The organism is Kribbella antibiotica, from assembly GCF_004349055.1.
Classification (GTDB): Bacteria; Actinomycetota; Actinomycetes; order Propionibacteriales; family Kribbellaceae; genus Kribbella; species Kribbella antibiotica.
Genome location: NZ_SMKX01000040.1, coordinates 1 through 54,627 on the forward strand (window position 1 = coordinate 1; position 54,627 = coordinate 54,627).

Sequence of the window (54,627 nt, forward strand, 5' to 3'; positions counted from 1 at the left end):
GGGTCAGGGGGTCCAGGTTTGGAGGATTTGGGGGTAGGCGGTCATGGCGGTGGCGAAGTGGTTGGTGGGGCCCATTGAGTGGACTGTTACCTGCGTGCCGCGGGCTCGGAGGGCGGTGGCGCAGGCGGTTGAGTTGGCGGGGACTACGTCGGTGTCTTTGGTGCCGCTGTAGAAGTGCAGGGGGACGGGGGAGGTCCAGTTGTGGCAGATCTGGTCGGCTTCGCGAAGGGCTTGGCGGAAGCGGCCGGTGGGGTGTTCGAGCTTGGCGTAGAAGGCCTTGGTGAAGAGTTTGGCGGGGGTGTCGGGGAGGCCGTTGGCGATCTCTTCTTCGGTGTGGGTGCCGTCCACCAGGCCTTCGACCGTTTTCGCGTACGGCGGGCGGAAGGCTTCGCGGGGGTTGTTGTAGAGGCCGACCGTGCGGTTCCAGGCGGTGGTGAAGTAGGCGAGGTACATCGTGGCTACGTGGGGCTCGACCTGGCCGGCGAAGACGGCGGGGAGCTCGGTGTTGAGGAGGTCGTAGGGGCCGGCTACGCCGCGGAGGTCCCCTAGGCGGAACGCGCCGGCCTCGCCGCGGGTGAGGGCGCGGCCGACGCCGAGGGTGGCGCGGCCGCCCTGGGAGAAGCCGGTGACGAGTACGTCGCGTTTGAGGGTGACACCGTGCCGGGCGCTGAAGGTGCGGGCCGCGAGCAACAGGTCGATCGAGGCGCTGGTCTCGGTCTTGGTGTCGATGTAGGGGTGCTTGCCCGGGCCGAGTCCGAGGCCTAGGTAGTCGGGGGCGACCGCGGCCAGCCCGGTGCCGGCGAAGAGTGCGGTGATCAGCCGGTCGGTCGAATCGGCTGAGACCGAGGCGGCGTAGGCCTTGGTAGCAGTGGTGCCGTGCAGGTACTCCGCGACGGTCAGCGCACCCCGGCGGCCGTTCGGCAGGACGACGATTCCGCTGGCGGTCGTCGGCCGGCCTTCGGGGTCGATGGTGCGGTAGATGACCCGGTACACAGTGACGTCGTACCGGGATTTCGGGGCACCCACGAAACCGCTGTCGAGCGCGGCCTTGTCCAGTTCGGCGGCGGTCAGGCGGGCGATCTGCTCGGCGGAGACGAGTGCGCCGCGGGGAGCGTGGGTGGTGGCTGCGGCGACGGCGGCCTGGGCCAGCGACGGTTGGGTGGCAGCGAAGGCCGACAGCGGCGCGGCGATCAAGGCACCGATGGCGAGGGTGACGGGGATGATGCGCATCGCACGGGTTCTCATGTGTCTACCCAACCCGTTGGGCGAGCACGACACATTGGTGCTCGCCCCCGAACTGCAAGGGGGGTTATCCCTACCCCAGCAGGCTGTTGTACAGCTCGACCGTCCGCTCGGCGACGGCGTCCCAACCGAATTCCGAGACCGCCCGGGCACGACCCGCCTTGCCCATCGCCGCGGCCTTGGCCGGGTTGGCGACGAGTTCGTTGATGCCGGCGGCAATGTCGCGCTCGAAGGTGTCGATGTCGGTCTCGTCGTAGCGGACCAGGGTCCCGGTTTCGCCGTCGTTGACGACCTCGGGGATGCCGCCGACCGCGCTGGCGACGACGGCGGTCTCGCAGGCCATCGCTTCGAGGTTGACGATGCCGAGCGGCTCGTAGATGGACGGGCAGCAGAACGCCAGCGCGTGGGTGAGCACCTGCCGGACTTCTTCGCGCGGCAGCATCTCCGACACCACGAAGACACCGTCGCGCGCTGCCTTCAGGTCGTCGATCAGCGCGTCGGTCTCGGCCTTGAGCTCGACCGTGTCGGCTGCACCGGCCAGCAGCACAAGCTGCACTGACGGGTCCAGCTGCAGCCCCGCGCGGAGCAGGTGGGGGACACCCTTCTGGCGGGTGATGCGACCGACGAACGTCACGTACGGGCGGCTCAGGTCGACCCCAAGTCGCTCCAGCACGTGGGTCGCCGGGTCTGGGTGGTAGAAGTCCGCGTCGATCCCGTTCGAGATCACGTGCACCTTGGCTGGGTCGATCGACGGGTAGCAGGCCAGTACGTCGTCCCGCATCCCTCGACTCACCGCCACCACTGCATCAGCTGCCTCGTACGACGTCTGCTCGGCCCAGCTCGACAGTCGGTAGCCACCGCCCAGCTGCTCGGCCTTCCACGGCCGGCGTGGTTCCAGCGAGTGCGCCGTCACGACGTGCGGGACGCCGTACAGGAGCTTGGCCCAGTGGCCGGCCATGTTGGCGTACCAGGTGTGCGAGTGCACGAGCTGAGCGTCGCCGACAGCCGCAGTCATGGTCAGGTCGGTGGAGAGGATCCGCAGTGCGGCGTTGGCGCCCGGGATCCGCGGGTCGTCCTCGGAGTGGGCGGTCGCGCCGAGACGCGGCTCACCCATGCAGTGCACGTCAACGTCGAGCAGCCGGCGCAACTCGCGCACCAGGAAGTCGACATGCACCCCCGCTCCGCCGTACACGTCCGGAGGAAACTCACGCGTCAGAATGGCGACCTTCATAACGTCCGACGATAAGTCATCAGGACGTGTGCGTAGCGACCCAGAACCGCAGCTTCCCGTGTCGCTCGTCCTCGAACTCACCACCGGCCGCCTGGATGACCCGGCGCGACGCGTCGTTGTCCGCGTCGCAGGTCAGCAGCGCGGGGTCGATGCCCAGCCTCGCGGCCACCGGCAGCGACTGGACGAGCATCTGGGTCGCATAGCCGCGTCGGCGGGCAGAGGGCCGCACGCAGTACCCGATGTGGCCGCCGAGCTCCAGCAACGGCGGAGTCAGCTCGTGGCGCAGCGACAGGCGGCCCAGCCACTCGTCACCGTCGACTAACCACAGGCTGGTGTACGGAACGATTCCATCGGCCAGTACGGCGTCCGGGTCGGCGGAGCCGCGGGTCTCGGCCACGAAGCGCTCGAACTCGGCCGGCTCGGCGAGCTGCTCGCGGTCCCAGCGCTCCGTCTCGCCACCGATGTATGTCTCCGCGCCCATCCATCGGCTCTGCACCTCCGGCTCGAACTCGTCCCAGGCGAGCAGGAACGAGCGGTGGACGGCGACAGTGGGTTCGACGAGAGTGGGCACCCCTCCAGTCTTACGCACGCCCGGTAGCCACCCAGTAGCGCAGTTTGCCCTCGTACTCGTCCTGGAGCACGCCTCCAGCCGCCTCAATGGCCTTCTGCGATCCCACGTTGTCCACCAGACAGGTCACCCGGGCAGGGTCGATGCCAAGCGCCGCAGCGACCGGCAGAGACTCGCGCAGCATCGCAGTCGCGTATCCACGACGCCGGTACGACGGCCTGACGCCGTACGTGATGTGTCCCGCGACCTCGGCGAAGGCCGGGCCGAGCTGGTGCCGGATCGACAACCGACCGAGCCATTCCGAGCCGTCGACGTACCAGAGCACTGTCTGCGGCAGCATCTCCGGACCGAGTGCGGTCCCAGCAACAGCCTCGCTCGCTATAGCCGCCACCATCGCGGAAAATGCGGCCGGATCGGCGAGCTGCTCCCGCGTCCACTCCGGTACGCCGGACACCACCGAGCGGGCGCCCATCCAGCGGCTGTCGGCCCCGAACTCGTCCCAGGCAACCAGGAACGAGCGGTGAACAGCAACGGTCGGCGTGATGAGCGTCGGCATGCTTCCAGTCTCGCGACACTCGCAACTGCTTATGCACCCGCACAACGGCGGCTAAGGTGCGGACATGGCAAAGGCGCCCAAGATTCTCGGAATTGTCCTGGCCGGTGGTGAGGGGAAGCGGCTGATGCCGCTGACGGCTGACCGGGCCAAACCGGCTGTGCCCTTCGGCGGCAGCTACCGGTTGATCGACTTCGTGCTGTCCAACCTGGTGAATGCGGGGATCCGCAGTCTCTGTGTGCTGACGCAGTACAAGTCGCACTCGCTGGACCGGCATGTGACGATCACCTGGCGGATGTCCACCTTCCTGGGCAACTACGTCACCTGTGTGCCGGCCCAGCAGCGGCTGGGTCCGCAGTGGTACCAGGGCAGCGCAGATGCCATTTACCAGTCGATGAACCTGATCAACGACGCCAAACCCGACATCATCGTGGTGTTCGGTGCGGACCACGTGTACCGGATGGACGCCTCCCAGATGGTGGCCGACCACATCGCCCGCGGCAACGGGGTCACCGTGGCGGGCATCCGGGTGCCGCGGTCCGAGGCGTCGGAGTTCGGCGTCATCAAGACCGCAGACGACGGCCACACGATCGCTGAGTTCCTGGAGAAGCCGGCCGACCCGCCTGGGCTGCCGGACTCGCCGGACGAGACGTTCGCGTCGATGGGCAACTACGTGTTCAGCGCCGACGTCCTGGTGGAGGCGCTGCGCAAGGACGCTGCCAACCCGGCGTCCCGGCACGACATGGGCGGCGACATCGTCCCGATGCTGGTTGCCGAGGGCAAGGCCGGGGTCTACGACTTCAAGGACAACGACGTGCCCGGTGCGCTCGACCGGGACCGCTCCTACTGGCGCGACGTCGGTTCACTGGACTCGTACCACGAGGCGCACATGGATCTGGTCTCCATCCAGCCTGTGTTCAACCTCTACAACTCGGACTGGCCGATCTTCACCTCGCACCCGCAGCTGCCCGGTGCGAAGTTCACCGACAACGCGACCGTCAGCGAGTCGATCATCTGCCAGGGCTCGATCGTGTCCGGTGCGACCGTCGACCACTCGGTGCTCGGTTCCAACGTCAAGGTCGGCGCCGGGGCGAAGGTCGAGCGCGCGGTGATCATGGACAACTGCACTATCGGCGCCGGTGCGGTGCTGAAGAACGTCATCCTGGACAAGAATGTCGTCATCCCGCCAGGTGTCGAGATCGGGATCGACCCGGACTACGACCGGCAGCGTGGCTTCACAGTGTCCAAGGGCGGTGTCACAGTGCTCGGCAAGGGGCAGGTGGTCGAGCCGCCCGCCGTCAAGGCTGCTGCGGAGCCGGAGGTCGCCGAGGCATGAGCCCGGAGGCGGAGGCACGCGCACTGGACGCCGCCGACCCGGGCCACCGCGAGCTGTTCGACATCCCGACGGCGTCCGAGGGCCGCTACCGGGAGGTCGCGTACTTCGCTGGGAACTCGCTCGGACTCCGCCCGAAGGCGACCCGGACCGAGCTGCTCGAGGACCTCGACTCCTGGGCCGCGCTAGGGGTCGAGGGACACCTCGAGGGCGAGCGGCCCTGGCTGCCGTATCACGAGCTGCTGACCGGACCGGCGGCTCGACTCGTCGGTGCGCTGCCCAGCGAGACCGTGGCGATGAACTCGCTCACGGTCAACCTCCACCTGCTCATGGTGTCGTTCTACCGGCCGACAGCGTCGCGCTATCGCATCCTGATCGAGGACTCGGCCTTCCCGTCGGACAGCTACGCAGTGCAGTCCCAAGCCCGCTTCCACGGGTACGACGATGCTGTCGTCCGTCTGACGCCCAGACCGGGCGAACACACCCTCCGTACGGCGGACGTCGTCGATCGGCTCGGGGATGACGTCGCACTGGTGCTGCTCGGCGGAGTCAACTACCTGACCGGTGAGCTCATGGACATCCCGGCAATCACAGCGGCTGGTCAACGAGCCGGTGCGGTCGTCGGCTGGGACCTGGCGCACGCAGTGGGCAACGTGCCGCTGCAGTTGCACGAGTGGGGCGTGGACTTCGCCGCCTGGTGCTCGTACAAGTACCTGAACTCCGGGCCAGGCTCCCTGGCCGGTGCGTTCGTGCACGAGCGGCATCTGGGCGGTGATCGGCCGCGGTTCGAGGGCTGGTGGAGCACTGACGCCGCTACCCGGTTTGAGATGGCACCGGAGTCCCGGCCACCCGCGTCGGCGGATGCATGGCAGGTGTCGAACCCACCGATCTTCTCCCTGAGCCCAGTGCGCACCTCGCTCGAGATCTTCGACCGCATCGGCATCGGAGTGCTGCGGGAGCGCAGTCTGCGACTGACGGCGTACCTGGAGAAGCTCCTGGCAGATGTGCCGCTGCAGGTGATCACACCGACCGACCCAGCTCGCCGGGGCGCGCAGCTGTCGCTCCGGATCGAGGGAGCGCTCACGGCCGGTGAGCTGTCCAAGCGGCTACGGTTCGAGTACGGCGTGATCGCGGATGCTCGCGAGCCAGATGTACTGCGACTGGCGCCGGTGCCGCTGTATTCGACGTACCACGACTGCTGGCGCGCAGCGGCAGCGCTGGCCGAGGTGATAGCGGGATGAAGGTTGCGATCGTCGGAGCCGGGCTGACCGGCAGTCTGCTGGCCTGCTATCTGGCCCGCCGCGGGCTGACAGTGACCCTGTACGAGCGTCGTCCGGATCCACGCGTCGGTACGGCGGACCGCGGCCGGTCGATCAACCTGGCGATCTCCGAGCGTGGTCTGGACGCGCTGCGGCGGATCGGGCTGGATGCGACTGTGATGGCGGATGCACTGCCGATGAAGGGCCGGATGATCCACCCGGTCGCCGGAGCGCTCGACTTCCACCAGTACTCCGTCAGTGGTGACAGGGCGATCAACTCGATCAGCCGGGGCGCACTGAACAACGCGCTGCTCACTGCAGCGGCGGCCGCCAAGGGTGTGTCGGTGGAGTTCGAACACCGGCTGTGTGAGCTGGACTCTGCGGCGGGTCGGATGGTGTTCCAGACGCCGTCGGGGAAGGTCTCTGCGACAGCTGATGTGATTCTGGGTGCAGATGGCGCCGGGTCCGCCGTGCGGGAGCAGTTGCTTGCTGAGGGCATCGTTGCCGAGGACGTCGACTTCCTGGACTACGGGTACAAGGAGCTGTCGATCCCTGCGGTCGATGGGGAGTTCGCGCTCGACCCTGGTGCGCTGCACATCTGGCCGCGCGGCACGTCGATGATGATCGCCCTGCCGAACCCGGACCGCTCGTTTACCTGCACCTTGTTCTGGCCAGCCGGGTCTTTCGATGCACTGACCACAGCAGACGCAGTCACGACGTACTTCAGTGAGCACTACCTGGATGTGGTCCCGCTGGCACCGGATCTGGTCGATGACTACCTGCACAACCCGGTGGGCGTGCTCGGCACGGTCCACACGCTGCCCTGGCAGGCGCACGGGCGCACCGGGCTGATCGGTGACGCGGCGCACGCCATAGTCCCGTTCTACGGCCAGGGCGCGAACTGCGCGTTCGAGGACGTGGTGGAACTGGACCGCTGTCTCGACGAAACAGGTGGATCGTGGGCCCGCGCCCTGCCGCTCTTCGAAGCACGCCGCCGCGAGAACACCGAAGCGATCGCCGACATGGCGCTGAACAACTTCATCGAGATGCGCGACAAGGTGGCGTCCCCTCTCTTCCGCCTGACGAAGCAGGTGGAGCACACGCTGGAGCGCCTCCTCCCGGGCCGGTACATCTCCCGCTACGAGCTGGTGTCCTTCAGCACCACCCCGTACGCCGAGGTGCAGCGCAGGGTCCGTCGCCAACACCAGTACGTCGGTCTGGCCGCGGCCGGGCTCGGTCTGGTTCTGCTGAAGCTGTTGAGGAGACGTCGATGACGTTGTGGACCCCAGAGCTGCTCACCGGCCAGCCCACCTCTGTCGGTCTGCTGCAGCACTTCGTCGGTGGCTCCTTCGTCGACTCGCCTCAACGGTTCGCCAAGGTGAGTCCGGTGACAGGGGCGCAGATCTTCGAGGTATGCGAGGCCGACGAGTCCACCGTGGACGCGGCGGTGGATGCGGCCCGCAGCGCTCTCAAAGGTCCCTGGGGGCGCATGGGGGAGCAGGAGCGGGCGAATGTCCTGCGGCGGGTCGCAGACGAGCTGGAGCGGCGTTTCGACGACCTGGTCGCGGCTGAGGTCGGCGACACCGGCAAGTCGATCAGTCAGGCCCGCACCCTCGACATCCCGCGCGGCGCGGCCAACTTCCGCGCCTTCGCCGACTTCGCGACCACCACCCCGACCGAGTCCTACACCACCACTCTTGCGGACGGCCGCCGCGCGCTGAACTACGCCGTCCGCAAACCGGTCGGTGTCGTCGCGATCGTCGTACCGTGGAATCTCCCGCTCCTCCTGCTGACCTGGAAGGTCGCCCCGGCCCTGGCCTGCGGCAACGCAGTGATCGTGAAGCCGTCCGAGGAAACCCCGTCGTCCGCGACCGTTCTCGCCGAGGTGATGGCAGCGGCCGGCGTACCCGACGGCGTCTTCAACCTCGTGCACGGCCTCGGACCCTCGTCCGCCGGCGAGTTCCTGACCCGCCACCCCGGCATCGACGCGATCACCTTCACCGGCGAATCCGCGACCGGTACGGCGATCGCCAAGGTGGCCGCGGAGCGGGTCAAGTCGGTCTCGTTCGAGCTCGGCGGCAAGAATGCCGGCCTGATCTTCGCCGACGCCGACTTGGACGCGGCCGTCGAAGGTTCGGTCCGCTCCACCTTCACCAACGGCGGCCAGGTCTGTCTCTGCACCGAACGCCTGTACGTCGAACGCCCCGTGTACGACGAGTTCTGCGCCCGACTCGCATCCCGCGCCAGCGAGCTCACCTACGGCTGGCCGTCGGACGAGGCGACCGCGAACATGCCGCTGATCTCCCAACAGCACCGCGACAAAGTTCTCTCGTACTACGACCTCGCCCGCGCCGAAGGAGCCGACGTACTGGCGGGTGGTGGCGTTCCGACGTTCGGCGACGCCCGCGACGGTGGTTGCTATGTGCAACCGACCGTCGTCACGGGCTTGCCCGCGGATGCCCGGACCAACCGCGAAGAAGTCTTCGGGCCGATCTGTCACATCGCGCCGTTCGACACCGAAGACGAAGCGTTTGCCTTGGCCAACGACAGTGATTACGGGCTCGCGGCAACAGTCTGGACCCGCGATGTCGGTCGGGCCCATCGTGCCGGGGCGGCCCTTGAGGTCGGCCTGGTCTGGGTCAACACCTGGTTCGTCCGCGACCTCCGCACACCGTTCGGAGGCATGAAGCTGAGTGGCGTCGGACGCGAAGGCGGCAGGCACTCCTTCGACTTCTACTCCGAACCGACCAACGTCTGCGTGGAGCTGTCATGACAGTCGTTCCTGGTAAGGCGAAACCGCGCGGCCGGTTCCCGCATGTGAAGGTGTCAGGCGGGTTCGCGTTCGTGTCCGGCACCTCCAGTCGCCGGCCCGACAACACGATTGCGGGCGCAGCGGTCGACGAGCTGGGCACGACCACGCTCGACATTCGCGAGCAGACGCGCGCCGTACTGGAGAACATCCGCGACATCCTCGAAGCGGTCGGCGCCGGGCTGGAAGACCTGGTCAGCGTCACGACCTACCTGGTGTCGATGAACGACTTCGGTGGGTACAACGAGGTCTACGCAGAATTCTTTACAGAGGACGGCCCGGCGAGGACGACTGTGGCCGTTCATCAGCTTCCACACCCCCAGTTGCTGATCGAGATTCAGGCCGTAGCGGCCATCCCTCACGGACACAGCCCGGCTAAGGAGTGATCCCATGAAGTCGACGAACTTTCCGGAGTGGATCGAGGAGAACAAGCATCTGCTGAAGCCGCCGGTCGGCAACAAGCAGATGTTCCCGACCGGGGACGACTTCATCACGATGGTTGTCGGCGGCCCCAATCAGCGCACCGACTTCCATGTCGATCCGTACGAGGAGTTCTTCTACCAGATCAAGGGCGAGCTGCGGGTCAACGTGATGACCGAGGATGGTCCGGAGACCGTTGAGGTCAATGCGGGGGAGATGTGGGTGCTGCCGCGCAACATGCCGCACTCTCCGCAGCGGGGTCCGGACTCGATCGGCTTGGTGATCGAGCGAGTCCGCGAGCCCGGCACGCTGGAGAAGTTTCGCTGGTACTGCGGAGAGTGCAGCGCGATCGTGCATGAGGTCGAGCTCCAGGTGACCGACATCGTCGCCGACCTTCCGCCGGTCTTCGCGGCCTTCTATGAGAGCGAAGAGGCGCGCACCTGCCCGGAGTGCGGGACGATCCACCCAGGCAAGGCGTAAGTGACCGTAGACGTTCACACCCACCTGGTTCCCAAGGGCTGGCCGGACCTCGCGGCCGCCTGTGGGGGCGAGGGATGGCCGTGGCTGCGGGTGGACTCCGAGCGGGCCGCGATGATCATGGTCGGCGAGACCGAGTTCCGGCCGGTCGGCCCGCAGGCCTGGGACACCGCCGTACGGCGTGAAGATATGGATGCCGACGGCATCGACCTGCAGGTGGTGTCACCGACGCCGGTCTTCTTCGGCTACGACCGTCCGGCGGATCAGGCGGTCAAGCTGGCAAGGATCTTCAACGACCGCACGCTCGAAACGCTGGCAGGCGACGAGCGATTCGTGCCGTTCTGTCAGGTTCCGCTGCAAGATCCGGACGCGGCCTGTGCTGAGCTCGACCGCAGCCTGGCCAACGGTCATGTCGGTGTCGAGATCGGCAACCATGTCGGCGACAAGGACCTCGACGACGCCGGAATCGTTGCCTTCCTCAAGCACTGCGCCGAGACCGGAACGCCGGTCCTCGTGCACCCGTGGGACATGCCGGGCGGGCCGCGGCTCGATCGCTGGATGGCGCGCTGGCTGACCGGGATGCCCGCCGAGACGCATCTGTCGATCATCGCGATGATCCTCGGCGGCGCGTTCGACGTACTGCCGGAGTCGCTGCGAATTTGTTTCGCCCACGGCGGCGGGAGCTTCGCGTTCTGGCTCGGCCGGCTGGAGAACGCCTGGAATCGGCGCGGCGACATCGTGCGCGGTTGCTCTGAGCACCCACCTTCCCACTATCTGGATCGGTTCTTCGTCGACACAGTGGTGTTCGAATCAGCGCCTTTGCGGCTCCTTGTCGATACCTTGGGAGAAGACCGGGTACTGGTCGGCAGTGACTATCCCTATCCGCTGGGTGAGCGACCCGTCGGGGAGGTGGTACGAAAAGCCGGCTTCCTGACCGCGGACCAGCAGCAGAAGTTGTTGTCCACGAACGCACTGACCTATCTCGGGAGGTCTGCATGAGCGAGGACCGATCGGTACTGACCCGCGAGGCCCGTGAGCCCGACGAGGAGCTCCGGTACGGCGACCATGCGGACCAGGTGATCGACCACTGGCACGCCAAGAACCCCCGCCCCCTGGTCGTCTACGTCCACGGCGGCTTCTGGCGACCCGAGTACGACCGCAAGCACGCCCGCTCCCTGGGCGCAGCCCTCGCCGACCTGGGCTGGCCCGTCGCCTCGCTCGAGTACCGCCGCGTCCCCGGCGACCCCGACACCACCACAACAGACATCCGTACGGCGCTCGACGTGCTCCCCGACCTGGTCGACGTACAGGACGGGTACGTGCTGGTCGGCCACTCCGCAGGCGGTCAGCTGGTCCTCTGGGCCGCAGCCACGCTCAACCCGGTCCGCCTGCGCGGAGTGGTTGCGCTAGCCCCGGTGGCCGACCTCCTGCTGGCAGACCAGCTGATGATCGGCGACAGCGCCGTACAGGCCTTCATCGGCAGCGGAGTCCGCAACGACCTCGACCCGGTCCACCTCCCGGCTCCCATCGCTCCGGTGTCCATCCTCCACGGCCTCCAAGACACAGTCGTCCCGCTCCGGGTAGCAGAGTCCTACTTCACCGCCCACCCGACAGCCCGCTTCCACCAAATCCTCGACTGCGGCCACTACGAGCTGATAGACCCGCTCACAGACCCCTTCAACGACCTGACCACCGAACTGGCCCGCCTCACCACCTAAGCGGTCACCAGGAAGGCGGCAGCCGGACAGACCAGCGCGGCCTCGTGGACGCTGTCGTGCTCGGCCGGAGGCGGTGCCTCGTCCAGTAGGACGACCATGCCGTCGTCGTCCCGCTGGTCGAAGACCTCGGGAGCGATCTGGACACACTGCCCGGATGCGACACACTTCGGAACATCTACTGCTACCTGCATCTGCTGATCCCTTCTACCAAGTGACGGGGAGGAGCGCCGGCCCATAGGCCGCCGCGTGGGGCTTGTAGATCACTTCTTGTCGGTCCGCGACGCGGAGGTTCGGTAGTCGGCGGAAGAGCTCCGGCAGCACGACCTGCAGCTCCATCCGAGCCAGCGGCTGCCCGAGGCACTGGTGGATGCCGTAGCCGAAGGCGACGTGCTGACGGGCGTTGGCGCGGCCCAGGTCCAGCTCGTCGGCGGTGGCGGAGAAGATCGCCTCGTCGCGGTTGGCGGAGTTGAGCATGATGATCAGCCCGTCGCCGGCCTGGATGGTCGTCTCGTCGACGGTGAAGTCCTCGATCGCCACTCGGGCCAGACCGGACTGCGCGATGGTCAGGTAGCGCAGCAGTTCCTCGATCGCCGTCGCAAGCTCAGCCTTGCCGGCGTACAGGCGGGGGAGCTGGTCGGGGTGTTCGAGGAGCGCGAGCACGCCGAGGCCAATCATGTTGGCGGTGGTCTCGTGGCCGGCGAACAACAGGAACGCGCCGACATCGGCGGCGTCCCGGGTCGTGAACGTCCCTGCATCGACCTGCTGGCCCAGCCGGGTGATGAGGTCGTCGCGAGGCTCCTTGCGGCGCCGCTCGACCAGCGTCTCCAGATAGTCGCCCAATGCGCCTTGTGCCGCGGCCTTCTGGGCACCTGTCACCGTGTTGTCGATGAGCACCTTCGAGTGCTCCTGGAAGAAGACATGGTCCTCGTACGGCACGCCCAGCAGCTCACTGATCACCAGCGACGGCAGCGGCAGCGCGACCGCCTCCACAAGGTCCGCCACTGGCCTATGCACGACCAGCTCGTCCATCAGCCCGTCGAAGATCCGTGCGGTCGCCTCCCGCAGCGCCTCGATCCGCTTGACCATGAACTCGCGCGTCAGCACTTTGCGGAACACGTCGTGGATCGGGTTGTCCTGGAACAGGAAGAACCCTGGCGGCATGCTCATCGGAGTCCGCGACGGATACCCCGGCCGCGACAGGTCGGTGCTGGTCGCCGGGTTCGCCAGTACGGCGCGTGCGTCCTCCCACCGCGTCACCAGCCAGGCCGTCGGAGCACCCGGCCCAAGCGAGATCCGCGTGATCGGGGCCTCCCGCCGGAACCCGCCGTACTGGCTTGGGGGATCGAGTGGTGCCTCCGGCTCCCGTGTCATGGACAGGACCGGTACGTCGGCCTTCACCGGAGCGTCCGCTCGAGGTGGTGAGCTGCGGTGTCCGATGCGATCTTCATCGGGGCGGGCTGGTCGTAGAAGTCGAACTGGGTGACGTCGTCGAGCCATAGCTCCTCGACCGGACCGGGGACCTTCGCGACGAACTCGGGGACGCTCTCCGGGCTGGCTGCCGCGGAGCTGTGCACAATCGCCAGTGGCTTGGTGAGGTGAGCAGCTGATGCTTGAGCGTCGTACTGGAGCCAGGCCAGCCAGGACTTGGGATTGAAGGTGTTGTCCCACTCGGGGATGGCACCGCGGCCGGGGCTGCCGTAGTAGTCGCCGCCCGGGGGCTCTACAGCCGGGACCAGCTGCTCTCCATCGGCGGCGTGAGCCATCGCTAGCAGCGCGTCGACACCGGGTTGTCCGCCGAGCGTTGCCCTGGTCGTCTCGCGGCTGGGTAGGGCGGGGGCGATGAGAGCGTCCGACTTGATCAGGTCCGACTGGGTCGCTGCGGTGGCCAGGTAGGCGCTCCCGGCGCAGATGCCGAGCCCGCCGATCGCGTTGGCGTCGTCGTCGTCGCGGTCGGCCAGGAAGGCGGCGGCCGCGGCGATGTCTGCTGCTTTGGCCAGCGGGTCCTCCATCGACCGCGGGCTGCCGCTGCTCTCGCCCCAGCTGCGGAAGTCGAACGCGAGGGCGGCGAAACCGCGCGCGGCCATCTCGCGGGCGTAGCCGGTGGCCATCTGCTCCTTCACTGTGCCCCAAGCACCGGCCACGACGACCGCGGGCAGCCGATCGGCCCGCGGTGCAGCCGGGAGATGCAGTACGCCGACCAGGGTCTCGCCGGCCGATTCGAAGGTGACCCGTTCTGTCGTGAGGTTCATGTCAGCTCCTCCAGATAAGAGAATGATGTTCTGTTAATAAGAGAATAGCACTCTCTTATCGAGTACAGTGGTGGTATGACGAACTTCCAGCGCGCCCGGACCGAGGAGCAGCGGACCGCCCGGCAGGCCGAGATCGTGGCAGCAGCCCGGGAGATGCTGGCCGAGATGCCGCTCACCGAGATCACGCTGAACGGCCTCGGCCGGCGGGTCGGTCTGGCCGCCTCCAATGTGCTGCGCTACTTCGAGTCGCGCGAAGCTGTTCTGCTCGAGCTCGTGCACACCGAGACCGCAGGCTGGCTCGACGACCTCGATCCGTTGCTACCGGCATCCAATGGCCGGGTCGGTGTCGAGCGGCAGATCGAGACTGCCGCCGATGCCTGGGCCCGCAGTCTGGCGGCACATCCACACTTCTGTGAGCTGATCAGTGCGCAGGCCGTGGTGCTCGAGCGGAAGATCAGCGCGGAGACAGCGCTGGCGTTCAAGCGGGACTCGCTGGCGAATCTCGTGCGACTCACCGGCATCCTGACCCGCGCCGTACCGGAGCTCGCGGCCAAGGATGAAGCGGTTGTGGCTCAGTTCGCCAGTCGCGCCACCTTGCTCACCGGCGCGCTCTGGGCGCAGACGCGGGCCACCGAGTCGCTGCTGGCCGATGTCCAGTTGCCGCCTGAGCTGACCGCGTTGCAGGAGCCCTTTGTAGATGCCGCACGCGATGCGCTCCACACCATGCTGCTCGGCACGGTGACCCGATGAGCCTTCCTGATCTGACGGGCCGGACGTACGCCGTGACTGGTGGCAATGCCGGTATCGGCTACTTCATCTCCGAGCAGCTGACCGCGGCCGGCGCCGACGTGGTGATCCTCGCCAGGAACGCCGAGCGTGCTCAGGCTGCTGCCGCCGCCATCCGGGGCCAAGTCGGCCGGGAGGTGGCTGCGCTAGTGCCCCTGGATCTCGCCGACCTCGATTCGGTGGCTGCTGCCGCCGATCAGCTCACCGGTCTCGACCGCCTCGACGGGCTGATCCACAACGCCGGTGTCAACGCCGGCATGGAGCGCCGTACGACGCGGCATGGGTTTGAAGTTGCCTTCGGCACCAATCATCTCGGCCACTTCGCGCTGACCGCGCTCACGATGCCGATCCTCGCCGCGACCCCGGGCAGCCGGGTGGTGCCGGTGGGCAGCATCATGACGAAGGCGGTCAAGTTCGATCCCGAGGATCTGCAGGTCGAGCGATCCGCCTACTCGCAGCAGAAGGCCTACACCCAGTCGAAGCACGCCGTACTGATCTTCGCTGCCGAGCTCGATCGGCGGCTGCGCGCTGCCGGAGTGAACGTCCGATCCGTCGCTGCTCACCCCGGCCTGAGCATCGATGCCTTCAGTCCGGCGCGCCCTGGGATCAATCAGGCCGCCCGGATCCGGCTCGCCGTACCGATCCAAGGCAAAGACCGTGGCGCGCGACCAGCGCTCGCTGCCGCGACCGATCCAAAGGCTCGCGGCGGCCAGTACTACGGCCCCCGGTACGGCGCCTTCGGCCCACCCGTCATCGTGAAGCCGCCCCGAACCACCGCCGACCCGGCCACGCTCTGGGCCCAGTCCGAAGAGCTCACCGGCATCCCTTTCACCCTCCAGGCAGGCCACCCGTGATCACTACCGCAATCGACCGGATCGCTAAGAGCAGCAACGTGCTCCTGACCACCTTCCGCAAGGACGGCAGGCCAGTGGCCACGCCAGTCGGCGGCGTGGTCAGCAACGGCAGGCTCTACATTCTCAGCTACTCGAACACCGGCAAGCTCAAGCGCCTGCGCAACGACGCCCACGTTGTCGTCGCTCCCTGCAACTCCGTCGGCACAATCCCTCCAGACGCCGACAGTCTGGAGGGCGCCGCCCGGGTCCTCGACCGCGAAGAGACCAAGCACGCCTACCGCCTGATGGCTCGCAAGAACCCATTGGCCCGCCTAGCCCGAGCCTGGTACGCAGTCCGCCGTAAGCCCGACCCCTGGGTCGGCATCGAGGTCACCTTCCCCGGCTGACTGAGCAGGCCGTCAGCTGGGATCGGGGATGCGGACCCAAACCGCGCCTCGACCCGCGCCCGTCGACTTGATCTTTCCTTCGTCCCTGAGCTGTTCGAGTGCCAGCCGAATCGTCTGGTCGCTCACGCCTGGCAAGGCGGTAGCCAGTCGTGATCCGTCGCGGAATGGTCAGCCGAGGCGTTTGGTGGCGGTGAGGAGGCCTTCGGAGGTGGGCAGGAGGGCGGAGACGAGGTCGTCGTCCTCGCGGACCGCTCGGATGAGGTCGCGGAGCGCGGTGGTTTCGGGGTCTCGGTGGGCCGGGTCGGGGACTCGGCCGGCGGTGAGGATGCCGGCGAAGACGACGATGCCGCCGGGGCGCAGCAGGCGGAGGGCCTCGTGCAGGTACGCCGTGTTCTCGCGGCGGTCGGCGTCGCAGAAGACCAGGTCGTAGTGGCCGTCGGTGAGGCGGGTGACGACGTCGAGGGCGGCGCCGGCGATCAGGCGGAAGCGGTTCGAGGTGATGCCGGCGTCCAGGTAGGTCTTGCGGGCCAGGCGCTGGTTCTCGGCGTCCAGGTCGACCGTGGTCAGGGTGCCGTCGGTGCGCATGCCGCGGAGCAGGGCCAGGCCGGAGACGCCGGTGCCGGTGCCGATCTCGACGACGGCCTTGGCGCCGACGGTGGCGGCCAGCAGGCTCAGGGCGGCGGCCGAGCCGGGCCCGATCGCGGTCACCCCGAAATCGGCAGCGCTCGCCCGGGCACCGGTGACGACTTCGTCCTCACCGACGTAGTCCTCGGCGTACGCCCAGGAGGTCGGGTCGATGCCGGTGGCGATGATGCCCTCCCGTAGGTCTGCAGGATTCTCTGCGGCTGCGCTGCTCATGCTGCCCAGAAGCCTAGCGGCACTGGGTCTCGTTTCCTTGCCTCCCGCGCGGAGATTGCGCAAAACTGCTCATTACAACTAGCCCGCAATCAGATATGATCGTCCTGGACGGGGCGGAGCTCACCTAGGGACAGGAGGTACGGCGAGATGCGGCTAAGCGCGGATGACGTCGATGCCGGCTTCCTTGAAGATGCCGAGCTGGCTGTCGTCGGCCTGGGCGTCGGTGACGATGGTGTCGATCTCGCTCAGTTCGCAGATCCGGGCGAAGGCACGCTGGCCGAGTTTGGAGGAGTCGGCGACCACGACGACCTTGGCGGCGCGGCTGACGATCAGCTGGTTGATGTTCGCCTCGCCCTCGTGGTGGGCGGTGGCACCGGTCTCGTCGATGCCGTCGACGCCGATGAAGGCGATGTCCAGCGACAGGTCGGCCAGGATCCGGTGCGACAGCGGCCCGATCATCTCGTAGGACTGCGGCCGGGCGACACCGCCGGTCAGCACCATCTTCACGTGCGGCCGGACGATCAGCTCGTTCGCGATGTTCAGCGCGTTGGTGACGAGGGTGAAGGCCGGTTCGCCGTGCTCGGCGGACAGCTCCGGGCGGGTCGCGAGTGTGCGCGCCACCTCGGAGATCGTCGTACCGCCGTTCATCCCGATCACCATGCCGCGCCGGACCAGCGTGGCCGCCGCCTGAGCAATCCGCTGCTTCTCCGAAGCGAAACGCGCAGTCTTGTAGCGCAGCGGCAGGTCGTACGACACCGCGTTGGCGACGGCACCACCCCGGGTCCGGGTGAGGAGTTGCTGCTTGCCGAGGTGGTCCAGGTCGCGCCGGATGGTCGCCGCGGACACGTGCAACTGCTCGGCGAGCTCGTCGACGTCGATGGCGCCCTTCTCGGCGAGCGACTCGAGCAAGGTGTTGAGGCGTTCATAACGCTTCACCCGGGGCTCCTCCTATACAGAATCGGTCAGCCGGATGGCGGCCGGTTGGCACCATTCGATCACGTTCGAGCAGTTTCGACCATGACAAGTCCGGAGACGACATGACTCAGACGCCCGATGAGACCCCTTTCGTGACCGCGGAGATCGCCACCCAGCCGGAACTCTGGCGTCAGGTCGGCAGCAGTTTCGCGCAGTACGGTGACGCTTTGCCCAAAGCCGGGCAGCGTGTCGCAGCAGTCGGCTGCGGCACCTCCTGGTTCATGGCGATGGCCTACGCCGCCCTGCGCGAAGACCTAGGCCAGGGCGAGACCGATGCCTTCGCCGGTTCGGAGTTCCCGAACGACCGCTCGTACGACGTCGTGGTCGTAATCAGCCGCTCCGGTACGACGACCGAGGTGCTCGACCTGATCCGGTCGACCGAGCTGCCGACCGTGGCGATCACCGCGACCCCCGGGTCGCCGATCGTTGACCTGGCCGATCAGACGATCATGCTCGACTTCGCGGATGAGCAGTCCGTTGTCCAAACCCGCTTCGCGACCACCGTGCTGGCGCTCCTGCGCGCATCGCTCGGTCAGGATCTCGAGCAGGCCGCTGCGGATGCGCAGACCGCGCTGACCATCGACGTGGACGAGCTGGCCAAGCTCGAGCAGGTCACGTACGTCGGCACCCGCTGGACCGTCGGTCTGGCTCACGAGGCGGCTCTCAAGCAGCGCGAGGCGGCGTCGGCGTGGACCGAGGCCTACCCGGCGATGGACTACCGGCACGGTCCGATCGCAATCGCGCAGCCCGGCCGCGGAGTGTGGATCTTCGGCGACGCTCCGGTCGGCTTCCTGGACGACGTCGCCGCCACCGGCGCCACGATCGTTCATCACGCCGAGCTGGACCCCCTGGCCTCGCTCGTCGTAGCCCAGCGCGTCGCCGTCGCCAAGGCGCTGGCCCTCGGCCTGAACCCGGACCAGCCGCGCAGCCTGACCCGTTCGGTCATCCTTCCCTGAATCACGCACGGATCGGCCTACTTCGTGGTTCGGCGTTGACGCAGGGTAGTCGAGTGATTACCTTGGCGCGGTGAGTCGCCTTACCACCGAGTAGGCCGGTGCTGGACAGGCGATTCACCCCGCCCCGTTCCACCGAAGGAGTTGCCGTGCGCGCTTTCCGTCGCCGTCCGCTGCAGATCTTCCTCGCAACGCTGTTCGCCGCCGCTGTGCTGACCCCAGCCACTGGCCAGGCCGCTCCCACGGCCGTCAATCCGTACGAGCGAGGTCCGGCTCCGACCAATGCCAGCATCGAAGCACCGCAAGGAGCCTTCGCCACCGCGACGGTGACCGTCCCGGCCTCCGCGGCCCGCGGTTTCGGCGGCGGCACCATCTACTACCCGACCAGTACGAGCGAAGGCACGTTCGGTGCGGTCGCCATCTCACCCGGCTTCACCGCGACTCAGTCGAGCGTCGCCTGGCTCGGGCCCAGGCTGGCCTCGCAGGGCTTCGTGATCATCACCATCGACACGCTGTCCCGCTACGACTCACCGGCCAGCCGCGGTGACCAGTTGCTGGCAGCGCTGGACTACCTCACCACCACCAGTTCGGTCCGGTCGCGGATCGACGCGAGCCGGCTCGGTGCGATGGGCCACTCGATGGGCGGCGGAGGCTCCCTCGAGGCTGCCAAGGACCGGCCCGCACTCCAGGCCATCGTCCCGCTGGCCGGCTACAACACCACGAAGAACTGGTCTCAGGTCTCCGTGCCGACCCTGGTCGTGGGGGCCGAGAGCGACACCGTCGCCCCGGTCAGCAGCCACTCCGAACCGTTCTACACCAGCCTGCCGGCCACCCTCGACAAGGCGTACCTGGAGCTGAACAACGCCAGCCACTCCGCACCGACCTCGCCGAACACGACGGTCGCGAAGTACAGCATTTCCTGGCTGAAGCGCTTCGTCGACGACGACACCCGCTACGAGCAGTTCATCTGCCCCGGACCGGGTGCGAGCACGACCGTCGAGGAATACCGGTCGACCTGCCCGTTCTGACCTGGGCCTGGTGATCTGGGCCTGGCCCGGCTGCGCGAGGCGACCGGGCCAGGCCCAATCATTCGCAGTGGACCGCCGTGAACAGGCCGATCACTGCACTCGACGCGTCGCCACCTGGGAGCGGGTTGTACGAGAGCGTTGCGTGGGTAGCGCCGGAGTGAGTCGAGTACGTCGTGTAGCCCAGCAGTTCGCCGCTGTGTCCCTCGACCGTGGTCCCGCAAGGCAGACGGAACCGCTGGAGACCGAGCCCGTAGTCGAAGAGTCCTGTGGCGGGGACATAGCGCCGCATCTCGGCCAGTGCGGCTCTGCTGGTCAGTCGTGCGTCGAAGAGCGCAGCGAAGAACCGGTTGAGGTCAGCCGTCGTGGAGATCATCTCGCCGGCTGCCCAGTCCAGCGACGGGTTCATCAGCGTCGCATCGACCAGCTTGCCGTCGACCGAGGTGTAGCCGGGCGCGTGCGGGGTCGGCAGGCCAGGCCAGTCGCCGGGCAGACTCGTATGCGTCAGCGCGAGCGGTTTCACGATCCGCCGGACGATCTCAGCGCCGTACGGGCGGCCCGTGACGCGCTCGATCAGCAGTCCGGCCAGGATGTAGTTGGTGTTCGAGTAGTGCCACCCCGTGCCGGGTGGGAAGTACGGCGGGTGGCTGAAGGCGACGGTCAGTAGTTGTGAAGGCTCGTAGTGCTGGAAGCGGTCAGAGCCACGCCAGCGGTTCGTCGACCACCCAGGATCATGCGCGTAGTCGTAGATCCCGCTGGTGTGATCGAGCACTTGCCGGACAGTGATCCGTCGCCCGCCCGGCACGACGCCCGGCAGATACCGCTCGATCGGTGCGTCGAGGCGGACCCGTTGCTCGTCCACGAGCTGGAGGACCGCGGTCGCGACGAACGTCTTCGTGACACTGCCGATCCGGAAATACGCATCGGGTGTGATCGGTCCGGCGGCACTGGACTGTGCACCGACCGCCAGCACAGCGGTGGAGGCAGCCCCGTCGTCGACGAGCTGCTGGAGTTGGGGGACCGGGGCGAGAGCCAGGACTGCGCTGGCCAGAAGCGCGGTGAAGTTCATGCCCAGAACGCTATGAATTTCGGCGCCGCGCCGATATCCGGCCAGCCCCCGAACTCAGGCGGGGGATAACCCCACCTGCCGCGACGGTGAGACCACTTCTGCGCGCATCCGGGGCCCGGGCCTAAGATCGGGGCGTGGATCGGCTCAACCAAGTCGGTCCGTAGCGCGTCTTGTTCGGTGAAGGCACTGTCCGGGAACTTCCGGCCGGAGCACCGCGTTGAGCCGTCGTAGCAGCATCTCAGGGGTAAACCCGGGTGTTCCCGACGTGCGCAGAGGACGGTGACCGAGGCACCATGGCCTTCACGCTCATTGCCGAGAGGACCCAGGGAGGCGTAGCGGTGAAGCCGCTCGATACGTCACTGGCACCCGCGCGTTCCGCGGAGCCGGTGCCGGAGACGCTGCCCTCGTGGGACGAGATCGTCCGTACTCACTCTGCCCGGGTCTACCGGCTGGCCTACCGCCTGACGGGGAACAAGCACGACGCGGAGGACCTCACTCAGGAGGTCTTCGTCCGGGTGTTCCGGTCGCTGTCGTCCTACACACCCGGCACTTTCGAGGGCTGGCTGTACCGGATCACCACCAACCTGTTCCTGGACGGTGCCCGCCGCAAGCAGCGGATCCGGTTCGACGGCCTGCCGGAGGATGCGCACGACCGGCTGCCGGCCAAGGGTGACGGCCCGGCCGACAAGCTGAACGCGGAGCTGTTCGACCACGACGTGCAGGGCGCCCTGGATTCGCTGCCGGAGGACTTCCGTGCCGCGGTCGTGCTCTGCGACATCGAGGGCATGACGTACGACGAGATCGCCGACGTGCTGGATGTGAAGCTCGGGACGGTCCGTAGCCGGATCCACCGCGGCCGGTCGATGCTGCGCAAGCACCTGGAGCACCGGGCCCCGCGGCCGGGTCAGACCAGGATCAGCGGTCCCTCCAAGGATGGTCTGCTCGGTGAGAGTTCCGGAGGTGAGTGGCGATGAGCCTTCAGCACCCGATGGACAAGCTCAGTGCCGTGGTCGACGGCCAACTCGACCATGACTCGCGCGACAAGGTCCTGAGCCACCTGGTCAGCTGCGACACCTGCCGCGCCGAGGTGGACGCCCAGCGCCGGCTGAAGGCCCGGATGGCTGCCCTGGAGGCACCGGAGCCATCCACCGACCTGATGCAGCGGCTGATGGGCGTCTCGTCCTTCGCCACCGAACCGCGTGAAGAGATCCGGCCGGTGCTCACACCGGCTCCGTCGCTCTTCCCACAGCGCTCTGCCTTCCCCGCAGCCCGCACCGGCGCCAGCCGCCCGGGAGCACCTCGTACGACGCGCTCGCGCCGCCGTACCGGGGTGTTGGGTGCAGCCGGCTCCGCAGCGGCCGTCGCTTCCCTCCTGGGGACGGCGTTCGTCATCGGCGACCCGGCCCGGTCGGAGCAGCCGCCGTCGCTGCGGCCACCGGTCACAAGCTTCTCGACCGACCACGCGAGCCTGACGGGCGGGACACCGTTCACCGACTCGGTCGCCGGGTTCAACTCGTACAACGGGACCGGATACGTCGGGTTCAACTCGACGCTGCAGCCAGTAGCCCTGACCGGGCGCTGATCGGTGAGCCTCAACCGGCTCGCCGTCCTGGTCAGCACCGCCCTGATCGGCATCGGCCTGCCCTTGCCTGCCACCGCGGCCACCGCGCTGGACCGGGAGGACGCGCCGGAGGCCGTCAGCTGGCTGGAGAAGGCTGCGGCAGCGCCGAACAAGGTTTCGTACCACGGCACCCAGATCATCACCGCCTGGGGACCGCAGGGCGCGAGTTCGGCCATGCTCGAGATCACCCACGCGGCATCGCAGGGCTCGGAGATCAGCGTGGTCGGCTCCGGCTCCTCACCGGGCGCCAAGGCCTTCGTGCAGCGAGCGACCAGCACCGATGCCTCCATTGACGGCGGTCCACTCGCGCTGCTGCAGGCGACGTACAAGCTGGTCTACAAGTGCTGCACCGACCTGATCGGGCGGACGGCGGTTCTGGTCGAGGCGGTGCGTGCCGACAAGACCCTCGCTGCGCGGTTCTGGATCGACAAGACCACCGGGCTGCTCCTGCAGCGGCAGCTGTTCAGCGTGGACGGCAGGACGATGGTCCGGGCGACCGTGTTCACCGAGCTCAGCATCGAGGACTCGGAGTTCATCGGCCATCTCCCACCGATGACTCCGAACGGTGTGGAGCCGCTGGGGCTCGGCAAAGCTGAGCAACTGCGGTCCGAGGGCTGGATCTGCGCAGCTGAGCTGCCCGCGGCCCTCAAGCTGTACGACGTCCACCAGGACACCGGCAACGGATCATTCCAGTTCTCGTACTCCGACGGTCTGTTCAACGCCTCGCTCTTCGAGCAGCGTGGCGCGCTGGATCCGGCCGCGGTGGCCGGCTTCAGCCCGACCGCGACCCCCGGCGTCTACGTCCGCTACGGCATGCCCTCGTACGTCGTCTGGTCGTCGGGCGGGATCGTCTACACCCTGATCGGTGACCTGCCACCGGATTCGCTGGCGAAGGTGGTCGGATCGTTCCCGCATGACCTGCCGGTGGAGCTGACAGCGGTCCAGCGGATCGGCAGCGGACTGGCCAGAATCGCGACCTGGCTCACTCCGATGGGTGCGCTTTCACCAAAGCTGGGATAATCGATGACGGATGGAACTCCCGGCTACTCTCGGGAGTGGCACCGGCCGATCTTCCCGACCCCGAGTGAGGCGATCACATGAGCACCAACGACGCCGAACCGACGCCTCCGAGCACCCCGCCACTGGCTGGGCTGACGCCGCCCGTGCCCGGCACCGGTACGACGCCGCTGGCTGCGCCGCGCAGTGACTCGGCGTACCGGCAAACGGAGAGCTCACCGCAGCCTGCTCTGCAGCAGCCGCTGCAGCCCCCGTCGCCCAATCAGCCGATGCCCAGCGCGCCGACGCCCGGGCAGCCGGGTCTCAACCAGCCGATGCGCTCGGTGACGCAGCGCAGCTTCGGTGCGCAGGAGCCGACCTTCCGCCCGGTCTACCCAGGCCAGGCCTGGCCGACCGAGCGCCCTGGCTACCAAGGCCCTGTGCCCCCGCCGCCGCTGGACTGGCATCAGCAGCAGGCCCGCGCGTACACGCCGGCTGAGCCGCCCAAGAAGCTCGACAATCGCGTCATCGTGATCGCAGCGATCGTTGCGCTGATCGTCGGTCTGCTGGCCGGTGGCGGTGCGGCCGTGACCGTGGTCGCGCTGAACGGCAACGGCCCGATCACCGAGCAGCCGGATGTCCCGGTCGGGACCGGCACCGATCCGAAGATCAAGACCGGATCGGTCTCCGCGGTCGCCAGCACCCTGCTGCCGAGTGTTGTCCAGCTGCGCGTCGAGGGCTCGGACAACTCCCAGTCGACGGGTTCCGGGTTCGTCATCGACAACGCCGGTCACGTGCTGACCAACAACCACGTGGTCGCCGAAGCCGCCAAGGGCGGCTCGATCCAGATCATCAGCCAGCAGGGCAAGTCGCAGACCGCCCGTCTGGTCGGCCGCTCCCCGGCGTACGACCTGGCCGTCGTGCAGGTGATCGGGCTGGCGGCGCCGGCGGTGCAGTTCGGCCAGTCGGATCAGGCGATCGTCGGGCAGGACGTCGTTGCCATCGGCTCACCGCTCGGGCTGGCCGGCACGGTCACCTCGGGCATCATCTCGGCGAAGAACCGGCCGGTGACGGCCGGTGACAGCGCGGACCAGGCGTCGTACATCAATGCTCTGCAGACCGACGCAGCGATCAACCCGGGCAACTCGGGCGGACCGCTGGTCGACATGAACGCCCGGGTGATCGGGGTGAACTCGGCGATCGCTGCCGTGCGTGGTTCGCAGGAGGGCCAGAGCGGCAACATCGGGCTCGGGTTCGCGATCCCGATCGACCAGGCCCGCCGGACCGCTCAGCAGTTGATCGCGAACGGCAAGGCGACCTTCCCGGTGATCGGCGCGAACGTCGACATGCGGTTCGAGGGCGGCGCCCGCGTGAGTACGGTGAACGCCGGTTCGCCGGCTGCGCGGGCCGGTCTGCGGGTCGGCGATGTGATCACCGAGATCAACAAGCAACTGGTCGACACAGCCGAAGGGCTGATCGTCGCCATCCGCTCGCACCAGCCGGGTGAGAGCGTCCGTCTGGTCTACGAACGCAGCGGCCGCCCACGCCAGGCGACCGTGACTCTCGCCGAGCAGATCGGCTGACATCCGCTCGGGTACGCTGTCTGCCGGGGCACGAGGAGTGAGGTGAATCCATGTTCGGCATCGGGCCGCTCGAGCTGGTTGTGATCGCGATCGTCGCCGTTCTGGTCTTCGGTCCGGAACGGCTGCCGGAGTTCGCGCGCACCGCGGGCAACCTGCTGCGTCAGGTCCGCCGGATGGTCTCCAACGCACAGAACGACCTGCGCAGTGAGCTGGGCCCGGAGTTCGCCGACCTGGAGCTGCAGGACCTCAACCCCCGCAACTTCGTCCGCAAGCACCTGCTCGAAGGTGCCGACGACTTCGACGACGACAAGCCCGTCTCCACGGACTTCGCCGACGCACCCCAGCGCCTCCCCGCCGGCGCCAAGCCCCCTTACGACCCCGAGTCCACCTGAGCGGTTCGCTCGTAGGCGACCATCGCGTCGCGGCCGCTGGCCAGCGCGTATGCGTCTGGCTCGGTGCGGACTAGTCGGAAGCCGGACCGCTCCGCCGTACGGCGTGCTGCGCCGTTGGTGCTCGCGGTTTTGATCCAGAGGCGCTGGTGGCCGGCGGCGAAGAACCAGTGGGCGACTAGCTCGATGGCCTCGACGATGACGCCGCGGCCTTGCGCGTCGGGGTGGAGCCAGAAGCCGAGTTCGCCGCTGCCCTCCTCCATGCGGAAGAGGGTCAGGTTGCCTAGACCGAGGTCAGTCGCGGCGTCGGCCACGCACCAGTTGAACCGCGTTCCGGCAGCGCGCTGCTCGGCCATGTCCTTCAGCCAGAACTGCACGTCCTCGACGGTGAACGGCTGCGGGATGAACGGCAGGAAGTGGGCTGTCGCTTGGTTCGTGCGCGCGGTCGAGATCCGTTGGGCCTCGTCCGAGCGCCACTCCCGCAACTGCAGCCGGGAACTGCTCAGCACCGTACGACGTCAGCGCCCGGCCGGACTGAGACCGAGCTGTCGGCCGAGCAGGCCGCGGGGCTTGCCTCCGAGCTTGGCCGCGATGCCTTCGAGGATCTGAGCGGCCGGAGTGTCCGGGTCGGCCAGCGCCAGCGGCACACCGAGGTCGCCGCCGCTGCGCAAGCGCTCGTCCAGCGGGATCTCGCCGAGCAGCGGAATCGGGTAGCCGAGGCGAGCGGACAGCGTCTCCGCGACCCGCGTGCCGCCGCCGGAACCGAAGATCTCGATCCGGTGCTCGGGGCCGCAGTGCGGGCAGGGCAGGTAGGACATGTTCTCGATGACACCGGCCACGCGCTGGTGGACCATCTGCGCCATCGTGCCGGCCCGCTCGGCCACCTCGGCGGCGGCCTCCTGCGGGGTGGTCACGACGATGACCTCGGCGCTGGTCAGCCGCTGGCCGACCGAGATCGCGATGTCACCGGTGCCCGGCGGCAGGTCGAGGAGCAGGACGTCGAGGTCGCCCCAGTACACGTCGGCGAGCATCTGCACGAGGGCACGGTCCAGGATCGGGCCGCGCCAGGCGACCACCTGGTCGCGCTTCGGCTTCAGCATGCCGATCGAGATCACCTTCACGCCGTGCGCGGGCACCGGCATGATCATGTCGTCGACCGCGGTCGGCCGCTCGTCGGCCACCCCGAACATGGCCGGGATCGAGTGTCCGTAGATGTCGGCGTCCAGGACGCCGACCGACAGGCCCTGCCGCGCCATCGCGACGGCCAGGTTCACCGTTACCGACGACTTGCCGACGCCACCCTTACCGGAGGCGATCGCGAAGACCTTCGTCAGCGAGTCGGCCCGCGAGAACGGGATCTCCTTCTCGGCCACGCCACCGCGCAACTGCGTCTGCAACGCGGCGCGCTGCTCGGCCGACATGACGCCGAGGTCGATCTCGACCCCGGTGACGCCGTCGAGCTTGTCCACCGCGGCTGTGATGTCGCGCCGCAGCGTGTCCTTCATCGGACAGCCCGCGACGGTCAGCAGGATCCGGATCGCAACCACGCCGTCCTCGCGGACGGCGACGGTCTCGACCATCCCGAGATCGGTGATCGGTTTCTTGATCTCGGGGTCGAGCACACCACCGAGAGCCGTGGTCACCTGATCAGCAGTGGGAGGAGCCATACCCCAAGGCTACGTGCTCGCAGGAAATCACCGGACCACGGTCCATGTGACGTAGGTCCGGCAAGGCAGCCCTTACAAGCCAGGTGCGCCGTAGATGGGGAACCACCGGGTCAGGTCCTGCTCGAGGCGGAGGTCCGTGGCGAGCAAGGACTTGATCTGTAGCTCGGTCTGGTTGTCACGGCGGTCGGGACCGGCCGGGGCGAACGGATACCAGGAGCCGCGCTTGTAGAGGTAGACCAGGCCGAGCGAGTTCGTGCCGTTGCTGAAGTTGACCAGCGTGCACAACAGCGCGGGCCCGAAGCCGGCATCGACCAGGGACGTGTTCACGCCGTGCAGGTCGGTGACGAGCCCTTCGACGTTGTCGGGGGTCGTCTCACGCACCAGCCAGGTGAAGCCGTAGGAGTCCGTCGTGCTGGTGAACTTGCCGTTGTCGAGCGCGAGCAGCTTGTCGACCTCGGAGCGCAACGCCGAGAACCCACCGCCCTCAGCAGCCTTGAAACAGACCGAGCCGATGCCCGTCGGCTTGTAGTCGGCGGCAGTCTGCAGGGTGATGGCGGCAGATGGGACCGAGAACAACTGGTCGAGGTTCGGCGGGACCGCTTTACTGCGGCCGAGCAAAATATCGAGGAATCCCATAGGGCTACTAAACCTGCTCGCCCAGCTCGCGGGACAGCGCGCCGAGCTTGTCGAGGCGTGTCTCCAGCGGCGGGTGGGTCGAGAACAGTGACGACAGTGAGACGCCCTTGCCGGAGATCGCCGGCGCGAAGAAGAAGGCGTTGAAGGCCTCTGCCTGGCGCAGGTCGCGGGACGGTATCTGCGCGATGTCCCCGCTGATCTTCGTCAACGCCGAGGCCAGGGCCGATGGTCGGCCGGTCAGTATGGCGCCCGCCCGGTCCGCAGCCAGCTCGCGATAGCGGGACAGCGCGCGGGTCAGCAGGAACGAGACCGCGTAGACCGCGGCCGAGACGGCGACGATGGTCAGCACGATGACGGCCGTGTTCTGATCCCGCCGTCCGCCGAGCCCGCTGTACAGGCCGAAGCGGGTGATCAGACCAGCCAGTACGCCGAGGAACGACGCGATCGTCATCACCGCGACATCGCGGTGCGCGACGTGTGACAACTCGTGCGAGAGGACACCCTCGAGCTCATCGGCGTCCAGCCGGCGCATGATCCCGGTCGTCACGCAGACGACCGCGTTCTTGGGGTTGCGCCCGGTGGCGAAGGCATTCGGCAGGTCGACGTCGGCGATCGCGATCCGCGGCTTGGGCATGTCCGCCAGTGCGCAGAGCCGGTCAATGGCGCCGTGTAGCTGCGGTGCCTCCTCCGGCGTGACGATCCGGCCGCCCATCGCGTAGAGCGCGATCTTGTCGGAGAAGAAGTACTGGACGAACAGTGCACCGCCGGCGATCACGACCGCCAGGACGGCGCTCTTGGTCAACGCGATCAGGGCCGCGACGAAACCGACGTACAGCAGACCCAGCAGGAAGCTCGTCACGAGCATCCGGCGGTTCAGCTTCTTGTCGGGAGCGAATCTGGATTTCATCGGGCCTGCCTTTCTACACCTGGCACCGAGATTAGCGCGGCCCCAAAGGGGACTCGCGATCCAGCTCGGCCAGCAGCGACTTCAGTTCGGAGCGGAGGAAGTCGCGGGTGGCGACCTCGCCGACGGCCATCCGCAGCGACGCCATCTCGCGGGCCAGGAACTCCATGTCCGCGCGGGTCCGGGTGTCGATGTCGCGGTCGCGTTCGTACTGGACGCGGTCGCGGGCCTCCTGCCGGTTCTGCGCGAGCAGGATCAGCGGCGCCGCGTACGACGCCTGCAGGCTGAGCGCGAGCGTGAGGAAGATGAACGGATAGGTGTCGAACCGGACGTTCTCCGGCGCGAAGATGTTCCAGACCACCCAGAAGATGATGGTCGCGGTCATGTAGACCAGGAACTTCCCCGTGCCGAGGAACCGCGCGATCCGCTCCGACAGCCGCCCGAACGCATCAGCGTCGTACGCGGACCGCAGTGCGATCGTGCGGCGGAGCTCACGCGGGATGTCCAGGCGGTTGCCGCGGGAGCGCCGGTCGTCGGTACTGCGGTCGTCACGAGCCATCGTGGTCCACCTCCTGCGGTTGGTCGTTGTCGCGCCAGTCAGCGGGCAGCAGATGATCCAGTACGTCGTCCACCGTGACCGCACCGAGTAGGCGGCCTTCGTCGTCGAGCACTGGTGCCGCCACGAGGTTGTAGGTCGCCAGGTACTTGCTGACCGCCGTCAGGCTGTCATCCGGCCGCAGACCGTCCAGATCGGTGTCCAGTGCGGCAGAGACGAGTTCTGAGGGCGGTTCGCGCAGCAGCCGCTGGATGTGGCCGACTCCGATGAACCGCCCGGTCGGAGTCTCCAGTGGCGGCCGACAGACATAGATCATCGCGGCCAGTGCCGGACTGAGCTCGGCGTTGCGGACATGCGCGAGCGCATCGGCCACCGTCGCGTCCACTGGCAGGATGACCGGCTCCGACGTCATCAGACCACCGGCTGTGCGCTCCTCATACGTGAGCAGCCGCCGGACGTCCTCAGCCTCATCGGGCTCCATCAGCGTCAGTAGTCGCTCAGCCGTCTCGGTCGGCAGCTCAGCGATCAGGTCGGCCGCGTCGTCCGGTGACATCTCCTCCAGGACGTCGGCAGCCCGCTCGGTGTCCAGACCGGCCAGGATCTCTACCTGGTCGTCCTCCGGCAGCTCCTCGAGCACATCGGCCAGACGCTCGTCGTTCAGCGCCGCAGCGATCTCCTTGCGCCGCTTGGGCGACAGATCATGCAGCACGGCGGCCAGGTCGGCGGCACGCATCGAGTCGAACGCAGCCAGGATGTGCGTGGCCCCCTGGCCCTCCTCGACCTGAGCGAACCCGCTGACATCGGTCCAGTCGAGCACATGGGACTGGCCGCGCCGCCGGAACCGCTTGCTGCCTTCGCGGACCGCAACCTTGGACAGCACCCAGTCCTTGGTCCGCCACTGCTCCATGGCCATGTCGAACACCACACCGGTCGTTTCGGTCTCCCGAATGGTGACAGTGCGGTCCAGCATCTCGCCCAGCACCAGGATCTCGGTGGTGCGCTGTTCGAAGCGCCGCATGTTGATCAGCCCGGTCGTGATCACGTGCCCGACGTCTACCGAGGTCACACGGGTCATCGGTACGAAGATGCGTCGCCGGGCGAACACCTCGACGACCAGCCCGAGCACCCGCGGCGGCTGCGTGCCCTGTCGCAGCATTGCGACCACATCGCGTACTTTGCCGACCTGGTCCCCATTGGGGTCGTAAACAGGCAGACCAGACAGCCGTGCGACATAGACACGCGTAGGTCCACTCATGACCGAAGGCTAACCCGCGGTCCTTCAGGTCAACTTGCGGCGCCGACGGACTCGCCGGTGCAGCGTGATCGGCTTCCGGCCGCGGGTAGTCGCCGGTGTCTCAGCAGGCGTCTCGTACGGCGATGCGCCGTCGAAGCCGGTGATCTCACCTGTCGGCTCCAGCACCAGGATGTCGGCCTCTGACCGCCACCGGTCGAGCTGGGTGTCGAGTCCGGCCGCATTGAGTCGCTCAGTCCGCAGAACCAGCGCAGCAGCCGTCCACTCCTCAGTCCCCGGCGGCAACCGCCGTACCGTCGCTTTCCAGCTCGCCAACCGCGTGGTGGCCGGCTTAGCCGGTACGACGACCTCCGCCGTACCCGCTGTGGCCAGCCCGGCGAGCGGTTGCTCCGCACTGCCGTCAGCGTCCGCCAGCACGACGTACTGGCCGTCGACCGTCGCGAACCAGGCCGGTGCAGGGCGTCGGCCGTCCCAAGACAGCCAGACCAGCCCGGCCTTCTTCATGACAGCGGCGATCTCCGTCACAGCGTCCTCGCGGTTCACCGCACCAGGGTGTCACAGTGAGCGATGTCACCGGGCACGCAGCGGACGTTTCGCCGTACGCTGCCGAGTGAACTGGTGAGTAACCCAAGGTGGAGGTCGACAGATGTCTGAGCAGGTGCTGCGAAGCAGAAGGTCGTGTCTGGCCACCCCGGGGTCGAACCCGCGGTTTCTGGCCAAGGCGAAGGGGCTGGACGCCGACCAGGTGTTCCTCGACCTGGAGGACTCGGTTGCGCCGATCGCCAAGGTGGACGCCCGCAAGAACATCGTGGCGGCGCTCAACGAGGGCGGCTGGGGCAACAAGGTCCGCGTGGTCCGGGTGAACGACTGGACCACGCAGTGGACGTATGCCGACGTGATCGAGGTCGTCGGCGGCGCCGGCGCGAACCTGGACTGCATCATGCTGCCGAAGGTGCAGACCGCCGAGCAGGTGGTCGCCCTGGACCTGCTGCTCACCCAGATCGAGAAGGTGCACGGCTACGAGCCGGGCAAGATCGGCATCGAGGCGCAGATCGAGAACGCCCTCGGCCTCACCAACGTGAACGCGATCGCGGCCGCGTCGCCGCGGGTCGAAACCATCATCTTCGGCCCGGCCGACTTCATGGCGTCGATCAACATGAAGTCGCTGGTGGTCGGCGAGCAGCCGCCCGGCTACGACGTCGGCGACGCCTATCACTACATCCTGATGCAGATCCTGATGGCGGCCCGCGCCTACGGCAAGCAGGCCATCGACGGCCCGTACCTGCAGATCAAGGAGGTCGACGGCTTCCGCCGGGTGGCCGGCCGCTCGGCCGCCCTCGGCTTCGACGGCAAGTGGGTCCTGCACCCGGACCAGATCGCTGCCGCGAACGAGGTCTACTCGCCGCGCCAGGAGGACTACGACCACTCCGAGAACATCCTCGACGCCTACGACCACTACACCTCGGCCGCCGGTGGCGCCCGCGGTGCGGTGATGCTCGGCGACGAGATGATCGACGAGGCCTCCCGCAAGATGGCCCTCGTCATCTCCGCCAAGGGCCGGGCGGCCGGCATGACCCGCACAGAGGTCTGGCAAGCCCCCACCGACTGACTACTCTGCCGCCATGACGACGGGGCACGAGGGGCACGGACGGGTTCAGGACAGGCTGCCGGGGGAGCCCGCGCGGGTCTGGGAGGTCCTGATCGAAAGCAACGTGGGCGAGCACTGGCTGCTCGAGGTGTCTTATCCGCCGCTCAAGTTCGCCACACTGGCGCAAGCGCGGGCGGTGGCTGAGGCGCAGACGCGCACCTTCAGGCCTGCTGACCCGTTCAAGCAGGTGCGGCGGACGGTGTACCGGACCGGCGAGGACCGCTACCTGGTCGCCGTCGAGGGCCTGATGTCGACCTTCCAGTTCACCGTCCAGGTGGGCGAGCAGGTGGCCGTCGTCGAGTACTGACCGACGGCCGCCACGACTCAGCCGAGTGACAGCACCTTGAGGATGCGGATGGGGCGGACCGGCGGGCCGTCCTGGTCGGGGTCGGCGATGCCGGCCTTGACCATCCGGTCGAACGTCGGCATGCCGGCGATCACGTGGCCGAGGACGGTGTAGTTCGGCGGGATGTTCGCGAACGAGTGGACGACGAAGAACTCGCTGCCGTTCGTCCCCGGACCCTGGTTGCCGTAGGCAACGGTTCCGCGGGGGTAGGTCTCCTTGCCGGTGACTTCGTCAGGGAACTTGTAGCCCGGTCCGCCCTCCTCCTGGCGGTAGATGTCACCGCACTGCAGGACGCCGAGGCGGGCCGAGTTCGTCAGCCGGAAGCACTGCGTGAAGTCGTAGAACCGGCTCTTCGCCAGGTGTACGAAGTTCGACACCCCGCACGGTGCGTTCGCCCGGTCCATCCGGACCACGAATGAGCCGTAGTTGGTGAGGAAGTAGACGTCGACCGTGCCGCGCGCCTTGGCCGTCGCGGACGGGATCCGGACCGGCTTGGCAGCCGGGTTCTCCGGCGTCGGGGTGAACTCGCACTTGACCGTCGGCTTCGGCCGCTGCACCGGTACGGCGGACGCGGTGGCGGTCGTGAACGTCGTGGCTAGCAGGGTGGCCGCGATCACAGCGGCAAACGTTCGCTTCATGGGCACACGGTAATACTGCGAGCGCGCTGCGCAGAGCTTTGCAAGGAATTGGCCGTGAACTCGATCTGATCGCCGTACCCGCCTAAGGTGAGTCGGTCCGCTGCGGAAGGTGTTTGTTTGTGAACGGCGAGGTACTGGCAGGGCGCTACCGATTACTCACCCTCTTGGGGCGAGGTGGTGCAGGAGAGGTCTGGAAGGCCGAGGACCTCGTTCTGGACCGGCAGGTGGCGGTCAAGCTGCTGCGGAGTCTCGACGGCGACCCGATGGACGCGGTCGCGCGGTTCCAGGCCGAGGCGCAGGCCGCTGCCCGGCTGATGCACCCGAACGTCGTCGCGACGTACGACGTCGGCTCGGCGGACGACCGCGTGTTCCTGGTGATGGAGCTGGTCTCCGGACCGGACCTGGCACAACTGATGCGTACGGCAGGTCTGCCGAGCGGCAAGCTGGTTGCGGACATCGCCACCCAGGGCGCAAGGGCGCTGGACGCGGCGCATGCCGGCGGGATCGTGCACCGCGACGTCAAGCCGGGCAACCTGCTGCTGGCGCCGGACGGCACGCTCAAGATGACCGACTTCGGTATCGCCAAGCGAGCGGGCAACGAGACGACCGGACTGGGCGTCCTGCTCGGTACGGCGTCCTATGTGGCGCCCGAGCAGGTCCGTGGCGGCGCAGCGACGCCGGCCAGTGACTGGTACTCGCTCGGCTGCGTCCTCTACGAACTGCTCGCCGGTACGCCGCCCTTCGTCGGAACGACCGTGGAAGCGGTCATGCACCAGCACCTGCAGGCGTCACCCGCACCGATCATGCGCAACGACGTCACCCCGGAGCTGTCCGGCCTGGTGATGCGCATGCTCGCCAAGAACCCCGCGGACCGCCCAGCCTCGGCCGGTGAGGTCACAGCCCTGCTGAGCTCCACTGCGAACCACGCAACGCAGGCGATTGCGCTACCGCCGATCAGCGACAGCACTCAGGTGCTGCCGTTGCCAGCTGCCGCCGCTCTGGTCGGCGCGGGAGCAGGGAATGTCGAGGCGAGCACGCCGGACAGCGAGGAGCCGTACGACGAGCGCCCCCGCCGCGCGCTCCCGTTCGCCAAGGTGATTGCGGCGATGGCCGTCGTACTGGCTGCTGCGGTGGGTGTGGCGCTGCTGAAGGAGGGGATCAAGGGTGACCCGGCTGCGGTGGCTGGTGGCACCCCGTCGGCACCTGCGGCGAAGGTGAAGGCCACGGCCAAGCCGAAGGCCACTCCGACGCCGACACCCACTCCGAGCAAGACTCCGTCGAAGACGCCGAGCAAAACGCCCAGCAAGAAGCCGTCGAAGCCCGCGAACCAGTACCCGGAGGTCGTCGCGCAGCTGCGCGCACTGGCCGACAAGGTCCGCGCCAGCGGTCAGGGCCAGCCGCAGTGGCCCGGCCAGGGTCAGCAGCAGCAGCAGCGCAGCACCGCGCCCAAGCTCGCTGCGCGCGATCTGGATCAGGCGGCCGACCAGCTGGCCAAGGGTGAGGTCAAGGCGGCCCGGGGTAACTACGACGACGCCAAGCAGCGGCTGGTCAACGCGCAGCGTGAGCACAAGTGGCAGCCGACCGCGGAGATCTACCTGGGGTTCGCCCAGCTCGACCGCACCATGCCGTCCGCCGACAACGGGGGCGACAACGAAGGCGACGACAGCGACGAGTGAGGCTGCGCCACGTGAGACTGCGTCACGTGAGCTAGGCGACGCCGTACGGGTGGCCGGAGTCACAGCGGGTGTCGGGGCTGTCCCGGGATGCTGAAAGCCGCAATACTCGCGAGTAGCGAGCAATAGCACCCGAGGAGAACCGGCGCATGAGCAGATTGCAGCAGACCGAGGGGCTCACGGACATTCAGGAGGAGATCCTGAAGACGGTCCGCGCGTTCGTGGAGTCGGAGATCCTCCCGGTCGCCACCGAGCTGGAGCACAAGGACGAGTACCCGACGAAGATCGTCGAGGGGCTCAAGGAGCTCGGTCTGTTCGGCCTGATGATCCCCGAGGAGTACGGCGGTCTGGGCGAGTCGCTGCTCACCTACGCGCTCTGTGTCGAGGAGATCGCCCGCGGCTGGATGAGCGTGTCCGGCATCATCAACACGCACTTCATCGTCGCGTACATGCTGCTCCAGCACGGCACCGACGAGCAGAAGCAGAAGTACCTGCCGCGGATGGCCACCGGCGACGTCCGGGGCGCGTTCTCGATGTCCGAGCCGGGCTGTGGCTCCGATGTGGCCGCCATCAAGACCAAGGCGGTCCGCGACGGTGACCTGTACACGATCAACGGCCAGAAGATGTGGCTGACCAACGGTGGCTCGTCGAACCTGGTCGCCGTGCTGGTGAAGACCGACGAGGGCAGTGACTCGGTCTACAAGAACATGACCACGTTCCTGGTCGAGAAGGAGCCCGGCTTCGGCGAGGTCGACAAGGGCCTCACGGTGCCGGGCAAGATCGAGAAGATGGGCTACAAGGGCGTCGACACGACCGAGCTGATCTTCGACGGCTACTCGATCGGCGCGGACCAGATCCTGGGCGGCGTTCCTGGTAAGGGTTTCTACCAGATGATGGACGGTGTCGAGGTGGGCCGCGTGAACGTCGCAGCGCGCGGCTGCGGCGTCGCCCGGCGCGCGTTCGAGCTCGGCATCTCCTACGCGCAGCAGCGGGAGACGTTCGGCAAGAAGATCGCTGAGCACCAGGCAGTGCTGTTCCGGCTGGCCGACATGGCGGTCAAGGTCGAGGCTGCGCACGAGCTGATGGTGAAGGCTGCTCGCAAGAAGGACAGCGGGTCCCGCAACGACTTCGAGGCCGGTGTGGCGAAGTATCTGGCCAGTGAGTACTGCTCACAGGTCGTGGAGGACTCGTTCCGCATCCACGGCGGCTATGGCTTCTCCAAGGAGTACGAGATCGAGCGGCTCTACCGGGAGGCGCCGATGCTGCTGATCGGTGAGGGCACGGCCGACATCCAGCGGATGATCATCGGCCGCCGCCTCCTGGAGGACTACAAGCTCTAGGTGCGCTACGCGCTGGGTCGACGGGCGGGGCGGTGCCAGTCGGCCCAGCGCGCTGCGCGGCCAGAGGTCAGTTGCCTCAGGCGGTCAGGCGGGGAACCGACTGGGGATGCGGTTGGCGGGTGTTGCCTGAGCCGTAGCCGGACAGCAGCCAGATCCCCAGCTGGGTGATCTCGTGCCGGACGGAGGCACCGGCCCGGCGGGTGGTGATCAGGCCTGCCTCGCGCAGCACGGTCGCCTGGTGGCTGGCCGCGGCCGGTGAGATCTTGCAGCGCTTGGCCAGCTCCGTCGTCGTACAGCCCGCCACAGCAGCCTCCAGAGCGGCTGCCCTGGTCGAGCCGAGTAGTGAGCCCAACGGGTCGCTGGAGGTGATCTGGTCCGCGGACGCCTGGCGCAGGATGCCTGGCGCGTGCTGGATCGGGTACACCAGGATCGGCTTGAGCTCAGGGTCACGCAGCTTGGTCGGCACCTGCCAGCAGAACGCTGACGGCTGCAGCTCGATGCCGCGGCCGTCCAGGTAGAGGTCGCGGTCGTTCATGTCGAGCACCTGCAGCACCGGTGCGACCCAGCGGACCCGCGGGTGCAGCGATGAGAGGAGCCGGTCCACGCCGTGCCGGGCCAGTGCTTCACCGCGATGCGCGTGGTCGGCGGAGATGTGCGTCCCGATCGACTTCCAGTACGGCGCGATGGCGGCCGAGTGGTACGTCTTGAGTGCCCGGCCGAGCTTGTGCAGCGCTCCGCGCTCGCCCTGAGCGAGCTCCCGGGTCCACGGCGAGGCCGGCCGGTACTTGGAGAGCAGGTCGAGCTGGCCGCGGATCAGCTGGCGGGGTGTCGCCAGCGCGATCTCCAGCGCGGTGTCGAAGTCCGGTGCAGACTCCGCCGGGGTCAGGAAGTCCGGTGAGTACCCCTTCGGCGGGGTGAGCTCGAGCAGCAGCCGCATCTGGTCCGGTGCGACCGACGTCCGGACGTGTCGGCGCCAGTCCTCGAAGATCAACCGGCCGTCGGAGTGCTGCAGCATGTGCAGGCTGAGCAGGACCTCCCACAACGGCGCGGGCTTCGTCGCGACCGTCACCCGCGTCAAATCGCGCGGCGTGAAGTGAATTCTGAGCACGGCAACGCCCTCCCAGCGCAAAACGATCACGACATCCCCCGATGCCGTCGGTCGCAGTCTGTGGCGGCCTGCTGACCGAACGCGATGAGGTGAGTAAATCAACGCAGCGGTTCACCGCACAACCGTTTGATCCATCCAATGGCCCGTGAATCCCGGCCATGGCAGAAGGTTGCCAACCTCTGGCCGGGCCGCTTCGTGCGTGGTATTAGGAGTATTTGATCAAAGCCAGTGGTTCCGCTTGAACAACCGGTGCAGACCCACGCACGCCACGAGCATCACGCCGAGCACCACGAAGTACGCGTACCGCATCCGCAGCTCGGGCATGTAGTCGAAGTTCATCCCGTAGATCCCGGCGATCATCGTCGGTACGGCGAGGATGGCGACCCACGACGAGATTCGCCGCATGTCCTCGTTCTCGGCCACCTGCACCTGGGCCAGCCCGGCCTGCAGGATCGAGCTGAGCAGCTCGTCGAACGAGATCACCTGCTCCTTCACCCGCAACAGGTGGTCGTCGACGTCGCGGAAGTAGTTCCGCGTCTCGTCCGCGATCAGTGGGTGCCGCAGGGTCGACAGAGCGCGCATCGGGCCGGTCAGCGGAGCCACTGCCCGCTTCAGCTCCAGCACTTCGCGCTTGAGCTGGTAGACGCGGTCGATGTTGCGCCAGCCGCGCGGTGTGAACATCTCGGACTCGATCAGGTCCATATCGGCCTGTACGGCGTCCGCCACCTCCAGATAGCGGTCGACCACGTGGTCGGCGATCGCATGCAGTACGACGCCCGGCCCGACCGCCAGTCGCTCTGGCTGGTCCTCCAGGACCTGTCGGAGGCCAGTCAGCTCGCTGTGCTCGCCATGGCGCACTGTGACCACGAAGCCCGGTCCGCAGAACACCATGACCTCACCGGTCGCCACCACTTCGCTGGTGGCGGTCAGATCCTTGTGCGGGACATAGCTGACCGTCTTGAGTACAGCGAACAGAGTGTCGTCGTACCGCTCGAGCTTGGGGCGCTGGTGCGCCTCGGAGGCGTCCTCGAGGGCCAGTGCGTGCAGACCGAACTCGCCACCGATGATCGCGAGCTGGTGGTCGGTCGGCTGGAACAGGCCGATCCAGACGAACCCCTGGCCGCGTTTGGCCCGGACCAGCGCCTCCGTGTAGGAGTTGACCCGTTGGTCGCGGTGGCCGTCCCGATAGAAGGCCCAGTCGACCAGTGCGCCGTCGAGTTTGCCGCTGGCGACCACGTCCGGACGCGTCGGCCCAGCACCCAGTTGCCGGCGGGCGAACAGCTGTCCCATCCGGCGTGTCGCGCCCAGGTCCCAGCGTCGTCCGCTCATCAACGGCGAGGCTATCAAGACGTGGTAACCAGCCGTCGGCAATGATGGGGGTGGACGCACGTGGAGAGGAACGACGATGACGCAAGGCATGCCCTTGATGGACCCGCGGCCGAGCGGTCTGACGATCGGGACGTATGACACCTACCGGGAGGCACAGCGCGCTGTCGACTACCTCTCGGACGAGAAGTTCCCGGTCGAGCACACGACCATCGTCGGCAACAACCTGCGCCAGGTGGAGAAGATCACCGGCCGGCTGACCTGGGGACGGGCGCTGACCGCCGGTCTGGCCAGTGGCGCCTGGTTCGGCCTGTTCGTGGGTGTCCTGCTGGGCGCCGTCACCAATGCGAACTGGCTGGCCGCCCTGCTCACCGGTGTGGTGCTGGGCGCCTTCTTCGGACTGGTGTTCGGTGGTCTGAGCTACGCCCAGTCGGCGGGCCGCCGCGACTTCACCTCGCGCACGGCGGTGGTGGCGACGACGTACGACGTCCTGTGCGACTTCAAGTTCGCCGAGGAGGCCCGGAACCACCTGGCCAAGCTGGCGCTCAAGGGTGAGGTCACCCCGCGCATCGCAGACCACTCGGTTCAGCAGCAGCAACAGCAGCAGCCGCCGCAAGCCTGAGCGCCACCGGGCGGAGTGACGCAGGTCTCTCCGCCCGGTGAGAGCCAGACCACGGCCTTAGGTGGTCCGATCCGCCAGCATGGGTTGTTCAACCCCGAGGAGGAACCGGCATGCAGTTCGGGCGTAGCTACGAGGAGTTCGAGGTCGGTGCGATCTACAAGCACTGGCCCGGCAAGACGGTGACCGAGTACGACGACCATCTGTTCTGCCTGCTGACGATGAACCACCATCCGCTGCACCTGGACACGAACTACGCGGCGGAGAGCACCCAGTTCGGTCAAAACGTTGTGGTGGGCAACTACATCTACTCGATCCTGCTCGGGATGTCGGTGCCCGACGTCAGCGGCAAGGCGATCGCCAATCTCGAGATCGAGTCGCTGCGCCACATCGCCCCGACCTTCCACGGCGACACCATCTACGGCGAGACCGTCGTCCTGGACAAGTGGGAGTCCAAGTCCAAGGATGACCGCGGTGTGGTCTACGTCGAGACCAAGGGCTACAAGCAGGACGGCACTGTCGTCTGCCTGTTCCGCCGCAAGGTGATGGTGCCGAAGAACTCCTACCTGGAGGCCCGCGGCGGCGAGCAGCCCGGCCGCCCGACGCCCCTGTCCTAGCTCAGGTTGTCCTAGTTGAGATCGACGCGCTTCAGCGTGTACGGCGCCGCTAGCTTCTCGCTGAGGGTGAAGTACGCCGAGGCGTCCGGCGCATACTCGATGGACTCGCCCTGGCCCTCGACTGTGTCCGTCAGCTCGACCCGCGTTCCGGTGAGTGCAGAGGCGAACGGGGCACCCTCCGGACCGCGGTACTCGTAGACCTTGCGGTACGTCCGGACCAGGAAGCGGTTCGCGTGCGGATGGATCGAGGCGGCGGTGACCTCGCCGTACGGGAGGTCGCCTTCCTTGAGCGGCAGGGTCAGCGTGGCCACCTTGGTCAGCACACTGGACGTGCCGGGCTTCGGGAGCGGGTTCGGGAACTTGTAGACGTCGCTGATCCCTTTGGTGGACTTGGTGATCACGTAGATGTCGCCGGTCCCGGGATGCACCATGAGCGCCTCGGCGTTCTTTGGGCCGCCGGGCATTGTGTAGGGGAAGTAGTCGCCGGTGAGGGTCCCGCTGGTCTGCCCGTCGCTCAGGTCCGGCTCCGGGACCCGGACGACCGAGCTGATGCCGTTCGGCTTCGGAATGTCCCGGGCGGTTCCGATGTCTCCGGCGAAGATGCAACTGCCGGCTGGGCACGGACCGGTGGCGATGTCCTCCCAGTCGAAGACATTCGGGATGGCGACGGTGTACTTGCCGACCACCTGCGCAGTGACAGTGCTGAACGCGAGCATGGTCTTGCGGTCCTTCTCGCTGTGCACGTACTGCAGCTTCGGGTTGATCCGGCTGGCTCCGAGCCCGGACGGCTGGTAGAGCACGTCCTGCGGGATCACGGTGTTCCTGGTGCCGTCCGGCTTCAGCCCGTCCCACAGGTTGCCGACAGTCACCGCGGGCCCGGCGTAGTCGTCAGCAGCCACGGCGCTGGCTGTGAGCGCCAGCAGGCCGGCGGCGCTCAGTGCGAGCGCCAGCGATGTCCTCCGAAACATGTGCAGTCCTCGCAGCGATGGGGCGGCTACTGACAAGTCACTATGACCGCCGCGAGGACTGCCTGACAAATACCGTCAGCTCAGGAAGAGCTCAATGACCGGGACGAGCGTGTTCGGCTTCTGGATCGGGAGCTTCAGAGTCAGTACGCCGTCCGCTGCCGCGCCCATGGAGGTGTTGTGTGCCTCCGCGGAGGAGTCGTGGACGAGCAGCTTGACCTCGGAGGCGTCGTTCAGGAGCTGGGCGTACTTGACCTTGCCGGCCAGACCAGGCAGGTGGACGTGACCCATCGGCCAGGAGAACAGGTGCAGGTAGAGGCGGTTGCCGACCTGCGTGTAGCGGGTGTCGGTCGGCGCCTTGAACTCCGCGGGGCCCGCACCGCGGAAAGAGCGCTCGTGCAAGCGGGTCCACTCGCCGATGGACGCCAGCGTGGCCAGAGCGCGCGGGTCGAACTCGCCGCGGCCGGTGGGGCCGACGTTCAGCAGCAGGTTCCCGTCCTTGGAGACGGAGTCCACAAGCATCTTCACCAGTGTCTCGGGCGTCTTCCAGTCCAGGTTGTCGCGGTCGTAGCCCCAGCTGCCGTTCAGCGTCTGACAGGCCTCCCACAGGACCGGTACGCCGTTGCGCGTCATCGGCCCGTCCGGCTGGTACTGCTCTGGCGTCACGAAGTCGCCGGGGATGTCCAGGCGGTCGTTGATCAGGATGCCGGGCTGTAGCTCGCGCACCAGCGCCATCAGCTCGGCAGAGCGCCAGTCGTCGCGCCCCTTGCCGTGCCCGTCCCGCCCGTCCTCGTGGTTGCGGCCGGGGTAGGAGAAGTCGAACCACATGAGGTCGATCTGTCCGTAGTTCGTCAGCAGCTCACGGGTCTGCGCGTGCAGGTAGTCGGCGTAGACCTGTACGTCGCGGCCAGCCGCCTTCGCGATCGCTTCTTCGTCGTCGCGCTGCGGGTGCATCAGGTCGATCGGGAACTCAGGGTGGTGCCAGTCGATCAGCGAGTGGTAGAAACCGACCCCCAGCCCCTCCTCCCGGCAGGCCTCGACGAACTGTTGCACCAGGTCCTTACCGGCGCCCCACGCGGTGTGCGCGACGGTGTAGTCCGACACTGCCGAGTCCCACAGGCAGAAGCCCTCATGGTGCTTGGTGGTCAGGACGGCGTACCGCATTCCGGCCTCACGAGCCGCCCGCGCCCACTTGCGTGGGTCGTAGAGGTCAGGCTCGAAGTGGTCGAAGTACGGCTGGTAGTCCTCGTCGGTCAGCCGCTCACGGTTCTTCACCCACTCGTGGCGGGCGGGCAGGGCGTACAGGCCCCAGTGGACGAACAGGCCGAACCGCCAGTCGCGGAACCTCTCGATCGAGGCTGCGGGTGGGCCATCGGGCATGTCAGAACTCCTCAGCGATCGCGGTCATCCGATCTATAGTCGGTCGTTTGCCCGCGATTCGCTAGAGTTTGTGACAATTTCGCTCAGAGATCCTACCTATTTGGGGTTAGCTCCAAGAGGATGGCGTAGGGCATCGGGAGCGTCACCTCGACTACCGAGCCAGTGAGTTCCAGCGGGGTGCTCACCATCCGGCTGCGCTCGACCAGCTCTGTCAGCTGGTCCTCGGTCGGCCACTCGCTGATGCCGAGCTCGGCGGTCGCCGCGGCCAGGTCACCGGCCCCGATGCCCAGGGTGGTCGCTGTCACCTGCCAGGACGGATCCACGCCGGGCAGCTCCACGTGGACCGTCCTGGTCAGTTCGGGGGCGCCGTCTGCCTTGGTCTGGTCCAGGGTGAGGTTCCAGAGCAGTACGGCGATCCGGTCGCGGTCCCGCGAGGCCCATGCCTCGATCAGGCTGCCACCTCCGTCTCCGGTGAGCGTGACGGGCAGTTCGACCGGTCCGAGCCGGCTGAGCAGGCTCAGTGCGTGGTAGCGCGGTTTCGGCAGCCCTCCGACGGTCTGTAGCCCGAATCCGCCGTGCAGGAAGCGCGGCGGCGGCCCTAGCTCCTCAAAGTGGTCAGACGCGACCCAGTACGCCAGTGCGTCCACCCGACCGGCCGCTGACCGCATCCCGCGTAGCAGGAACACCCCGGCGAACACGGAGTCGTTGATCGGGTTGAAGTGCCGCGGTGTCACACCCCACTCAGTCCAGAGGATCCGCGCGTCGCCGTACCCATGACGCTCCAAAGACGCTCGTATGTCGAGCGGCGGCGAGCCGTAGGTGTGCGTCGACACGAAGTCGACCGGGGTTCCATTGGCGCGAGCATGCGCGAGCAGGTCGTCCACCCAGCCGGCGGCCGCGGATGACGGGCCACCGACGGCCAGCCGCTCGTCGACCGCCTTCACAGCCGCGACAGTCACGTCGTACAGGTGGAACCATTCGGCCTTGGTGCCGGACCAGAAGACCTCGAGGTTCGCCTCGTTCCACACCTCGAAGTCCCAGCCCAGCACCTCGTCGAGGCCGAAGCGGTCGACCAGGTGCTCGACGAGTGCGCGGATGAGGTCGGCCCAGCGCTCGTACGATGCCGGTGGCGAGATGATCGCGCCGTACTCGAAGACGGTCTTCGTGGGATCGCCGGCGAGCTCCCGCGGCATGAACCCGAGCTCGACCACCGGCCGCAGCCCGATCGCGAGCAGCTTGTCGTAGATCGCATCCACCACCGAGAAGTCGTACGAATCGCCGTCGATCACGTGGGTGTCGTCGTGGAAGATCGCGTGCGCCCGGACTGTGCGGACGCCGAGCTCGTCGTGCATCCGGCGGAGGGCGTCTTCGAGCTCGACGCCGATCTCGTGCCCGCCGGTGGTGTCGGTGCAGAGCAACTGGCTGAGTCGTTCGCTGCCGATCATCGGCACCCACGGCCGCTGCAGCTCGATGCCTTCAGCAACCGTATCGACGATCACCTGCACTTGCGGAAGGGCGTCGTCGGCAACCAATGGCACTGCGCCTACCGGGTGACTCGGCCGGCCGGCGACTGTTACTTCGGGGACGCTCGCCACCGCATAGTGGTACGGCGTCCCCGGCGTGCACGTGGTGTCGACGTACGGCGGGCCAGGTACGGACAGCACGTCGCCGCTGTGATGATCGACCGGTTCCAGCGGTCCGTGATCACCGGTCGAACGCAGGATCAGGTATCCGACCGCGCCCTCGACGGGCGACCAGTCCACCGTCACCTGGCCAACTCCGCCAACCGCTGACACCTCCTTCGGCGGATCCAGATCGGGGAAGGCGAACCCGCGTTCTTCGTCGCTGCGGAGCGCGATCCGCTCGTCCCAGTCGGCCTTTGCCTTCTCCGTCATACGAGTCCTGACTCGAAGCGTTCGCGACCGATGATCGGGCGGATGCCGCGTTCGGTGCGGCGGTCGGCGAAGCTGCGGCGGATCAGGTTGTCGCCGAAGACGTTGCCGATGGCACCCATCACCATTGCCTGGTCGAGCGAGAGATAGCGCTTCGCGATCAGCCCGGCCCCACCACCATCGCGCAGCACTGCGACCGCGTCGTAGAAGCCACCACCGCCATATGCGTGCAGGTTCGTCTCGATCCGGCGCAGGTTGTCGATCGCCTGCCGCGGCGCGTACGACATCGCGAGGAACGCCGCGTGCGGGGTGACGACACCATCGCCGTACGACGGGTTCGGGTTGGTGCCTTCGCGGCAACCCTCGAAACCCGCGTCGAAGTTCGTCGCCTCGAGATCCGACGGGTAGCCGCCGGGATCCATGCCGATCGCCTCGACGCCGTACACGGAGTAGCCGCCCTTGGGGTTCGAGGCGGGGGAGAAGCCCCAGTACCCGTACTTCGCTTCGTCCAGACCGTGCTCGATGTGAGCGCGGACGGTGAGCGGGTGGTTGATGCCCCAACTGTTCGGCGCCCAGGTCGCTTCGGGGACGAACAGGTCGGGCATCAGCGACTCGAACATGTCGCCACCCCAGGACGGGACGAGCCGCATCCCGCGGTACTCGTAGGTGCCTTCGAAGACGTCGAGCCCGAGGTAGGTGCGGTGGACACCCTTCGGTTTCTGCTCGACCCAGGCCCAGTCGCACGAGTCCGGGAAGGTGCGGTAGGTCACGAAGTACTGGGTGGCGGGGACCTGGCCGAGCGCGAACCCGACGTACCCGGCGATGCGTGCCTCGGTGTTGAGGGTGTCGTAATGGAACTTGCGGTAGTAGACGTCCGGGCCGCTACCGGTGTGGTTGCCCTTGTCGGTCTCCTCGTCGGGCGGCGAGGTCTCGAAGAACCCGCCGCGCATGAGACCGCCGGGGCGGGCGGCCGCGTTGTAGTAGTAGGCGAAATTCATCTTGTTGAGCAGTTCGTCCGCGAGGTGCCGGGCGCGCGGCTCGGCGTTGCGCACCACCATCAACGCACACGCGAACCAGCCGTTGTCGACGCTGGAAACGAACGGGGTAATGGGTTTCGTCCCATCCGGATCGACGTGCAGCACCTCGCCGGTCGCCTCGTCGTACCAGTTGAAGAACATGCCGCTGGGTTGGTGATGGACGACGTTCTTCATCGTGGTGAGCGTCTGGGTGATCCGGCGCAGCGACTCCTGCGGCGAGATGATCCCGAGGTGCTTGGCGACGACTGTGCTCCACAAGTAGCCGCCGATATTGGTGGGCGACGTGTACTTGCTGCGCACCGGGCTCGTCACCGACTCCCCGATGTTGTCAGCAGGTAGGCCGGTTCGCTCGTCCGTCATCGCGACGATGCTGCTCCAGGTATCCCGGGCCCACCGCCCGACGAGAGCTTTGTCGGCGCGGCTGGGCTGCCATCCGCCCTTCAGCTGTACGGCGGGATCCGGTACGCCGGCGTACGTCGTACCGGCGATTCCGGCGGTGATTGCGGTTGCGCCGGCAGCCGTGAACAGAGTGCGGCGACTGATGTTGGCGGTCATCTTGTCTCCTACTTGAGTCCAGTGATGGCAATGCCCTTGGTGACATGGCGCTGGAAGACCAGGAAGAGCACCAGCACCGGTATGACGACCACGACCGCGCCGGCCATCAGCAGGCCGAAGTTCTGGGCGTTCTGGCCGGTCGAGTACAACGCCAGGGCAACGGGAAGCGTGTACTTGTCCTCGGTCTGCGCGATCACCAGCGGCCAGAGGAAGTTGTTCCAGGAACCGAGGAACGTCAGGATGCCGAGCGTGGCCAACGCAGGCCTCGTCAGCGGCAACATGATCCGCGCAAAGATCCCCAGCTCACCGGCACCGTCCACCCGGCCGGCGTCCATCAGATCGTCCGGCAGCGAGAGGAAGAACTGCCGCATCAGGAACACCCCGAACGGCGAAACCAGGAACGGCAGGATCAGCCCGGGATAGCTGTTCGCCAGCCCAGCATTCGTGACGAGCACGAACAGCGGCACGAACGTGACCATCCCCGGGATCATCAGCGTCGCCATCACCACGACGAACAACGTGTTGCGCCCCTTGAAATGCAGCTTGGCCAGCGCATACCCGATCATCGAACAGAACATCAGGTTCCCCGCCGTCACGACCAGCGCGACCAACCCGGAGTTCAGGAAATAGCGCGGGAAATGCGCCTTGCTGAACAGGGCTTCGTAGTTCTCGGTCGTCGCATCCTGCGGTAACCAGGTCGGCGGGACGCGCAACAACTCGCCCTGCGTCTTGAAGCTCCCGAGCACCATCCACACGAATGGCGCCGCAACGGCGACCAGCCCGAGAGCTCCGATCAGATAGATCCACCAGGTACGGCGCATCATTTCTCCCTCAGCAGCCGGAACTGGATGAACGTGATCACCGCGATGACGACGAACAGGATGTAGGCCATCGACGTCGCGAGCCCGTAGTTGCCGAAGCCGAACTGCTGGTACGTGTACATCGACACCGACACCGTGCTGTTCAACGGCCCGCCCTGCGTCATCACGAACGGCTCCTCGAAGAACTGCAGGTAGCCGATGCCCGTGGTCACGCTGGTGAACAGGATCGTTGGCCTGAGCAACGGCATGATCAGATACCGAAATCGTTGCCATGAGCTCGCACCGTCGAGCTGCCCGGCCTCCTCGACCGACTGTGGGATCCCTTGCAAGCCGGCCAGGAAGATGATCATCGCCGAGCCGAAATTCCGCCAGATCGCCATGGCGATCAACGACGGCATCGCCCAGGTCTTCGAGCCCAGCCAGTTCGGACCGTCGATCCCGAACCACCCGAGCACCGTGTTCAGCAACCCCGCATCCGGCGCCAGCACGAACCGCCAGATCACCGCGATCGCCACGATCGACGTGACCACCGGCAGGTAGTAGCCGACCTTGAACAACGCCTGGAACCGCTTGACCCCACGATCCAGCAGGAGCGCGGCGGCGAGCGCAACCACGAGCGTGAACGGCACCCCGATCACGACGAAGTACGCCGTGTTGAACGCCGCCTTGCGGAACGTCTCGTCCTGGAGCGCCTTCAGGTAGTTGCCGAACCCGACACCTTCGACGGCGAACGGCGTCCGCAGATCGCGTTGCCTGATATCGGTGAAGCTCATCCCGAGCGACCCGAGCACTGGCCCCGCGGTGAACGCGAGGAAGAGCACCACGAACGGCAGAACCAGGATCCAAGCGGCCGCGGTTTGTCTTCGCAACATCAGCTACCGCCGGTGCCGATCGCTGAAGCCTTGGTCTGGATGGCCTTGGCGGTGTCGGTGGGGGACTGGCCGGCCTTGACCATCTTCTCGACCTCGGTGTCGAACGCCACCGCGACCTGTTCCCAGTTCACGATCGACGGCGGCGCCTTCGCATCCTCGAGCTGCCTGCCGAAGACCGGCAGCAGCGGATCACCCGCGATACTCGGGTCCTTCCAAGCGCTCTTCACCGCCGGCAGATCAGTCGACAACTTGTACCAAGCCGCCTGCGTCTTCTCCTCGGACAGCCACTTGACCAGCTTCCACGCGCTGTCCTTGTTCTTCGAGTTCTTGAAGACCACGAAGTTCGACCCACCGACGAACGACGTCGCGGTCTTGTTCTTCGGCAGCTCGAACACCCCGATATTCGGCTTCATCGCCGGCCCACCGGCCTTCGCCACCGAGCCCGCCATCCACGGTCCGGAGATGAACATCGGCGCCGTACCGTTCACGAACTGCGCCTCGGTCTGGTTCGGCGGCAGGTCGGTCCCGGCGATCTTGTCGGTGAAGAAGCTCTGGAAGTACTGCAGGCCCTCCTGCATTTCCGGAGTGTCCAGCGTGAACGACTTCTCGTCGTCCCCAGTGATCTCGGCCCCGGCCGACCACGCGAACGGCATCACCGTCTGCCACGAACCCGTCCCGCCCGGCTGCAGGTTGATTCCGTACTTCGCTCCGGCCTGAGCCTGCATGGCCTTCGCCATCGCCTTGAGTCCGGCCCAGTCGGTCGGGGGAGTGGTGATCCCGGCCTTCTTCGCCAGGTCCTTGCGGTAGTACACGAGCCGCGTCTCGACATACCAGGGAACGCCGTACTGGGTGCCCTTGACCTTCGTCGTGTCGAGCGCACCCTCGAAGAACTTGCTGTTGTCGAAGCCCTGCGGCGTCGGATCGAGCGCACCGAGATCGGCGAATTCACCCATCCACGTGCTGCCGACCATCGCCGCATCCGGCAGGCTCTGCGCGGTGATCGCGGTGGTGAACTTGTTGTGGGCGGCGTCCCAGGGGATCGGCGTGACCGTCACCTTCGCGCCAGGGTTGGCTTCCTGGAACTGCTTCATCAGTTCGGGCAGGTTCTCGCCTTCGGTCCCCATCGCCCAGACTGTGAGGTCTCCGGTGGCAGGTCCGTCGCTGACGGTCGTGGTCGCTTGACCGCCCGCTTCGGGGGTGTCGGCCGACCGCCCGCAGGCGGCCAGCGTTAGGGCCAAGGCGCAGCCGATCACCAATCGGCGGCGAATGCTGTGGGTGAACATCGGTTGTCTCCTCACTCGGTTACTGCTGCATTGCCCCCGAGGTTCCACAGCTGTCCCGCAGGACAATCTCTGTGGCCAGTACGTCGTTCCGTGCGCGAGTCCGCTCCCCGGTCACCCGCTCGTGCAACCGCTGCGCCGCCAACTGGCCGAGCTCAGCCATCGGCTGCCGCACAGTGGTCAATCCCGGCGACACATAGCGCGCCGCCATCACGTCATCCCACCCAGTCACCACAACGTCTTCCGGTACGGCGATTCCACCGGCTCGCAACGTGGTCAGCGCCGCCAGCGCGAGCTCGTCGTTCGCGCACACCAGCCCGCCCGGTCGGTTGCCGGTGGCAAGAATCTCCTTGGCCACGCGCTTCCCCGACTCCTCAGTCAGCGGCACACACAACGGCTCCGGTACGGCGCTGCCCCGCGACTCGTGCGCTTTCGCAAATCCGGCGTACCGCTCGGAGACGTCGTACGAGCTGATCGGATCGCCAACGAACACAAGGTTTTTTCGCCCTGTATCCAGCAACCGTGTGGTCAGTCGCTCGGAACTCGACGCACTCTCCGTCCGCACCGAATCGCACCCCGTCACCGGCGGATGCGCAACCAGGACCAGCGCCACGCCGGCCTTGCGCAGCTCCTGGATCGTCGGCAGATCCAGCGCGTTGCCGTGCACAACGATCCCGTCGACCCGGCCGGCCAGATCCCGCACCGACCGCCGCGGATCCGCATTGCCCTGCGTGACCGTGAGCACGACGCTCTGTCCGTGCTCACCGGCCCAGCGCTCGTAACCCATCAGTAGATCGCCGTAGAACGGACCGCTGAGATCCGGCAACACCAAGCCGTGCGCCTCGTGTCGTTGCACCGCAAGACTGCGCGCCGCCCGCAACGGAACGTAATTGAGCTCCGCAGCGGCCTGCCCGACCTTGACTCGTGCCTTCTCCGATACCGGCCCAGTCCCTTGCAGGACACGCGAAACCGTCGCTATCGACAGGTTCGCCCGCGCCGCGACATCGTAGATCGTCGCAGGCTTGCCGGTCGCCATGGAACCTCCAGTGGAAGCGCTTACAGTTTCCGTACCCTGCCGTGGATCGTTCAAACGGTCAAGGGCTGAGAGCGGGTCTGGCAGGATGAAAGCGTGACCACTGCGGAACGCAAAGACCGGCTCTACCTGGTACGCCACGGCGAGACCGAATGGAGCAAGAACGGCCGCCACACCTCGGTGACCGACCTCCCGCTGACTCCCGAGGGCGAGCGGATCGCCACCTCGCTCCGGGAGCGGCTGGCCGATCGGAGCTTCGATCTCGTCCTGACGTCCCCGCGCCAACGCGCCCGCCGTACGGCCGAGCTTGCCGGCTTCCCGGACGCCGTGGTCGACGAGGACCTCGCCGAATGGAACTACGGCGACTACGAAGGCATCACCACCGCGGACATCCGCAAAACCGTCCCCGGCTGGACGGTCTGGGCCAACCCGGTGCCCAACGGTGAAACCGCCGTACAGGTCTCAACCCGGCTGGACCGCGTCGTCGCCCGCATCGCGGCCACCGACGGCGACACCCTCGTCTTCGGCCACTCCCACGCGCTCCGAGCCCTCACCGCCCGCTGGCTCGAACTCGACGCCACCGAGGGTCGCCACTTCGTCCTCGACACGGCGACGGTCTCGACACTCGGGTGGGACCGCGGTTCGCCCGCGATCCTGCACTGGAACAGCTAGCCGGTCACCAGCTTCACGAGTTGCTCGATGCGGTCGGTGCGCTGCGCCGGCCGCAACCTGGCCTCCTGGTTGAGCGCCGCCTGCCCGTGCAGGGCGCTCCAGAACACCTCGGTCAACGTCTCGACATCACCGTTGGCGTAAGGCTCCACCGCGGCCGCCAGTTCGCCGAAGGTGATCTTCAGGATCTCGGGACTTTCGGCCGCCCCGAACACCAGGTCGGTCCGCCGCGTGAAGATCGCGGCATACGTCGCCGGATGCTCTTCGGCGTACCCGAGATAGGCCTCCGCCAGCCCGCGAATCCCGCCGGCCTCCCGCGCAGAACGTAGTACAGCGGCGAGCTCCACCATTCCGTCTAGCGCCACCGCCGTCACGATCGCCTGCATGTTCTTGAAGTGCCCGTAGAGCACCGGCTGGCTGTACTCCACGGCTTCCGACAAGCGCCGCGTGGTGACCGCATCCCACCCGTCCGCCTCGGCCAACTCCCGCGCCGTCCGAACGATCAGCGCCCCACGCTCCGCACGAGCCCGTTCCCGACGATCCATATCCCGATGCTAGCACTGCTAGACAATCTAGCGCCCGCAATGTTAGCGTTGCTAGAAAGGTTAGCAACGCTAGATTCTGGAGTTCATCATGCGCCGTTTCACCAACATCCTGACCATCGTGCTGGGCCTCTTCCCGCTCACCTTCGGCCCCCGCTTCCTCTTCGACGGCGTCGCCGCAGCCACCGGCTTCGGCATCCCCGCAGCCGCCACCGCCTACTTCCCCGTCAAAGGCATCCGCGACATCGCCCTGGCCCTCGTCATCCTGGCCCTCTTCGCCCTAGGCCACCGCCGCCCCACCGGTCTGGTCCTCGCCATCACCGCGATCGTCCCCATCACCGACGCCATCGTCGTAGCCACCCACGGCGGCACCCTCGCCACCGCCCTAGGCGTCCACGCCCTAACCGCCGCCGTAATCCTCTTCGACGCCGCGCTACTCCTCCGCGAACCCGCACCCTTGCGTGCAGCGACTGCCGCTCAGCGACAGTAGAACCCCTCCTCCGCTGCCTTCGGCTGCAGCTTTTGGTACGGCGGGGTGGTTGCTCGACGCTCCGGACAAGCCGGACACGTCGCTTATGGCTGGTCGCCGCGGCGGCCGCGTTACATAAAGAGCTTGGCTGGGCCGGGTGCCTGGTTGAGGTACTGGCGAGGTCGGCGATCGCGTGACCGCTGCTTGAGGTACCCGCTATGGCTGAGGCCCAAGATCTCCGCTAGCCGGTAACAAAGGGTCGCCATTTGAGAAAAAGTTGCCGGCCAACGACCCCGGCGGAGCGGAGCGCGGGGGTTGCTCGCGCTGGGTGGTAATTCCTTGTCGCTATGTGCGAAAAAGTTTCCACTCAAGGCCCCGCCGGACCGAAACGTGGGCGGGCTCGCGCTAAGTGGTGATTTGGGGGGACCCGGTGACGAAAATCCACCACTTAGCGAGGCGGTCAGGGCTAGCCGAGGCGCTTCGCACTACGCGGGGATTTTTCGGGTCTATGCGCCGAAAAATCCACGTGTAGTGAGGCAGCAAGGGCCAGCCGGGCACGGCAGGACCCCACGCCTCCTTGCCAGCGCTTTTCACCACCACCAAGGGTCACTTTCCAGGCATCCTCGCTACCGACCGCAACCACAGCGAGTACCTCAATCGGCGCAAGCGCGATCGCCGGCCTCGCCATCCCCCTTAGCCACGCGCCGGGCCGCACCACCCTCGCACTGTCAATCGGCCGCAGCGGCGAGCAACCACACGCAGCGAGCCCGGCCGCATCGGAGCGCGCGGTCACCCACCCCCGCCGTACGAGAACCGGCCTCCGATCCTTCGGACGTTAACTCCGGAAACGCTGGCCAGGCTCGCTTTGTGGCCGACTCTGCTACTGCCTGGCAGCGGCAGCAGAAGCTCGCTGGTCGAACTGGTAGAGGTCGATGGTGCAGAGGGCGCGGAAGCCCAGCGACGCGTAGACCGAACGGCCGGCTGACGAGGAAGTCAGCACGGCATACCCGCTGCCTACCTGCGCCAATGCGGCGTGGGTGAGGGCGGCGCCGATGCCGCGGCGGCGGGCTTCTGGCACGGTCATCACGAAGTAGACGCCCGCGACACCGGCGGCGAGGTAGACGGTGATGGTGCCGGCCGGTACGCCGTCGACGGTCGCGACGTAGTGGCGCCAGGGGTCGTCGTAGCCGAGCACCCGGTAGACCGAGGCCGCCCACTGGGCCTCCTTCTCGCCCTCACCGAAGCCGCGAGCCAGCGTGTCCGCCCAGACAGCCAGTGCGGCGTCGTCGGTCACTCGCTCAAGCTGCAACCCCGGTACGACGCGCGGCGCCACCAGCTCGTCGAGTGCGACCGCCATCCCGGGCTCGGAGCCGTCGGGCGCGAAACCCGCGGCGAGTAGGCGCTCACCCAGTTCGGGGGACTGCATCGACGGGCCGACATGCCAGCAGCCGGGGACGTCGTACCGGCGGAGTTCGGCTGCTGATTCGGGGATGGCTCGGTCCAGGTCACCGCGGCTGCGACTACTGCGTTGTGGTAGTCGAGGGGTGAGCCGCCGATCGTCCAGCGGGCGGTGGCGTCGTCGCGTTGGGAGCCGCCGCCGGCTGCGCCCATGGCCATCAGGAGTTCGGCGGTGTTGTCTTCGATCGCGCGCACCAGCTCGCTGTCGTCCATCAACTCAGTGTTGCGGAGCTTGCTGGTGGGCGCGAGAGAGTTTCAGCCTGGAAGGGCGTTCCACTGCTCCAGCGTGGAGATCAACAGGGTTGCCGTCGGGAGAGCGAGCAGTTCGGGGCGAGTGACGAAGCGGGCGTCGGTGGCGTCGTCGCCGGGGGTGAGGGTGCCGGACAGGGGAGTGGCCTCGTAGTCGCGGATGACGTACAGCCGGCCTTGCGGGGCCTCGCGTTCGACCTCGCCGACCAGAGTGCCGACCTGGACGGTCAGGCCGGTCTCTTCAGCGACCTCGCGCACGACTGCGGTGGGGTCGTCTTCACCGGGTTCGACGCGGCCGCCGGGCAAGGACCAGAGGCCGCGACCGGGGTCGTTGGCGCGGCGAACGACGAGTAGGCGGCGTTGCTCGTCGTACACGAGTGCTCCCACACAGTCGACACGTTCCCGATCCATGCCAGGAAGGGTAGGCCGAGTTGGCCACAATCGGCGGATCCGGGGGTGCGCGGCGGCTAGCATCTGGGGTGACAGAAGTCCATATCTTGTTCGGCGAAGGGATCCCGACCGCTCGTGCGCATCGATCTGCACACCCACTCGAACCGCTCGGACGGCACCGATCCGGTGGACGACCTGATCACGCATGCCCAGCAGGCCGGGCTCGATGTGATCGCGCTCACCGATCACGACACCGCCGACGGCTGGGTGGAGGGGCGGCTGGCGGCGGAGCGGCTCGGCATCGGGTTCGTGCCGGGGATCGAGATCTCCTGCAAACTCAACGGCATCAGCGTGCACCTGCTGGGCTATCTGCTCGACCCGTCGTCTCCGCAGCTGGCCGACGAGTTGCGGACGGTGCGTGAGGGCCGCACCGACCGGATCCCGGCGATTGTTGCCCGGCTCAACTCGATCGGCGTCGCGCTGACGGTGGACGAAGTGCTGGCCCAAGCCACCGGTACGCCGTCGGTCGGGCGGCCGCATGTCGCCGACGCATTGGTTGCCAACGGCACCGTTGTGAACCGGACCGAGGCGTTCGACCGGTTCCTGGCCGACGGCCGGGCCGGCCACGTGTCGCACTACGCGATCGAGCCCGGGCACGCGATCGACCTCGTCCGCGCGGCCGGTGGCGTGCCGGTGATTGCGCATCCGTGGGGCCGGTCCAGCCACAAGGTGATGACCGAGGACATGATCGCGCAGCTGGTCAGTGAGCACGGATTGGCGGGGATCGAGGTCGAGCATCAGGACCACTCGCCGCAGTCGCGGGCTGCGCTGACCCGGATTGCCGACGATCTCGGGATCATCCGGACCGGGTCGAGCGATCACCACGGTGCCGGGAAGATCGACCACGATCTGGGTGTCAACACGACCGACCCGGAACAGTTCGAGCGGCTTCTCGAGGTCGCGAAATCCAACGCTGCCGCGGCTGACGGCGTACAAGTTCCAGAGGCGTGGCTGCCGTGAACAGCATCATCAACCTTGGATTGCTCAGCGAGGTCGTGGTCACGCTCTTCGTGATCATGGACCCGCCGGGGACTGTGCCGGTGTTCATCTCGCTGACCGCGGGCCAGTCACGGGCGGTCCGCAAGCGGGCGGCGTGGCAGGCGGTGTTGGTTGCCTTCGGCGTCATTGTGGTGTTCGCGGCCTTCGGCCAGCAGATCCTGAACAACCTGGGGATCACACTTCCGGCGCTGCAGTGCGCGGGCGGTCTGCTGCTTCTGCTGATCGCCTTGCAGTTGCTGACCGACACAGCTGAAGACCCGGTTCAGACCAAG

General features: G+C 67.2%; 60 protein-coding genes (1 of these 60 only partly in view). 28 read left to right on the plus strand and 32 right to left on the minus strand.

Features of this window, described 5'->3' with window-relative positions; translation table 11 throughout:
- Positions 1-3: 3 nt before the first annotated feature.
- The 4 genes from E1263_RS16195 to E1263_RS16210 form a co-directional block, all read right to left on the minus strand.
- The gene (locus E1263_RS16195; protein WP_132168144.1) at positions 4-1,245 is read right to left on the minus strand and encodes an alpha/beta hydrolase; all 1,242 of its coding nucleotides are present in this window, start codon (positions 1,243-1,245) and stop codon (positions 4-6) included.
- Between the two features lie 70 nt (positions 1,246-1,315).
- Positions 1,316-2,473 (minus strand): glycogen synthase, encoded by a 1,158-nt coding sequence (gene glgA, locus E1263_RS16200; RefSeq protein ID WP_132168145.1) that lies wholly within the window; start codon positions 2,471-2,473, stop codon positions 1,316-1,318.
- A gap of 19 nt (positions 2,474-2,492) precedes the next feature.
- Positions 2,493-3,044 carry a GNAT family N-acetyltransferase gene (locus E1263_RS16205; protein ID WP_132168146.1) on the minus strand — a complete coding sequence of 184 codons (552 nt, stop codon included), beginning with the start codon at positions 3,042-3,044 and terminating at the stop codon, positions 2,493-2,495.
- Positions 3,045-3,054: 10 nt separating this feature from the next.
- Complete coding sequence (locus tag E1263_RS16210) at positions 3,055-3,597, minus strand: GNAT family N-acetyltransferase (RefSeq protein WP_132168147.1); 543 nt, start codon at positions 3,595-3,597, stop codon at positions 3,055-3,057.
- Between the two features lie 64 nt (positions 3,598-3,661).
- Between E1263_RS16210 and glgC the strand changes: the two genes are divergently transcribed.
- Genes glgC through E1263_RS16250 form a run of 8 tightly spaced genes read left to right on the plus strand, consistent with a single transcriptional unit; the run spans position 3,662 to position 11,610 of the window.
- Positions 3,662-4,930, plus strand: a complete 1,269-nt coding sequence (gene glgC, locus E1263_RS16215; protein ID WP_132168148.1) for a glucose-1-phosphate adenylyltransferase — start codon at positions 3,662-3,664, stop codon at positions 4,928-4,930.
- Positions 4,927-6,168: a kynureninase gene (kynU, locus tag E1263_RS16220; protein ID WP_132168149.1), complete on the plus strand. Its 1,242-nt coding sequence runs from the start codon at positions 4,927-4,929 to the stop codon at positions 6,166-6,168. Before glgC ends, kynU begins: the two co-directional genes overlap by 4 nt.
- Positions 6,165-7,460 (plus strand): FAD-dependent oxidoreductase, encoded by a 1,296-nt coding sequence (locus E1263_RS16225; protein ID WP_132168150.1) that lies wholly within the window; start codon positions 6,165-6,167, stop codon positions 7,458-7,460. The genes kynU and E1263_RS16225 overlap by 4 nt, the downstream gene beginning before the upstream one ends.
- Complete coding sequence (locus tag E1263_RS16230) at positions 7,457-8,959, plus strand: 2-hydroxymuconic semialdehyde dehydrogenase (RefSeq protein WP_132168151.1); 1,503 nt, start codon at positions 7,457-7,459, stop codon at positions 8,957-8,959. Before E1263_RS16225 ends, E1263_RS16230 begins: the two co-directional genes overlap by 4 nt.
- Positions 8,956-9,381: a RidA family protein gene (locus E1263_RS16235; RefSeq protein ID WP_132168152.1), complete on the plus strand. Its 426-nt coding sequence runs from the start codon at positions 8,956-8,958 to the stop codon at positions 9,379-9,381. The genes E1263_RS16230 and E1263_RS16235 overlap by 4 nt, the downstream gene beginning before the upstream one ends.
- 4 nt (positions 9,382-9,385) lie before the next feature.
- Positions 9,386-9,895 carry a 3-hydroxyanthranilate 3,4-dioxygenase gene (locus tag E1263_RS16240; RefSeq protein ID WP_132168153.1) on the plus strand — a complete coding sequence of 170 codons (510 nt, stop codon included), beginning with the start codon at positions 9,386-9,388 and terminating at the stop codon, positions 9,893-9,895.
- Positions 9,896-10,891, plus strand: a complete 996-nt coding sequence (locus tag E1263_RS16245; RefSeq protein ID WP_132168154.1) for an amidohydrolase family protein — start codon at positions 9,896-9,898, stop codon at positions 10,889-10,891. It begins immediately after the preceding gene.
- The gene (locus tag E1263_RS16250) at positions 10,888-11,610 is read left to right on the plus strand and encodes an alpha/beta hydrolase family protein (protein ID WP_132168155.1); all 723 of its coding nucleotides are present in this window, start codon (positions 10,888-10,890) and stop codon (positions 11,608-11,610) included. Before E1263_RS16245 ends, E1263_RS16250 begins: the two co-directional genes overlap by 4 nt.
- Here E1263_RS16250 and E1263_RS16255 read toward each other — a convergent pair.
- The 3 genes from E1263_RS16255 to E1263_RS16265 are packed head-to-tail and all read right to left on the minus strand — an operon-like array spanning position 11,607 to position 13,859.
- Positions 11,607-11,801, minus strand: coding sequence for a ferredoxin (locus tag E1263_RS16255; protein WP_132168156.1), 195 nt, complete (start codon positions 11,799-11,801; stop codon positions 11,607-11,609). The genes E1263_RS16250 and E1263_RS16255 overlap by 4 nt on opposite strands.
- A gap of 13 nt (positions 11,802-11,814) precedes the next feature.
- Positions 11,815-12,981, minus strand: a complete 1,167-nt coding sequence (locus tag E1263_RS16260; protein ID WP_132168157.1) for a cytochrome P450 — start codon at positions 12,979-12,981, stop codon at positions 11,815-11,817.
- A gap of 23 nt (positions 12,982-13,004) precedes the next feature.
- Entirely contained in the window at positions 13,005-13,859 is an 855-nt protein-coding gene (locus tag E1263_RS16265) for an alpha/beta hydrolase (protein WP_132168158.1), read from the minus strand.
- Between the two features lie 75 nt (positions 13,860-13,934).
- Between E1263_RS16265 and E1263_RS16270 the strand changes: the two genes are divergently transcribed.
- From E1263_RS16270 to E1263_RS16280, 3 genes are read left to right on the plus strand one after another with little or no spacing between them, the layout of a single operon-like run.
- Positions 13,935-14,609: a TetR/AcrR family transcriptional regulator gene (locus tag E1263_RS16270; RefSeq protein WP_132168159.1), complete on the plus strand. Its 675-nt coding sequence runs from the start codon at positions 13,935-13,937 to the stop codon at positions 14,607-14,609.
- Entirely contained in the window at positions 14,606-15,499 is an 894-nt protein-coding gene (locus E1263_RS16275; protein WP_132168160.1) for an SDR family NAD(P)-dependent oxidoreductase, read from the plus strand. The genes E1263_RS16270 and E1263_RS16275 overlap by 4 nt, the downstream gene beginning before the upstream one ends.
- Entirely contained in the window at positions 15,496-15,885 is a 390-nt protein-coding gene (locus E1263_RS16280) for a PPOX class F420-dependent oxidoreductase (protein WP_165956635.1), read from the plus strand. Before E1263_RS16275 ends, E1263_RS16280 begins: the two co-directional genes overlap by 4 nt.
- 168 nt (positions 15,886-16,053) lie before the next feature.
- Here E1263_RS16280 and E1263_RS16290 read toward each other — a convergent pair whose 3' ends face one another.
- Positions 16,054-16,743, minus strand: coding sequence for an O-methyltransferase (locus tag E1263_RS16290; protein ID WP_132168162.1), 690 nt, complete (start codon positions 16,741-16,743; stop codon positions 16,054-16,056).
- A gap of 153 nt (positions 16,744-16,896) precedes the next feature.
- Positions 16,897-17,679 (minus strand): DeoR/GlpR family DNA-binding transcription regulator, encoded by a 783-nt coding sequence (locus E1263_RS16295; protein WP_132168163.1) that lies wholly within the window; start codon positions 17,677-17,679, stop codon positions 16,897-16,899.
- A gap of 101 nt (positions 17,680-17,780) precedes the next feature.
- Here E1263_RS16295 and E1263_RS16300 point away from each other — a divergent pair, with 101 nt between their 5' ends.
- Together E1263_RS16300 and E1263_RS16305 are read left to right on the plus strand one after the other, a co-directional pair.
- Positions 17,781-18,674 carry an SIS domain-containing protein gene (locus E1263_RS16300; RefSeq protein ID WP_132168164.1) on the plus strand — a complete coding sequence of 298 codons (894 nt, stop codon included), beginning with the start codon at positions 17,781-17,783 and terminating at the stop codon, positions 18,672-18,674.
- Positions 18,675-18,820: 146 nt separating this feature from the next.
- Entirely contained in the window at positions 18,821-19,699 is an 879-nt protein-coding gene (locus E1263_RS16305) for a poly(ethylene terephthalate) hydrolase family protein (protein WP_202868913.1), read from the plus strand.
- Positions 19,700-19,757: 58 nt separating this feature from the next.
- Here the strand turns inward: E1263_RS16305 and E1263_RS16310 are convergent, their stop codons facing one another.
- Positions 19,758-20,765 carry a serine hydrolase domain-containing protein gene (locus tag E1263_RS16310; RefSeq protein WP_132168165.1) on the minus strand — a complete coding sequence of 336 codons (1,008 nt, stop codon included), beginning with the start codon at positions 20,763-20,765 and terminating at the stop codon, positions 19,758-19,760.
- Between the two features lie 293 nt (positions 20,766-21,058).
- Between E1263_RS16310 and sigE the strand changes: the two genes are divergently transcribed.
- From sigE to E1263_RS16335, 5 genes are all read left to right on the plus strand, one after another.
- Positions 21,059-21,739 carry an RNA polymerase sigma factor SigE gene (gene sigE / locus E1263_RS16315; RefSeq protein ID WP_132168166.1) on the plus strand — a complete coding sequence of 227 codons (681 nt, stop codon included), beginning with the start codon at positions 21,059-21,061 and terminating at the stop codon, positions 21,737-21,739.
- Entirely contained in the window at positions 21,736-22,347 is a 612-nt protein-coding gene (locus E1263_RS16320; protein WP_132168167.1) for an anti-sigma factor family protein, read from the plus strand. Before sigE ends, E1263_RS16320 begins: the two co-directional genes overlap by 4 nt.
- A 3-nt stretch (positions 22,348-22,350) precedes the next feature.
- Complete coding sequence (locus tag E1263_RS16325; protein WP_132168168.1) at positions 22,351-23,406, plus strand: LolA-like protein; 1,056 nt, start codon at positions 22,351-22,353, stop codon at positions 23,404-23,406.
- A gap of 77 nt (positions 23,407-23,483) precedes the next feature.
- On the plus strand, positions 23,484-24,965 hold the full coding sequence (locus tag E1263_RS16330; protein WP_132168169.1) for a S1C family serine protease: 1,482 nt from the start codon (positions 23,484-23,486) through the stop codon (positions 24,963-24,965).
- A 50-nt stretch (positions 24,966-25,015) separates the two neighbouring features.
- Entirely contained in the window at positions 25,016-25,357 is a 342-nt protein-coding gene (locus tag E1263_RS16335; RefSeq protein WP_132168170.1) for a sec-independent translocase, read from the plus strand.
- On the opposite strand, the gene E1263_RS16340 is transcribed toward E1263_RS16335, so the two are convergent.
- From E1263_RS16340 to E1263_RS16370, 7 genes are all read right to left on the minus strand, one after another.
- A complete protein-coding gene (locus E1263_RS16340; protein ID WP_132168171.1) occupies positions 25,336-25,863 on the minus strand; it encodes a GNAT family N-acetyltransferase in 528 nt (175 codons plus the stop codon). The genes E1263_RS16335 and E1263_RS16340 overlap by 22 nt on opposite strands.
- A gap of 9 nt (positions 25,864-25,872) precedes the next feature.
- Positions 25,873-27,021 carry an Mrp/NBP35 family ATP-binding protein gene (locus E1263_RS16345; RefSeq protein ID WP_132168172.1) on the minus strand — a complete coding sequence of 383 codons (1,149 nt, stop codon included), beginning with the start codon at positions 27,019-27,021 and terminating at the stop codon, positions 25,873-25,875.
- Positions 27,022-27,093: 72 nt separating this feature from the next.
- On the minus strand, positions 27,094-27,657 hold the full coding sequence (pspAB, locus tag E1263_RS16350) for a PspA-associated protein PspAB (RefSeq protein ID WP_132168173.1): 564 nt from the start codon (positions 27,655-27,657) through the stop codon (positions 27,094-27,096).
- 7 nt (positions 27,658-27,664) lie between these two features.
- Complete coding sequence (gene htpX, locus E1263_RS16355; protein WP_132168174.1) at positions 27,665-28,564, minus strand: zinc metalloprotease HtpX; 900 nt, start codon at positions 28,562-28,564, stop codon at positions 27,665-27,667.
- Between the two features lie 31 nt (positions 28,565-28,595).
- Positions 28,596-29,120 carry a DUF1003 domain-containing protein gene (locus E1263_RS16360; RefSeq protein WP_132168175.1) on the minus strand — a complete coding sequence of 175 codons (525 nt, stop codon included), beginning with the start codon at positions 29,118-29,120 and terminating at the stop codon, positions 28,596-28,598.
- On the minus strand, positions 29,110-30,372 hold the full coding sequence (locus tag E1263_RS16365; protein WP_132168176.1) for a magnesium transporter MgtE N-terminal domain-containing protein: 1,263 nt from the start codon (positions 30,370-30,372) through the stop codon (positions 29,110-29,112). The genes E1263_RS16360 and E1263_RS16365 overlap by 11 nt, the downstream gene beginning before the upstream one ends.
- 24 nt (positions 30,373-30,396) lie before the next feature.
- Complete coding sequence (locus E1263_RS16370; RefSeq protein WP_132168177.1) at positions 30,397-30,912, minus strand: hypothetical protein; 516 nt, start codon at positions 30,910-30,912, stop codon at positions 30,397-30,399.
- 103 nt (positions 30,913-31,015) lie between these two features.
- Between E1263_RS16370 and E1263_RS16375 the strand changes: the two genes are divergently transcribed.
- A complete protein-coding gene (locus E1263_RS16375; protein WP_132168178.1) occupies positions 31,016-31,978 on the plus strand; it encodes an HpcH/HpaI aldolase/citrate lyase family protein in 963 nt (320 codons plus the stop codon).
- Positions 31,979-31,991: 13 nt separating this feature from the next.
- Complete coding sequence (locus E1263_RS16380; RefSeq protein WP_132168179.1) at positions 31,992-32,324, plus strand: hypothetical protein; 333 nt, start codon at positions 31,992-31,994, stop codon at positions 32,322-32,324.
- A gap of 17 nt (positions 32,325-32,341) precedes the next feature.
- On the opposite strand, the gene E1263_RS16385 is transcribed toward E1263_RS16380, so the two are convergent.
- Positions 32,342-33,001 carry a peptidylprolyl isomerase gene (locus E1263_RS16385; protein WP_132168180.1) on the minus strand — a complete coding sequence of 220 codons (660 nt, stop codon included), beginning with the start codon at positions 32,999-33,001 and terminating at the stop codon, positions 32,342-32,344.
- A gap of 119 nt (positions 33,002-33,120) precedes the next feature.
- On the opposite strand from E1263_RS16385, the gene E1263_RS16390 reads away from it, so the two are divergent.
- Both E1263_RS16390 and E1263_RS16395 read left to right on the plus strand, forming a co-directional pair.
- Positions 33,121-34,677 (plus strand): serine/threonine-protein kinase, encoded by a 1,557-nt coding sequence (locus E1263_RS16390; RefSeq protein ID WP_132168181.1) that lies wholly within the window; start codon positions 33,121-33,123, stop codon positions 34,675-34,677.
- Positions 34,678-34,823: 146 nt separating this feature from the next.
- Positions 34,824-36,014 (plus strand): acyl-CoA dehydrogenase family protein, encoded by a 1,191-nt coding sequence (locus E1263_RS16395; protein WP_132168182.1) that lies wholly within the window; start codon positions 34,824-34,826, stop codon positions 36,012-36,014.
- A gap of 76 nt (positions 36,015-36,090) precedes the next feature.
- On the opposite strand, the gene E1263_RS16400 is transcribed toward E1263_RS16395, so the two are convergent.
- A complete protein-coding gene (locus E1263_RS16400) occupies positions 36,091-37,122 on the minus strand; it encodes a helix-turn-helix domain-containing protein (protein WP_132168183.1) in 1,032 nt (343 codons plus the stop codon).
- A gap of 219 nt (positions 37,123-37,341) precedes the next feature.
- Positions 37,342-38,451 (minus strand): magnesium and cobalt transport protein CorA, encoded by a 1,110-nt coding sequence (locus E1263_RS16405; RefSeq protein WP_132168184.1) that lies wholly within the window; start codon positions 38,449-38,451, stop codon positions 37,342-37,344.
- 76 nt (positions 38,452-38,527) lie between these two features.
- On the opposite strand from E1263_RS16405, the gene E1263_RS16410 reads away from it, so the two are divergent.
- The gene (locus E1263_RS16410; RefSeq protein ID WP_132168185.1) at positions 38,528-39,070 is read left to right on the plus strand and encodes a YflT domain-containing protein; all 543 of its coding nucleotides are present in this window, start codon (positions 38,528-38,530) and stop codon (positions 39,068-39,070) included.
- A 110-nt stretch (positions 39,071-39,180) separates the two neighbouring features.
- Positions 39,181-39,684, plus strand: coding sequence for a MaoC family dehydratase (locus E1263_RS16415; protein ID WP_132168187.1), 504 nt, complete (start codon positions 39,181-39,183; stop codon positions 39,682-39,684).
- Positions 39,685-39,695: 11 nt separating this feature from the next.
- On the opposite strand, the gene E1263_RS16420 is transcribed toward E1263_RS16415, so the two are convergent.
- From E1263_RS16420 to E1263_RS16455, 8 genes are all read right to left on the minus strand, one after another.
- Positions 39,696-40,652 (minus strand): hypothetical protein, encoded by a 957-nt coding sequence (locus E1263_RS16420; protein WP_132168189.1) that lies wholly within the window; start codon positions 40,650-40,652, stop codon positions 39,696-39,698.
- A gap of 75 nt (positions 40,653-40,727) precedes the next feature.
- Positions 40,728-42,029 carry an alpha-L-fucosidase gene (locus E1263_RS16425; RefSeq protein ID WP_132168191.1) on the minus strand — a complete coding sequence of 434 codons (1,302 nt, stop codon included), beginning with the start codon at positions 42,027-42,029 and terminating at the stop codon, positions 40,728-40,730.
- 92 nt (positions 42,030-42,121) lie between these two features.
- A complete protein-coding gene (locus E1263_RS16430; protein ID WP_132168193.1) occupies positions 42,122-43,924 on the minus strand; it encodes a GH39 family glycosyl hydrolase in 1,803 nt (600 codons plus the stop codon).
- Entirely contained in the window at positions 43,921-45,513 is a 1,593-nt protein-coding gene (locus tag E1263_RS16435; RefSeq protein WP_132168195.1) for a glucoamylase family protein, read from the minus strand. Before E1263_RS16435 ends, E1263_RS16430 begins: the two co-directional genes overlap by 4 nt.
- Positions 45,514-45,521: 8 nt before the next feature.
- Positions 45,522-46,334 carry a carbohydrate ABC transporter permease gene (locus E1263_RS16440; RefSeq protein WP_132168197.1) on the minus strand — a complete coding sequence of 271 codons (813 nt, stop codon included), beginning with the start codon at positions 46,332-46,334 and terminating at the stop codon, positions 45,522-45,524.
- Positions 46,334-47,206: a carbohydrate ABC transporter permease gene (locus E1263_RS16445; RefSeq protein ID WP_132168199.1), complete on the minus strand. Its 873-nt coding sequence runs from the start codon at positions 47,204-47,206 to the stop codon at positions 46,334-46,336. Before E1263_RS16445 ends, E1263_RS16440 begins: the two co-directional genes overlap by 1 nt.
- Complete coding sequence (locus E1263_RS16450; RefSeq protein ID WP_132168201.1) at positions 47,206-48,489, minus strand: sugar ABC transporter substrate-binding protein; 1,284 nt, start codon at positions 48,487-48,489, stop codon at positions 47,206-47,208. The genes E1263_RS16445 and E1263_RS16450 overlap by 1 nt, the downstream gene beginning before the upstream one ends.
- 19 nt (positions 48,490-48,508) lie before the next feature.
- Entirely contained in the window at positions 48,509-49,522 is a 1,014-nt protein-coding gene (locus tag E1263_RS16455) for a LacI family DNA-binding transcriptional regulator (RefSeq protein ID WP_132168203.1), read from the minus strand.
- 93 nt (positions 49,523-49,615) lie between these two features.
- Here E1263_RS16455 and E1263_RS16460 point away from each other — a divergent pair, with 93 nt between their 5' ends.
- Positions 49,616-50,191: a histidine phosphatase family protein gene (locus E1263_RS16460; protein ID WP_132168205.1), complete on the plus strand. Its 576-nt coding sequence runs from the start codon at positions 49,616-49,618 to the stop codon at positions 50,189-50,191.
- Here the strand turns inward: E1263_RS16460 and E1263_RS16465 are convergent.
- A complete protein-coding gene (locus E1263_RS16465) occupies positions 50,188-50,733 on the minus strand; it encodes a TetR/AcrR family transcriptional regulator (RefSeq protein WP_132168207.1) in 546 nt (181 codons plus the stop codon). The genes E1263_RS16460 and E1263_RS16465 overlap by 4 nt on opposite strands.
- A gap of 88 nt (positions 50,734-50,821) precedes the next feature.
- Here E1263_RS16465 and E1263_RS16470 point away from each other — a divergent pair, with 88 nt between their 5' ends.
- On the plus strand, positions 50,822-51,220 hold the full coding sequence (locus E1263_RS16470) for a DUF4267 domain-containing protein (RefSeq protein ID WP_132168209.1): 399 nt from the start codon (positions 50,822-50,824) through the stop codon (positions 51,218-51,220).
- Between the two features lie 859 nt (positions 51,221-52,079).
- Here the strand turns inward: E1263_RS16470 and E1263_RS43675 are convergent.
- From E1263_RS43675 to E1263_RS16480, 3 genes are read right to left on the minus strand one after another with little or no spacing between them, the layout of a single operon-like run.
- Positions 52,080-52,556, minus strand: a complete 477-nt coding sequence (locus E1263_RS43675; RefSeq protein ID WP_238161279.1) for a GNAT family N-acetyltransferase — start codon at positions 52,554-52,556, stop codon at positions 52,080-52,082.
- Positions 52,490-52,870 (minus strand): hypothetical protein, encoded by a 381-nt coding sequence (locus E1263_RS43680; RefSeq protein ID WP_238161280.1) that lies wholly within the window; start codon positions 52,868-52,870, stop codon positions 52,490-52,492. The genes E1263_RS43675 and E1263_RS43680 overlap by 67 nt, the downstream gene beginning before the upstream one ends.
- Before the next feature lie 42 nt (positions 52,871-52,912).
- Entirely contained in the window at positions 52,913-53,317 is a 405-nt protein-coding gene (locus E1263_RS16480; protein ID WP_132168211.1) for an NUDIX hydrolase, read from the minus strand.
- Between the two features lie 114 nt (positions 53,318-53,431).
- Between E1263_RS16480 and E1263_RS16485 the strand changes: the two genes are divergently transcribed.
- Together E1263_RS16485 and E1263_RS16490 are read left to right on the plus strand one after the other, a co-directional pair.
- Positions 53,432-54,316: a PHP domain-containing protein gene (locus tag E1263_RS16485; RefSeq protein WP_132168213.1), complete on the plus strand. Its 885-nt coding sequence runs from the start codon at positions 53,432-53,434 to the stop codon at positions 54,314-54,316.
- Positions 54,313-54,627, plus strand: partial view of a MarC family protein gene (locus E1263_RS16490; RefSeq protein WP_132168215.1) — the 5' portion only. Its footprint extends 303 nt past the window's final position; the window shows 315 of its 618 coding nt (coding positions 1-315); the start codon lies at positions 54,313-54,315; its stop codon lies beyond the right edge, outside the window. Before E1263_RS16485 ends, E1263_RS16490 begins: the two co-directional genes overlap by 4 nt.

What these genes read in the sequence shown, in the direction of transcription:
- E1263_RS16195 (WP_132168144.1), bottom strand. Translation starts at nt 1,245, where the DNA reads ATGAGAACCCGTGCGATGCGCATCATCCCCGTCACCCTCGCCATCGGT.
- glgA (WP_132168145.1), bottom strand. Translation starts at nt 2,473, where the DNA reads ATGAAGGTCGCCATTCTGACGCGTGAGTTTCCTCCGGACGTGTACGGC.
- E1263_RS16210 (WP_132168147.1), bottom strand. Translation starts at nt 3,597, where the DNA reads ATGCCGACGCTCATCACGCCGACCGTTGCTGTTCACCGCTCGTTCCTG.
- glgC (WP_132168148.1), top strand. Translation starts at nt 3,662, where the DNA reads ATGGCAAAGGCGCCCAAGATTCTCGGAATTGTCCTGGCCGGTGGTGAG.
- kynU (WP_132168149.1), top strand. Translation starts at nt 4,927, where the DNA reads ATGAGCCCGGAGGCGGAGGCACGCGCACTGGACGCCGCCGACCCGGGC.
- E1263_RS16225 (WP_132168150.1), top strand. Translation starts at nt 6,165, where the DNA reads ATGAAGGTTGCGATCGTCGGAGCCGGGCTGACCGGCAGTCTGCTGGCC.
- E1263_RS16230 (WP_132168151.1), top strand. Translation starts at nt 7,457, where the DNA reads ATGACGTTGTGGACCCCAGAGCTGCTCACCGGCCAGCCCACCTCTGTC.
- E1263_RS16235 (WP_132168152.1), top strand. Translation starts at nt 8,956, where the DNA reads ATGACAGTCGTTCCTGGTAAGGCGAAACCGCGCGGCCGGTTCCCGCAT.
- E1263_RS16240 (WP_132168153.1), top strand. Translation starts at nt 9,386, where the DNA reads ATGAAGTCGACGAACTTTCCGGAGTGGATCGAGGAGAACAAGCATCTG.
- E1263_RS16250 (WP_132168155.1), top strand. Translation starts at nt 10,888, where the DNA reads ATGAGCGAGGACCGATCGGTACTGACCCGCGAGGCCCGTGAGCCCGAC.
- E1263_RS16255 (WP_132168156.1), bottom strand. Translation starts at nt 11,801, where the DNA reads ATGCAGGTAGCAGTAGATGTTCCGAAGTGTGTCGCATCCGGGCAGTGT.
- E1263_RS16260 (WP_132168157.1), bottom strand. Translation starts at nt 12,981, where the DNA reads ATGACACGGGAGCCGGAGGCACCACTCGATCCCCCAAGCCAGTACGGC.
- E1263_RS16265 (WP_132168158.1), bottom strand. Translation starts at nt 13,859, where the DNA reads ATGAACCTCACGACAGAACGGGTCACCTTCGAATCGGCCGGCGAGACC.
- E1263_RS16270 (WP_132168159.1), top strand. Translation starts at nt 13,935, where the DNA reads ATGACGAACTTCCAGCGCGCCCGGACCGAGGAGCAGCGGACCGCCCGG.
- E1263_RS16275 (WP_132168160.1), top strand. Translation starts at nt 14,606, where the DNA reads ATGAGCCTTCCTGATCTGACGGGCCGGACGTACGCCGTGACTGGTGGC.
- E1263_RS16290 (WP_132168162.1), bottom strand. Translation starts at nt 16,743, where the DNA reads ATGAGCAGCGCAGCCGCAGAGAATCCTGCAGACCTACGGGAGGGCATC.
- E1263_RS16300 (WP_132168164.1), top strand. Translation starts at nt 17,781, where the DNA reads ATGACTCAGACGCCCGATGAGACCCCTTTCGTGACCGCGGAGATCGCC.
- E1263_RS16310 (WP_132168165.1), bottom strand. Translation starts at nt 20,765, where the DNA reads ATGAACTTCACCGCGCTTCTGGCCAGCGCAGTCCTGGCTCTCGCCCCG.
- sigE (WP_132168166.1), top strand. Translation starts at nt 21,059, where the DNA reads ATGGCCTTCACGCTCATTGCCGAGAGGACCCAGGGAGGCGTAGCGGTG.
- E1263_RS16320 (WP_132168167.1), top strand. Translation starts at nt 21,736, where the DNA reads ATGAGCCTTCAGCACCCGATGGACAAGCTCAGTGCCGTGGTCGACGGC.
- E1263_RS16330 (WP_132168169.1), top strand. Translation starts at nt 23,484, where the DNA reads ATGAGCACCAACGACGCCGAACCGACGCCTCCGAGCACCCCGCCACTG.
- E1263_RS16335 (WP_132168170.1), top strand. Translation starts at nt 25,016, where the DNA reads ATGTTCGGCATCGGGCCGCTCGAGCTGGTTGTGATCGCGATCGTCGCC.
- E1263_RS16345 (WP_132168172.1), bottom strand. Translation starts at nt 27,021, where the DNA reads ATGGCTCCTCCCACTGCTGATCAGGTGACCACGGCTCTCGGTGGTGTG.
- pspAB (WP_132168173.1), bottom strand. Translation starts at nt 27,657, where the DNA reads ATGGGATTCCTCGATATTTTGCTCGGCCGCAGTAAAGCGGTCCCGCCG.
- htpX (WP_132168174.1), bottom strand. Translation starts at nt 28,564, where the DNA reads ATGAAATCCAGATTCGCTCCCGACAAGAAGCTGAACCGCCGGATGCTC.
- E1263_RS16360 (WP_132168175.1), bottom strand. Translation starts at nt 29,120, where the DNA reads ATGGCTCGTGACGACCGCAGTACCGACGACCGGCGCTCCCGCGGCAAC.
- E1263_RS16365 (WP_132168176.1), bottom strand. Translation starts at nt 30,372, where the DNA reads ATGAGTGGACCTACGCGTGTCTATGTCGCACGGCTGTCTGGTCTGCCT.
- E1263_RS16375 (WP_132168178.1), top strand. Translation starts at nt 31,016, where the DNA reads ATGTCTGAGCAGGTGCTGCGAAGCAGAAGGTCGTGTCTGGCCACCCCG.
- E1263_RS16380 (WP_132168179.1), top strand. Translation starts at nt 31,992, where the DNA reads ATGACGACGGGGCACGAGGGGCACGGACGGGTTCAGGACAGGCTGCCG.
- E1263_RS16385 (WP_132168180.1), bottom strand. Translation starts at nt 33,001, where the DNA reads ATGAAGCGAACGTTTGCCGCTGTGATCGCGGCCACCCTGCTAGCCACG.
- E1263_RS16395 (WP_132168182.1), top strand. Translation starts at nt 34,824, where the DNA reads ATGAGCAGATTGCAGCAGACCGAGGGGCTCACGGACATTCAGGAGGAG.
- E1263_RS16405 (WP_132168184.1), bottom strand. Translation starts at nt 38,451, where the DNA reads ATGAGCGGACGACGCTGGGACCTGGGCGCGACACGCCGGATGGGACAG.
- E1263_RS16410 (WP_132168185.1), top strand. Translation starts at nt 38,528, where the DNA reads ATGACGCAAGGCATGCCCTTGATGGACCCGCGGCCGAGCGGTCTGACG.
- E1263_RS16415 (WP_132168187.1), top strand. Translation starts at nt 39,181, where the DNA reads ATGCAGTTCGGGCGTAGCTACGAGGAGTTCGAGGTCGGTGCGATCTAC.
- E1263_RS16420 (WP_132168189.1), bottom strand. Translation starts at nt 40,652, where the DNA reads ATGTTTCGGAGGACATCGCTGGCGCTCGCACTGAGCGCCGCCGGCCTG.
- E1263_RS16425 (WP_132168191.1), bottom strand. Translation starts at nt 42,029, where the DNA reads ATGCCCGATGGCCCACCCGCAGCCTCGATCGAGAGGTTCCGCGACTGG.
- E1263_RS16430 (WP_132168193.1), bottom strand. Translation starts at nt 43,924, where the DNA reads ATGACGGAGAAGGCAAAGGCCGACTGGGACGAGCGGATCGCGCTCCGC.
- E1263_RS16435 (WP_132168195.1), bottom strand. Translation starts at nt 45,513, where the DNA reads ATGACCGCCAACATCAGTCGCCGCACTCTGTTCACGGCTGCCGGCGCA.
- E1263_RS16440 (WP_132168197.1), bottom strand. Translation starts at nt 46,334, where the DNA reads ATGCGCCGTACCTGGTGGATCTATCTGATCGGAGCTCTCGGGCTGGTC.
- E1263_RS16445 (WP_132168199.1), bottom strand. Translation starts at nt 47,206, where the DNA reads ATGTTGCGAAGACAAACCGCGGCCGCTTGGATCCTGGTTCTGCCGTTC.
- E1263_RS16450 (WP_132168201.1), bottom strand. Translation starts at nt 48,489, where the DNA reads ATGTTCACCCACAGCATTCGCCGCCGATTGGTGATCGGCTGCGCCTTG.
- E1263_RS16455 (WP_132168203.1), bottom strand. Translation starts at nt 49,522, where the DNA reads ATGGCGACCGGCAAGCCTGCGACGATCTACGATGTCGCGGCGCGGGCG.
- E1263_RS16465 (WP_132168207.1), bottom strand. Translation starts at nt 50,733, where the DNA reads ATGGATCGTCGGGAACGGGCTCGTGCGGAGCGTGGGGCGCTGATCGTT.
- E1263_RS16470 (WP_132168209.1), top strand. Translation starts at nt 50,822, where the DNA reads ATGCGCCGTTTCACCAACATCCTGACCATCGTGCTGGGCCTCTTCCCG.
- E1263_RS43675 (WP_238161279.1), bottom strand. Translation starts at nt 52,556, where the DNA reads ATGGCGGTCGCACTCGACGAGCTGGTGGCGCCGCGCGTCGTACCGGGG.
- E1263_RS43680 (WP_238161280.1), bottom strand. Translation starts at nt 52,870, where the DNA reads ATGGACGACAGCGAGCTGGTGCGCGCGATCGAAGACAACACCGCCGAA.
- E1263_RS16480 (WP_132168211.1), bottom strand. Translation starts at nt 53,317, where the DNA reads ATGGATCGGGAACGTGTCGACTGTGTGGGAGCACTCGTGTACGACGAG.